This is a genomic window from Bradyrhizobium sp. 137, assembly GCF_023074095.1.
In the GTDB taxonomy this organism is placed as follows: Bacteria; Pseudomonadota; Alphaproteobacteria; order Rhizobiales; family Xanthobacteraceae; genus Bradyrhizobium.
Genome location: NZ_JADPKU010000015.1, coordinates 57672 through 115342, shown reverse-complemented (window position 1 = coordinate 115342; position 57671 = coordinate 57672). Strand labels below are relative to the sequence as shown.

51 protein-coding genes and 3 pseudogenes (2 of these 54 cut by a window edge) are annotated in these 57671 nt (G+C 60.2%); 43 read left to right on the top strand and 11 right to left on the bottom strand.

The window, feature by feature from the left end; genetic code table 11:
• The 3 genes from IVA78_RS03175 to IVA78_RS03165 all read right to left on the bottom strand — a co-directional run.
• Positions 1–983, bottom strand: partial view of an IS66 family transposase gene (locus tag IVA78_RS03175; RefSeq protein ID WP_247464285.1) — the 5' portion only. It extends 619 nt beyond the left edge of the window; 983 of the gene's 1602 nt are visible here — the first part of the coding sequence; the start codon lies at positions 981–983; the stop codon falls past the left edge of the window.
• Positions 984–1076: 93 nt separating this feature from the next.
• The gene (tnpB, locus tag IVA78_RS03170) at positions 1077–1424 is read right to left on the bottom strand and encodes an IS66 family insertion sequence element accessory protein TnpB (RefSeq protein ID WP_247464263.1); all 348 of its coding nucleotides are present in this window, start codon (positions 1422–1424) and stop codon (positions 1077–1079) included.
• Positions 1421–1828: a transposase gene (locus tag IVA78_RS03165; RefSeq protein ID WP_247464260.1), complete on the bottom strand. Its 408-nt coding sequence runs from the start codon at positions 1826–1828 to the stop codon at positions 1421–1423. Before IVA78_RS03165 ends, tnpB begins: the two co-directional genes overlap by 4 nt.
• A 1720-nt stretch (positions 1829–3548) precedes the next feature.
• On the opposite strand from IVA78_RS03165, the gene IVA78_RS03160 reads away from it, so the two are divergent.
• The gene (locus tag IVA78_RS03160; protein ID WP_247464258.1) at positions 3549–4172 is read left to right on the top strand and encodes a hypothetical protein; all 624 of its coding nucleotides are present in this window, start codon (positions 3549–3551) and stop codon (positions 4170–4172) included.
• An 81-nt stretch (positions 4173–4253) separates the two neighbouring features.
• On the opposite strand, the gene IVA78_RS34260 is transcribed toward IVA78_RS03160, so the two are convergent.
• Both IVA78_RS34260 and IVA78_RS03155 read right to left on the bottom strand, forming a co-directional pair.
• Entirely contained in the window at positions 4254–4553 is a 300-nt protein-coding gene (locus IVA78_RS34260) for a pyridoxal-phosphate dependent enzyme (RefSeq protein ID WP_253075277.1), read from the bottom strand.
• The gene (locus IVA78_RS03155; protein ID WP_253075276.1) at positions 4553–5311 is read right to left on the bottom strand and encodes a pyridoxal-phosphate dependent enzyme; all 759 of its coding nucleotides are present in this window, start codon (positions 5309–5311) and stop codon (positions 4553–4555) included. The genes IVA78_RS34260 and IVA78_RS03155 overlap by 1 nt, the downstream gene beginning before the upstream one ends.
• A gap of 2069 nt (positions 5312–7380) precedes the next feature.
• On the opposite strand from IVA78_RS03155, the pseudogene IVA78_RS03150 reads away from it, so the two are divergent.
• The 27 genes and pseudogenes from IVA78_RS03150 to IVA78_RS03020 all read left to right on the top strand — a co-directional run.
• Positions 7381–7545, top strand: a pseudogene (locus IVA78_RS03150) (HupU protein); the annotation flags it as partial.
• 24 nt (positions 7546–7569) lie between these two features.
• Positions 7570–8044, top strand: a pseudogene (locus IVA78_RS03145) (nickel-dependent hydrogenase large subunit); the annotation flags it as partial.
• Between the two features lie 342 nt (positions 8045–8386).
• Positions 8387–9478 carry a hydrogenase small subunit gene (locus IVA78_RS03140; protein WP_247464253.1) on the top strand — a complete coding sequence of 364 codons (1092 nt, stop codon included), beginning with the start codon at positions 8387–8389 and terminating at the stop codon, positions 9476–9478.
• Between the two features lie 30 nt (positions 9479–9508).
• The gene (locus IVA78_RS03135) at positions 9509–11299 is read left to right on the top strand and encodes a nickel-dependent hydrogenase large subunit (RefSeq protein ID WP_247277979.1); all 1791 of its coding nucleotides are present in this window, start codon (positions 9509–9511) and stop codon (positions 11297–11299) included.
• A 16-nt stretch (positions 11300–11315) separates the two neighbouring features.
• Positions 11316–12059: a Ni/Fe-hydrogenase, b-type cytochrome subunit gene (gene cybH / locus IVA78_RS03130; RefSeq protein ID WP_247464250.1), complete on the top strand. Its 744-nt coding sequence runs from the start codon at positions 11316–11318 to the stop codon at positions 12057–12059.
• Positions 12060–12077: 18 nt separating this feature from the next.
• Entirely contained in the window at positions 12078–12662 is a 585-nt protein-coding gene (locus IVA78_RS03125) for a HyaD/HybD family hydrogenase maturation endopeptidase (protein WP_247464247.1), read from the top strand.
• Positions 12663–12687: 25 nt separating this feature from the next.
• On the top strand, positions 12688–12984 hold the full coding sequence (locus IVA78_RS03120) for a HypC/HybG/HupF family hydrogenase formation chaperone (RefSeq protein WP_247277976.1): 297 nt from the start codon (positions 12688–12690) through the stop codon (positions 12982–12984).
• Positions 12985–13220: 236 nt separating this feature from the next.
• Positions 13221–13663 (top strand): annotated as a pseudogene (locus IVA78_RS03115) (hydrogenase accessory protein).
• Positions 13660–14517 carry a hydrogenase expression/formation protein gene (locus tag IVA78_RS03110; RefSeq protein WP_247354104.1) on the top strand — a complete coding sequence of 286 codons (858 nt, stop codon included), beginning with the start codon at positions 13660–13662 and terminating at the stop codon, positions 14515–14517. The pseudogene IVA78_RS03115 and the gene IVA78_RS03110 overlap by 4 nt, the downstream one beginning before the upstream one ends.
• Positions 14514–14714: a rubredoxin gene (locus IVA78_RS03105; RefSeq protein ID WP_247277974.1), complete on the top strand. Its 201-nt coding sequence runs from the start codon at positions 14514–14516 to the stop codon at positions 14712–14714. The genes IVA78_RS03110 and IVA78_RS03105 overlap by 4 nt, the downstream gene beginning before the upstream one ends.
• On the top strand, positions 14711–15226 hold the full coding sequence (hybE, locus tag IVA78_RS03100) for a [NiFe]-hydrogenase assembly chaperone HybE (RefSeq protein ID WP_247277973.1): 516 nt from the start codon (positions 14711–14713) through the stop codon (positions 15224–15226). Before IVA78_RS03105 ends, hybE begins: the two co-directional genes overlap by 4 nt.
• The gene (locus IVA78_RS03095; protein ID WP_247354105.1) at positions 15223–16317 is read left to right on the top strand and encodes a nickel-dependent hydrogenase large subunit; all 1095 of its coding nucleotides are present in this window, start codon (positions 15223–15225) and stop codon (positions 16315–16317) included. The genes hybE and IVA78_RS03095 overlap by 4 nt, the downstream gene beginning before the upstream one ends.
• Positions 16310–16651 (top strand): hydrogenase maturation nickel metallochaperone HypA, encoded by a 342-nt coding sequence (gene hypA, locus IVA78_RS03090; protein ID WP_247277971.1) that lies wholly within the window; start codon positions 16310–16312, stop codon positions 16649–16651. The genes IVA78_RS03095 and hypA overlap by 8 nt, the downstream gene beginning before the upstream one ends.
• Positions 16651–17535, top strand: coding sequence for a hydrogenase nickel incorporation protein HypB (gene hypB / locus IVA78_RS03085; protein ID WP_247277970.1), 885 nt, complete (start codon positions 16651–16653; stop codon positions 17533–17535). Before hypA ends, hypB begins: the two co-directional genes overlap by 1 nt.
• Positions 17532–19781 (top strand): carbamoyltransferase HypF, encoded by a 2250-nt coding sequence (gene hypF, locus IVA78_RS03080; protein WP_247301000.1) that lies wholly within the window; start codon positions 17532–17534, stop codon positions 19779–19781. The genes hypB and hypF overlap by 4 nt, the downstream gene beginning before the upstream one ends.
• Positions 19781–20017 (top strand): HypC/HybG/HupF family hydrogenase formation chaperone, encoded by a 237-nt coding sequence (locus IVA78_RS03075; RefSeq protein ID WP_247301001.1) that lies wholly within the window; start codon positions 19781–19783, stop codon positions 20015–20017. Before hypF ends, IVA78_RS03075 begins: the two co-directional genes overlap by 1 nt.
• A complete protein-coding gene (hypD, locus tag IVA78_RS03070) occupies positions 20014–21156 on the top strand; it encodes a hydrogenase formation protein HypD (protein ID WP_247458854.1) in 1143 nt (380 codons plus the stop codon). Before IVA78_RS03075 ends, hypD begins: the two co-directional genes overlap by 4 nt.
• Positions 21153–22193 (top strand): hydrogenase expression/formation protein HypE, encoded by a 1041-nt coding sequence (gene hypE / locus IVA78_RS03065; protein WP_247301004.1) that lies wholly within the window; start codon positions 21153–21155, stop codon positions 22191–22193. Before hypD ends, hypE begins: the two co-directional genes overlap by 4 nt.
• Before the next feature lie 8 nt (positions 22194–22201).
• Complete coding sequence (locus tag IVA78_RS03060; RefSeq protein WP_247301005.1) at positions 22202–22630, top strand: formyltransferase family protein; 429 nt, start codon at positions 22202–22204, stop codon at positions 22628–22630.
• 1897 nt (positions 22631–24527) lie between these two features.
• The gene (locus IVA78_RS03055; protein ID WP_247335133.1) at positions 24528–25913 is read left to right on the top strand and encodes a sugar ABC transporter substrate-binding protein; all 1386 of its coding nucleotides are present in this window, start codon (positions 24528–24530) and stop codon (positions 25911–25913) included.
• Positions 25914–25994: 81 nt separating this feature from the next.
• Complete coding sequence (locus IVA78_RS03050) at positions 25995–26936, top strand: sugar ABC transporter permease (RefSeq protein WP_247277962.1); 942 nt, start codon at positions 25995–25997, stop codon at positions 26934–26936.
• Positions 26937–26947: 11 nt separating this feature from the next.
• Positions 26948–27808: a carbohydrate ABC transporter permease gene (locus IVA78_RS03045; RefSeq protein WP_247335132.1), complete on the top strand. Its 861-nt coding sequence runs from the start codon at positions 26948–26950 to the stop codon at positions 27806–27808.
• A 14-nt stretch (positions 27809–27822) separates the two neighbouring features.
• The gene (locus tag IVA78_RS03040; RefSeq protein WP_247464282.1) at positions 27823–28746 is read left to right on the top strand and encodes a ribokinase; all 924 of its coding nucleotides are present in this window, start codon (positions 27823–27825) and stop codon (positions 28744–28746) included.
• Positions 28743–29513, top strand: a complete 771-nt coding sequence (locus IVA78_RS03035) for an SDR family oxidoreductase (RefSeq protein WP_247301011.1) — start codon at positions 28743–28745, stop codon at positions 29511–29513. The genes IVA78_RS03040 and IVA78_RS03035 overlap by 4 nt, the downstream gene beginning before the upstream one ends.
• Positions 29506–30333 (top strand): HAD-IIA family hydrolase, encoded by an 828-nt coding sequence (locus tag IVA78_RS03030; RefSeq protein ID WP_247464244.1) that lies wholly within the window; start codon positions 29506–29508, stop codon positions 30331–30333. The genes IVA78_RS03035 and IVA78_RS03030 overlap by 8 nt, the downstream gene beginning before the upstream one ends.
• On the top strand, positions 30333–31445 hold the full coding sequence (gene ugpC / locus IVA78_RS03025; RefSeq protein ID WP_247464241.1) for a sn-glycerol-3-phosphate ABC transporter ATP-binding protein UgpC: 1113 nt from the start codon (positions 30333–30335) through the stop codon (positions 31443–31445). Before IVA78_RS03030 ends, ugpC begins: the two co-directional genes overlap by 1 nt.
• A gap of 34 nt (positions 31446–31479) precedes the next feature.
• Positions 31480–33255, top strand: a complete 1776-nt coding sequence (locus IVA78_RS03020) for a phosphoenolpyruvate hydrolase family protein (protein WP_256468108.1) — start codon at positions 31480–31482, stop codon at positions 33253–33255.
• 28 nt (positions 33256–33283) lie between these two features.
• Here IVA78_RS03020 and IVA78_RS03015 read toward each other — a convergent pair whose 3' ends face one another.
• The gene (locus IVA78_RS03015) at positions 33284–33898 is read right to left on the bottom strand and encodes a hypothetical protein (protein WP_247277955.1); all 615 of its coding nucleotides are present in this window, start codon (positions 33896–33898) and stop codon (positions 33284–33286) included.
• Positions 33899–34803: 905 nt separating this feature from the next.
• Between IVA78_RS03015 and IVA78_RS03010 the strand changes: the two genes are divergently transcribed.
• The 4 genes from IVA78_RS03010 (at position 34804) to IVA78_RS02995 (ending at position 39229) form a co-directional block, all read left to right on the top strand.
• Positions 34804–35091: a hypothetical protein gene (locus IVA78_RS03010; RefSeq protein ID WP_247464238.1), complete on the top strand. Its 288-nt coding sequence runs from the start codon at positions 34804–34806 to the stop codon at positions 35089–35091.
• Positions 35092–35351: 260 nt separating this feature from the next.
• On the top strand, positions 35352–36602 hold the full coding sequence (locus IVA78_RS03005; protein WP_247464236.1) for a Tm-1-like ATP-binding domain-containing protein: 1251 nt from the start codon (positions 35352–35354) through the stop codon (positions 36600–36602).
• Positions 36589–37419, top strand: coding sequence for a phosphoenolpyruvate hydrolase family protein (locus IVA78_RS03000; RefSeq protein WP_247464233.1), 831 nt, complete (start codon positions 36589–36591; stop codon positions 37417–37419). The genes IVA78_RS03005 and IVA78_RS03000 overlap by 14 nt, the downstream gene beginning before the upstream one ends.
• Before the next feature lie 31 nt (positions 37420–37450).
• The gene (locus IVA78_RS02995) at positions 37451–39229 is read left to right on the top strand and encodes an FAD-dependent oxidoreductase (protein WP_247464230.1); all 1779 of its coding nucleotides are present in this window, start codon (positions 37451–37453) and stop codon (positions 39227–39229) included.
• Between the two features lie 729 nt (positions 39230–39958).
• Here the strand turns inward: IVA78_RS02995 and IVA78_RS02990 are convergent.
• Entirely contained in the window at positions 39959–40138 is a 180-nt protein-coding gene (locus tag IVA78_RS02990) for a hypothetical protein (RefSeq protein WP_247464227.1), read from the bottom strand.
• A 158-nt stretch (positions 40139–40296) separates the two neighbouring features.
• The gene (locus IVA78_RS02985; RefSeq protein ID WP_247449428.1) at positions 40297–40533 is read right to left on the bottom strand and encodes a hypothetical protein; all 237 of its coding nucleotides are present in this window, start codon (positions 40531–40533) and stop codon (positions 40297–40299) included.
• Between the two features lie 254 nt (positions 40534–40787).
• Here IVA78_RS02985 and IVA78_RS02980 point away from each other — a divergent pair, with 254 nt between their 5' ends.
• The 8 genes from IVA78_RS02980 (at position 40788) to IVA78_RS02945 (ending at position 48358) form a co-directional block, all read left to right on the top strand.
• Positions 40788–41645 carry a branched-chain amino acid ABC transporter permease gene (locus IVA78_RS02980; protein WP_247464225.1) on the top strand — a complete coding sequence of 286 codons (858 nt, stop codon included), beginning with the start codon at positions 40788–40790 and terminating at the stop codon, positions 41643–41645.
• Between the two features lie 3 nt (positions 41646–41648).
• Positions 41649–42869 (top strand): substrate-binding protein, encoded by a 1221-nt coding sequence (locus IVA78_RS02975; protein WP_247464222.1) that lies wholly within the window; start codon positions 41649–41651, stop codon positions 42867–42869.
• Positions 42870–43958, top strand: a complete 1089-nt coding sequence (locus tag IVA78_RS02970; RefSeq protein WP_247464220.1) for a branched-chain amino acid ABC transporter permease — start codon at positions 42870–42872, stop codon at positions 43956–43958.
• Positions 43945–44679 carry an ABC transporter ATP-binding protein gene (locus IVA78_RS02965; RefSeq protein WP_247415516.1) on the top strand — a complete coding sequence of 245 codons (735 nt, stop codon included), beginning with the start codon at positions 43945–43947 and terminating at the stop codon, positions 44677–44679. The genes IVA78_RS02970 and IVA78_RS02965 overlap by 14 nt, the downstream gene beginning before the upstream one ends.
• Positions 44672–45367 (top strand): ABC transporter ATP-binding protein, encoded by a 696-nt coding sequence (locus IVA78_RS02960; RefSeq protein ID WP_247464216.1) that lies wholly within the window; start codon positions 44672–44674, stop codon positions 45365–45367. The genes IVA78_RS02965 and IVA78_RS02960 overlap by 8 nt, the downstream gene beginning before the upstream one ends.
• A gap of 79 nt (positions 45368–45446) precedes the next feature.
• Positions 45447–46703 carry an amidohydrolase family protein gene (locus IVA78_RS02955; RefSeq protein WP_247464214.1) on the top strand — a complete coding sequence of 419 codons (1257 nt, stop codon included), beginning with the start codon at positions 45447–45449 and terminating at the stop codon, positions 46701–46703.
• A 250-nt stretch (positions 46704–46953) separates the two neighbouring features.
• Positions 46954–47859, top strand: coding sequence for a hypothetical protein (locus IVA78_RS02950; protein WP_247464211.1), 906 nt, complete (start codon positions 46954–46956; stop codon positions 47857–47859).
• 25 nt (positions 47860–47884) lie between these two features.
• On the top strand, positions 47885–48358 hold the full coding sequence (locus IVA78_RS02945) for a hypothetical protein (protein ID WP_247464208.1): 474 nt from the start codon (positions 47885–47887) through the stop codon (positions 48356–48358).
• Between the two features lie 56 nt (positions 48359–48414).
• Here IVA78_RS02945 and IVA78_RS02940 read toward each other — a convergent pair whose 3' ends face one another.
• Both IVA78_RS02940 and IVA78_RS02935 read right to left on the bottom strand, forming a co-directional pair.
• A complete protein-coding gene (locus IVA78_RS02940) occupies positions 48415–49182 on the bottom strand; it encodes a trypsin-like peptidase domain-containing protein (RefSeq protein WP_247464206.1) in 768 nt (255 codons plus the stop codon).
• Positions 49183–49574: 392 nt separating this feature from the next.
• The gene (locus tag IVA78_RS02935) at positions 49575–50357 is read right to left on the bottom strand and encodes an enoyl-CoA hydratase-related protein (RefSeq protein ID WP_247464203.1); all 783 of its coding nucleotides are present in this window, start codon (positions 50355–50357) and stop codon (positions 49575–49577) included.
• Positions 50358–51035: 678 nt separating this feature from the next.
• Here IVA78_RS02935 and IVA78_RS02930 point away from each other — a divergent pair.
• The gene (locus tag IVA78_RS02930; protein WP_247464200.1) at positions 51036–52361 is read left to right on the top strand and encodes an MFS transporter; all 1326 of its coding nucleotides are present in this window, start codon (positions 51036–51038) and stop codon (positions 52359–52361) included.
• A 209-nt stretch (positions 52362–52570) separates the two neighbouring features.
• Entirely contained in the window at positions 52571–55207 is a 2637-nt protein-coding gene (locus IVA78_RS02925; RefSeq protein WP_247464195.1) for a CehA/McbA family metallohydrolase, read from the top strand.
• Between the two features lie 195 nt (positions 55208–55402).
• Here the strand turns inward: IVA78_RS02925 and IVA78_RS02920 are convergent, their stop codons facing one another.
• Positions 55403–56518: a LacI family DNA-binding transcriptional regulator gene (locus IVA78_RS02920; protein WP_247276121.1), complete on the bottom strand. Its 1116-nt coding sequence runs from the start codon at positions 56516–56518 to the stop codon at positions 55403–55405.
• Positions 56519–56750: 232 nt separating this feature from the next.
• On the opposite strand from IVA78_RS02920, the gene IVA78_RS02915 reads away from it, so the two are divergent.
• Positions 56751–57671: the 5' portion of a CoA transferase gene (locus tag IVA78_RS02915; protein ID WP_346275282.1), read on the top strand. Its footprint extends 276 nt past the window's final position; 921 of the gene's 1197 nt are visible here — the first part of the coding sequence; it begins with the start codon at positions 56751–56753; the stop codon falls past the right edge of the window.

Below are 57671 nucleotides of genomic sequence, written 5' to 3'. Positions count from 1 at the left end.
GCCGGCAACGCTTTGCGTCCGGGATCGAAGAGAGCGTTGAACCCGCTATAGGCATCGGCCTGCAGGATGCCGGCGAAGGTCTGAAGATGCCGCGCGGGATGCTCGCCGCGCCGATCACGCGAGGCGTAGAACAGCGCCGCCGGTGGATCGCGCCCGCCGAATGGCCGATCGTCGCGAACGTAGGTCCAAATCCGCCCGGTGTCCGTCTTTCCCTTCGCCAGGATCGGGATCTTGGTGTCGTCGCCATGGAGCCTATCGGCGGAGAGCGCATGGGCTTCGATCAGTTCAAAGATGGGTCTGACCGCGAACGCTCCGGCGCCGACCTGGTCCGCCAGCGTCGAGACCGACAGGTCGATCCCCTCGCATTTGAAGCGCTGGCTCTGTCGGTTCAGCGGCTGATGCTGACCAAATTTGTCGTACAGGATCGTCGCCAGAAGCTGCGGTCCGATATAGCCCCGTGGCGTGGCATGGAACGGCGCCGGCGGCTGCGTGATCGCCTCGCAATCCCGACAACTGAACTTCTCCCGGACTGTGTCGACGACCTTGAACCGGCGTGGGATCTCCTCCAGCGTCGAGGTCACGCTTTCGCCGAGCTTCGACAGCCGCGCCGATCCGCAGCAGGGGCATTGGGTCGGAGCCGGCAGGACCACGCGTTCTCGCTCGATGTCGTCGGGGAAGGGCTGACGCACCGGCCGCTTGCGCTCAAACGAACGCACCGTCTGCGTCTTCCCGGCCGCCTTCTCGGCGGCCAGCTCATCCTCGGTCGCGCCCGCCTCGAGTTCCTCAAGCTCAAGCTCCAGCTGATCGAGCAGCCGTGCCGACCGCTCGGAGCGCGTGCCATATATAGTGCGTCGTAGCTTCTCGATCTCGAGCTTGAGATGGGCAATCAGCGCTTCGGTGCTCGATTGCTTCGCCTGAGCATTGGCCGCTTCAGCAAGCCTGGCTTCCGCCGAAAGCCTGGCCGTACGTTCGGCCAAAATCATTGCATGCGCGGCGGCAAGATCGGGCGGCAGGTCGGCGCTGGAGTCCATGGCCAGATGGAATCACATTCGCCGCCAAACTCAAATAACAAAGTCTCAGCCTACGCTGGTCGGACGCCAGGACTGTTGGGGATTGCGCCAGTCGATGCCGGACAGCAGATAGCTCATCTGCGCCTGCGAGATCGACACCACGCCGTCCGCCAGCGACGGCCAGACAAAACGACCTCTCTCGAGTTTCTTCGTAAACAGGCATGCGCCCTGGCCGTCATGCCAGATCACTTTCAACAAATCACCCCTGCGTCCGCGGAAGCAGAACAAATGACCACTCAGCGGATCGCGGCGCAGCACCTCTTGCACCTGCAACGACAATGAGGCGAAGCCTTTGCGCATGTCGGTGTGGCCCGTCGCCAGCCACACCCGAACTCCCGTAGGGACCGGAATCATTGCGGATCCAGAGCTTCGATAATTCGGCGAAGCGCCTCAACGTCGACGCCCGCATCAACAATGACGCGCCGCCCGCCAGCCAGCTCGATCTCAATCCGACGCTCCGTCGAATGTGCGGTCGCGCTCTCCGATGAGGCCGCCACCGACGCCACGGGCCCGCCCTCGGCCATAACGGCCCTGACAAACCCAGCCTCGGATTTGGTTCGGTTCGCTGCGAAGGCTCTTCGCCAGGTCACCAGCAGAGAACGTGATAAGCCGTATCGCCGCGCTGTCGCCGCAACCAGGCGCGGCTCGGATAGGCTTTCCAAAACAATCCGCGCCTTCTCCTCCTCAGACCAGCGGCGCCGCCGGCCTGTATCAACCACTTCAAGTCGATTCAGCGCGCTGTACGTATGGCTGTCCATACGTACAGTTCTCAACCATTAGGCCAGCCCGCCGCAAGGCGTCTCCCCTCGGAGGCTTACCGCCAAACTGTCCGGCGGCCATGACCTGGCCAAGGCGTTCAACTAATCCTGAAGCGATGGGCGAGCTGTGAAGACGCCGGTGGCGGCGTGCTGATCAATACCGGAGCCAGCGTAGTTGTGATCTCGACAGGAACAAGAGCTGCACGGAATCTCCGCCCGGTCGCCCCTGGTGCACTTGTCGAAGCCTGGTGAACAGCAGGCTGTGAGCCACCCCGTACCGGCGCGCGACGCCGCAGACCGTCTCGCCAGCCTGCAAGGTCCATCCGACATGACGAACCTTCTCGTCGCAACTCCATCGCCGCCGACCTTCGGCGCCGAACACATCGACTTGCATTCGCCACGTGACCTTAAAGCTAGACTTAAGATGCTGCCTTGTGCTTTGGGCGCGTCTTTAGCTTTGGAGCTTGATGGGATTCATGTTGGACATCGTACACATACTGTGCGCCTCGGATTACATGCGACACAACCGAGTGGTCCGAAAAGCTTCACACGACAAGCTATCTAAGGCGCTTGAATCGCACCTTACGTCAAGATGTAACGTATCGAAATAGGCGGCGACAGGCTTCGGTACCCGAAGCCCGTCCGAACGAGTGACATAGAGTGCAAATGTCCCAAATCCTAGGCTCATGCAAGATGAGCCCGGTCATCAGCGATTGTCGTGAAGCTCGCTGTGGCTGGGTCATAGCAACGCGCGTCCGACAGATGCGCTTGGCTCACCGCCGGATGGTAAGACGCCGCTCACATTTGGGCACAGGCGCGGATATGACGCGGGTTGTCCCCGGGAAGAGCGGGGCTGCGGGAAAGCCGGCTGCCCGGATCTGTCAGCGGAAAGCCAAATGGTCGCGCTACTCGACCACGATCATAAGACTAGGGCACGTTGACTGGCGGCATGGACGCGGTCAGCCGCGGCACAAAGCCATCTTGGTGTCGGCCGCGTGCTGCCAACACTATTGTAAGCGCCACAAAAACGATCAGAAGTCCACGCATTCCAAAGAATTACCCACCAATTCCATCGCAATTATGAAACGGCTGACACCTGATGCGCTTGCTCTAAGCTCGCCGCGGAAATGCCGCCGCGTTCAATGCAGGCTGTTAGGCTTGCAAAGTCGAAAAGATAGGCCCACTCAGTCGCCAAAATCAATATTCCTTGTATTTCCGAGTAAGTCTGCGAACCGGGTGGTCACGCTTGAAAAATGCACCGCGTGCGTATGATGTCCTTGTGGCGGTAAGACGTGGTCCGCTACGATGCCGATCTCGCGATGCCAGCCCATGCACCGGTAAATTCCGGCATAGGGAGCAGTGGCTCCTGGCTCATGATTCTGGTCAAATGGCTCGCTGTTAGACTCGCGCAGATAACGCCCGTTCTTATAGACCGCGAAGTCATCTCTCAATCGGCTAGCTTAACTTTGCCTAAAGCCATCCATTCAGGCGCAGAGTTGATCTGAGAAGCTGAGCCCGCCTTCTGCGAGCGTGCTTGTTTATCTTTCGATAGAGCGCCCGCAGATTGCGGCCTGTGCGGAGGAGCCCGCGCCATCGCGAGTGTACTTAGAGCTATGGCCGCGATCGTATCGTGCGTTTTTTCATTGCCTGTGCAGCGTTAATGCGCCGAGTGCCTGTTGGCGCGGTAAACGAGAGGAATCGTGTTGGACGCTGAAGCGGCATGATCTTTCCCGATATCTTTGTGCGTATGCCAATTACTTTCACATGGACGCTCTTGACCGTCATCTATTATCTCGGCAACGAGAGCCATTATAGATCGAGAGAAAGAATGATGAATGTGATTGATCAAGCGAACGGTTCGGAGTTGCCGCCCGTCTTGCAGAAGTCATCAAGACGCCTTCCGTGGGTTTTTGGATTTATCGCCGTCTTCATCGGGCTATGCGTTGGGGGTGCATTTTACTGGCCCCATATCGACCGAATGATCGAGGCGTTAACGGCACGTGAAGTCGTCCCAATGCCGGCGTTGTCACCTGAAGACAAGGCAGCGCTTTCGGAGATCCGGTCGGGGCAACAGGAGGTGAGCGAGGAGATTTCAGCGCTTAACCGCAACATCGATGCGCAGCAAGCCGATTTGAAACGGATGTTAGATCAAATCGCAGCCCTGACCTCAAGAATTGAGTCTCTGCAGAACATTGCTGCGCCTCTTCCTGCAGATATTCGTCCGCCGGCAGCCCAGGCCGCTTCAAAGCCGACTACAAGAGCCGCTCGCCCGCCTAAACCAGAAGGGCCGGTCTCCGTCGGGGGCGCGCCGCTGGTTCCGGAGCCGGAGACGGACCGCCGATGATCTAATCATGAAGCCTCGAGCCTGCCAGACATGGCCTCACTGAGAGGATGCAAGTCGAACTAGGAGCGAAGATCGCGGTGCTCACGTTCGGTCCTCCCAGGCGCATTCGGTGAGGAGGACGAGAATGCGGCTCGACCGGTCGAGTCCGAGATCGCTTGTATGGCTCGGGTCTGCGAGGGCAGCCATAGCACCCGCCAGGCCCGCTGCACCGGACGGCGTGGTGGCGAGGCCATCATGGGCGGAGAGTACGCGAACAGCATCCACCAATTCCGCCTCGGGCACGGTGATGGCCCGAGCGCCGTGACGCCTGAGCACCGCAACGGCGGGCGCACTCGCCTGGCCGCAGGAGAGCATCTCCGCGGATGTTCGGAGATCGCCCATCACCCGAATCGGGTGACCGGCCGCGAGCGCGGGCGCAAGACACGCGGCGGTTTCCGGTCGACCGTCACGATGCATCCCGGAGGTGCCAGCCAGCCCGAGAGGCCCTCGGCCATGGCAGCGGCGAGTCCGCCGACACCAGCTTGTATAAAGACGTGTGTCGGACGCCCATGGCCGGCGAAATCTACTTGATCGCGGATTTCCGCCGCCGTAACGCCGTATCCCGCCATGACGTCGCAAACGATGGGATCGTTCGGATCGTCGGTCGTGTCGGCGACAAGAATGCCGGCGCCCTGGCAGGCCGCGGCTGCGGCCGCATCAACTGCATTGTCGTAGGTGCCCGGCACCCAGACGATCTCGGCACCCTGATTCTCGATGCGGCGCGCGCGCGCGTTCGGCACGCCCTCGTGCAGGAACACGCGGGCGGGCGCCCCGGCAAAGCGCGCGGCGGCAGCTACCGCGAGCCCGTGATTACCGTCACTGGCGCAGACCAGGGTCGGCTGCCCCTTAGGTCGGGCCGCGAGAAGGTCGGCTAACTGCATGCGCGAGGCCCGGGCGAGCGCGCGCAACCCGGCATAGGTGCCACCAAGCGACTTGAAGCTGCCGAGCATGCGGCGGCCCTCGTCTTTCGCTAGCACCTGCGCCACTCCGAGCCGCTCCGCAAGCGTCGGAAGGTTCAGGAGTGGCGTCGGCGCGTATGCGGGATCGAGGCGGCCAAGCTCGGCTGCGATCGCATTGACTGGTGAAGAGGTGCTGTTCATGCGTTGATCTTGCCCGCTACAGGTGACGGCTGCTGCTGGAGCGTTGCACAGCAACTCTTTCCGCCGATCATAACCAGCTGTACCTGCGAGCACCATCCTCGAGGACTTCGATCGCGCGCTTCTCCCAGGGGCCTTTTCGCGCTCGCGTCCGCCTACGCAAGTTTAAATTGCGGTTGGAGCGATCCCAGCGAAGCTCGACTAAAGGATTGCGGCGATGGCCCTCGCGGGTCCATCTCTGCGACGGAGCCCATCTACACCGACGCGAGCGCCATTGTGTGGGATGCTGCGGATCTTCGCGGATATCACGTCGCAAAACCAGCCGACGTTTCGAGCGAACAGTACTTAGGCTCTTGGGTAGTATTCGCCTGCGTGATCAAGGCGACCGTTTCCGTCATCAAAGTCTGGTCCTCCCTGCATGTGCACTCCGGTATTCGGCAAATGTGTGTTGTGTTCGATTCCGCGGTCGTGTTTCAATGCACGCTCATGTGTCGCGAAAACGACATTCCCGAAGCGAGGCAGTGGCGCTTTACAGATCGAAGGAAGTTCTGTCATATTTTATATGCGTTAAGTTTGGCCTCGGCGTGGGTGGCCGCTACTGGGTCACGCGGACGCTATGACATAGTGAACGAGTCTCCCATCACGTCAGCGAAAAGCGTATCGCCAACCGCGCTACTGTGACGCCAGAAAGCCCGGCCTTCCAGTTCAAATTAATCAATTCGCGCCTCGCGGGCTCCCCCGTGCGACTACCACCTTTCACATCCGTAACAGCCATGGCAGGATTTCTGCACTGTCAGCACGGCGAGACGAGTTAGGATCGTTGGATTGCTCTCGCCCCGCGCGGCCAGAGTTAGAACCTTCTCGGCGAGGCAAGCCTTCAATGAAGACGTCCGCTTTGCTTCAGGCACCATCCGGACAGCATCCTCCAGAGCACCTTTCAGCACAGCATGCAGCTTGGTTTGAGGGGGTGGATATGACATGGCGCAAAATCCTGAAAACTTAGAATCAAACGATGAGGGCCCAGCATGTCCCAGCCTCCTGATGGTCCATCAAGACGGTAACGATGTTTAGTTTTGAGGTGGCGGTCAGTGGCTCAGCTGTGCCCAAAACGAATACAATGACTAGGACCCGTTGAATGTGACAGTGGAGCTTCACCGACAGCTAAATTTTTGTTCTGGTCATTGCTGCGATCTCGACACTAACGCGACCGGAAAGTCGTGCGGCTTCGGCATTGCCGAAGGCATTCTGCCGTGGTGACGTCCAGATCAAGCTGAAGTGACGCTTGTGCTACGCGGCTTCGTCTTCGAGCCGGACGTGCAGTTGGTGTGTCCCGCGATTGAAGAGGAGTTCGGATCAGCCGAGGCCCGAACGGTCTCTACAGGCAAGCATTGATGGGGCAAGCCACGTCTCTGCATACTATACTCTGGGCGCTAAGCCGCGGCGATATGTGCCGGCGAGGGGCGCGTTGAGGGTGCGCTAGACACTGCCCCGCGGCGGCATAGTGCGTCGGTTCGCGAGGACCTTGCCGATAAAGCGGCTGCCGCAGATCACAAGATCTAGGCATTGACCCCGCTGAGGCCCAGGGCCGCGTTCCAACTTCTTAAGAGCATAAGGTGTCGCCCCTGTGGCCTAGTTATTCGTTAGCGCCCGCTCGAAAGCGGATCACCGCCTCTCGTATGTTGAGTATAGCCGCCGCGCTCTGTTCGCTCACTGAGGCGTCAGGACAGGGCTTGCACGGGCGTGGAGTGCGAACCGGAGTCGCGCCGGCGGTCGCCGCTGCTTGAAATTCATCCAAGTGGTCGATGAGCCATTCCAACGTTTGTCCACGTGTCTGTTCGGAGGCGCCTTCGCTTTGCGCTGTTGGAATTCAGGCGTGCTCGCCAGCGAAGCGAAAACTGCACATATCGGGCCGATAAGCCAGCTCGGGCACGTGGCTCCGTTGAAGAAGATCTGTCGCGTCAAAAAGCAAGTCGAAGATTGATTGTCTTTCCAACATCGCGCGTACGCACCAGATGTACCGAGGGAGGTCGCGCCGGAGCAAGTCGTTTCGCGTTTCACTGTGGAGAGAGACATCCGCAAAGCTTGCCGGCATTCCGGTCGGACTTCCGACCGACATGCCCAAGACCTCGTTCGTGGCGCTCGCGGCCCTGTCGAAGTCGGCGACGCCGCGGCGGGTGCGGCTGAATGCGACCGCTGTCGTGCTGCCCGGCCGCCCGACGGCCAAGCGCACGCCATGACGCGCTTCACGATGGTCCGCTCAACGCGTCGAGGGCGATCTCGAAGTTGGCCTCGATGTCGAGAGTGGGCGGGTCATGCGCGCGGAGGTGACGGCGCCGCTGTGTCGCGGCTTCGAGCAGATCCTGGAGGCGCGTCCGCCCATCGAAGCGCGGGCGCTGGCGCCGCGGATCTGCGGCATCTGCTCGGTCGCGTAGTCGCCGCGGCTGTCGCTCTTCGCGATGCGATGGCGGCCGAGGTCGCGCCGAACGGGATTCTCGCGACCAATCTCGCGCATGAGGCGGAGAAGGCCGCCGATCATCTCACGCACTTCTACATCTTCTTCATGCCGGACTTCGCTCGCGAGGCCTGTGCCGCGCACTCCGGGCATGAGGAGACACGGGACCGTTTCGCAGCGACGCGCGGCCTGCGGCACGCGATGTCTTGCCGGCGCGGGCGCGGCTGCTCGAACCTATGGGTATCTTCGCCGGGAAATGGCCGCATAGTCTGGCCTTCCAGCCGGCCGATGTCGGCGGCCCGCTGGAGCAGGCGCTGATCGGCACTGATGTCGGCGGCGCCGGCGCACGCTCGGTCGCCATCCAGCACGTCGTGCGCTCGTTCGATCCCTGGATGGTGTGCACCGCGCATTGAGTCGTCTCTCGCGCGGGGACGGAAACTTCGTTGTCGCCTGAAATCGAACTGTTTCCGTTTTTCTCGGTCGGGGCATGCGCGCGCACCGCAATTCGAGCAATTCAAATCTGCAACAATTTGGTATCACTCTACTTTCCTTACGCTCCCGGTGCTTGGCCTGCTTCTTGCTGTCCTTGGCGTCATAGACAAGTCAAAGCCGAGGCGGGACGATTCATGGGCGCGGCGACGGAAACGTTTTACAGCGTGATCAGGCGACAAGGTATCACGCGTCGGAGCTTTCACAAATTTTGCAGCCTGACTGCGACGAGTCTCGGCCTCGGTCCGCTGGGGGCGAGCCGCATCGCGAACGCGCTCGAGACCAAGCCGCGCGTGCCGGTGATCTGGATGCACGGCCTCGAATGCACCTGCTGTTCCGAGAGCTTCATTCGTTCCGCGCACCCGCTGGTGAAGGATGCCGTGCTCTCGATGATCTCGCTCGACTATGACGGCACCATCATGGCGGCCGCAGGCCACCAGGCGGAGGCGATCCTCGAAGAGGCCCGCGCCAAGCACAAAGGGCAATACATTCTCGCGGTGGAAGGCAATCCGCCGCTGAACGAAGGCGGCATGTTCTGCATCGACGGCGGCAAGCCGTTCGTCGAGAAGCTGAAGATGGTGGCGGAGGATGCGATGGCGATCATCGCCTGGGGCGCTTGCGCCTCGTGGGGCTGCGTGCAGGCGGCCAAGCCCAATCCGACGCAGGCGACGCCCATCGACAAGGTCATCGCCAACAAGCCGATCATCAAGGTGCCGGGATGCCCCCCGATCGCTGAAGTGATGACCGGCGCCATCACCTTCATCACCACTTTTGGCAAATTGCCCGAGCTCGATCGTCAGGGCCGGCCGAAGATGTTTTACTCGCAGCGTATCCACGACAAGTGCTACCGGCGGTCGCATTTCGACGCCGGCCAGTTCGTCGAGGAGTGGGACGACGAGGCGGCGCGCAAGGGCTATTGTCTCTACAAGATGGGCTGCAAGGGCCCGACCACCTACAACGCCTGCTCGACCGTGCGCTGGAATGGCGGCGTCTCCTTCCCGATCCAGTCGGGCCATGGCTGCATCGGCTGCTCGGAAGACGGATTCTGGGACAAGGGTTCGTTCTACGACCGCCTCACCAACATCAAGCAGTTCGGCATCGAGAAGAACGCCGACCAGATCGGCATGGTGGCGGCCGGAGCCGTCGGTGCGGCAGTCGCCGCGCATGCAGCGGTGACCGCGGTGAAGCGGCTCGCCGGCAAGCGCGAAGACGCGCACCACACCAGCTAAGCGCCAAAGAGATCCAAGAGTAACAAAATCATGGGTATCCAGACTCCCAACGGCTTCAATCGCGACAATTCCGGCAAGCGCATCGTCGTCGATCCGGTGACCCGTATCGAAGGTCACATGCGCGTCGAGGTCAATGTCGACGCCGATAACGTCATCCGAAACGCAGTCTCCAGCGGCACGATGTGGCGCGGGATCGAGGTGATCCTGAAGGATCGCGATCCCCGCGACGCCTGGGCGTTCACGGAACGGATCTGCGGCGTCTGCACCGGCACGCACGCGCTGACGTCGGTGCGCGCGGTCGAGAACGCGCTCGGGATCACCATTCCGGAGAACGCCAATTCGATCCGCAATCTGATGCAGCTTGCCTTGCAGGTGCACGACCACGTCGTTCACTTCTATCACCTGCACGCGCTGGATTGGGTCGATTTGGTCTCCGCGCTTTCGGCCGACCCGCGGGCAACCTCGACGCTCGCGCAGTCGATCTCGAGCTGGCCGCTGTCGTCGCCAGGTTACTTCAAGGACCTGCAAACCCGTCTCAAGAAGTTCTTCGAGTCGGGGCAGTTGGGGCCCTTCAAGAACGGCTATTGGGGCAGCAAGGCCTACAAGCTGCCGCCTGAGGCCAATCTGATGGCGGTCGCGCACTATCTGGAGGCGCTCGATTTCCAGAAGGAGATCGTCAAGATCCAAACCATCTTCGGCGGCAAGAATCCGCATCCGAACTGGCTCGTGGGCGGCGTGCCCTCTCCGATCAACGTCGACGGCACGGGCGCGGTCGGTGCCATCAACATCGAGCGCCTGAACCTGATCTCGTCGATCATCGATCGCCTGATCGAGTTCAACGAGCAGGTCTACCTGCCCGACGTGGCGGCGATCGGTTCGTTCTACAAGGACTGGCTCTACGGCGGCGGTCTTTCCGGCAAGAGCGTACTCTCTTATGGCGACGTGCCGGAACACGCCAACGACTACTCCTCCAAGAGCCTGAAGCTGCCGCGGGGCGCCATCATAAACGGCAATCTCTCGGAGGTGCTTCCCGTCGATCATGCCAACCCCGATGAGATCCAGGAGTTCGTGGTTCACTCCTGGTACAAATATCCCGACGAAACCAAGGGACTGCATCCCTGGGACGGCGTGACCGAGCCGAACTACGTGCTGGGGCCCAATGCGAAAGGCACCAAAACCGCGATCGAGCAGCTCGATGAGGGCGGAAAATATTCATGGATCAAGGCGCCGCGCTGGCGGGGTCACGCCATGGAGGTCGGCCCGCTGGCGCGTTGGGTGGTGGGCTATGCGCAGAACAAGGCCGAGTTCAAGGATCCTGTCGACAAGTTCCTGAAGGATATGGACCTTCCGCTATCGGCGCTGTTCTCGACGCTCGGTCGGACGGCGGCGCGCGCGCTGGAGTCGGTCTGGGCCGGACGACAAATGCGTTACTTCCAGGACAAGCTCGTCGCCAACATCAAGGCCGGCGACAGCTCGACCGCGAACGTCGACAAGTGGAAGCCGGAGAGCTGGCCGAAGGAGGCAAAGGGTTTTGGCTTCACCGAGGCGCCGCGCGGCGCACTCGCGCACTGGATCAAGATCAAGGAAACCAAGATCGACAATTACCAGTGCGTGGTGCCGACCACCTGGAACGGCTCACCGCGCGATCCGCAAGGGAACATCGGTGCATTCGAGGCCTCGCTGATGAACACCCCGATGGTCAATCCCGAGCAGCCTTTGGAGATCCTGCGCACGATCCATTCCTTCGATCCGTGCCTGGCCTGCTCCACGCATGTCATGAGTCCGGACGGCCAGGAAATGGCCAGCGTCAAGGTCAGGTGAAGCAGGGGGAAACGCCATGATGGATGTAGCTGCACGTCCGGCGGAAGCCGAGCCGGACCTCTCCGCGATAGCGGCCGATGCGGCCGGCGAACATGGGGTCGGCCGTCCCGCCGTCTATGTCTACGAAGCGCCGGTGCGGATCTGCCATTGGGTGAACGCGTTCTCGATCATCGTGCTGATGGTGACCGGCTATCTGATCGGAACGCCATTGCCGTCGGTCGAGGGCGAGGCCTCGGCGAACTTCGTGATGGGCTATATCCGCTTTGCCCATTTCGCGGCGGGGCAGGTGCTGGCGGTGTTCTTCCTTGCCCGCATTCTGTGGGCCTTCGTCGGAAATCACCATTCCCGGCAGATTTTCTATCTGCCGGTGCATCGCAAGCACTTCTGGAAGGAAGTGCTGCATGAAATCCGCTGGTATGCGTTCCTGGATCGCGAGCCGAAGATGTATGTCGGCCACAACCCGCTGGCGCGGACCGCGATGTTCACGGGCTTCACGCTGTTCGTGGCGTTCATGATCGTTACCGGCTTTGCGCTCTATTCGGAAGGTGCCGGTATCGACAGTTGGCAGCACAAGCTGTTCGGCTGGGTGTTCGCGATTTGGCCGAACAGCCAGGACGTTCACACCTGGCATCATCTCGGCATGTGGGCGCTGGTCGTGTTCGTGATGGTGCACATCTACGCCGCGGTCCGTGAGGACATCATGTCGCGCCAGAGCATCGTCTCCTCGATGATCTCCGGCGAGCGGCAATTCCGCGACTGAGAAACTGGAATGATACCGATGCCGACATCTTCGCAAGCAAACCGCATCCTGGTGCTCGGCATCGGCAACATACTGTGGGCCGACGAAGGCTTTGGCGTGCGCGCGGTGGAGAAATTCCACCGCCGCTACGCCGTGCCCGACAACGTCACCATTCTCGACGGCGGCACGCAGGGGCTCTACCTCGTGAACTACCTGGAGGATGCGGATCGTTTGATCGTGTTCGACGCGATCGACTATGGGCTCGAGCCCGGGCAGTTGAAGCTCGTTCGCGACGACGAGGTGCCGCGTTTCACCGACGCCAAGAAGATGAGCTTGCACCAGACCGGCTTCCAGGAGGTCATCAGCGCGGCCGACCTGCTTGGCCGTTGTCCGCGACATCTCGTATTGATCGGCTGCCAGCCGCTCGACCTCGAGGATTGGGGTGGCCCGCTGACGAAGCCGGTGCGCGATCAGATCGCGCCGGCGCTCGAGCTTGGTTGCGAGATCCTGGCCGAATGGGGCGTCGAGGTGATGCCGCGCACCGCGCCGTTGGCAGAATCGGAGCGGCTGCTCGCCAACGACATCGATCATCAGCATTACGAGATGAGGGGGCGGCCGGCCTGACCGGCTGCACCATCGGAGATCCGCCATGTGCCTCGGCTTGCCGATGACGATCGTTGAGACTGACGGGATATCGGCGCTGTGCGAGTTCCGAGGCGAGCAGCGGCGCGTTTCGATGCTGCTGCTCTCGGACCCGCCGGCCGGTGCCAGGGTGCTGGTCCTTATCGACACCGCGGTTCGGCTTCTGCATGAGGCCGAGGCGCGCCTGATCGGCGCCGCGATCGACGGTCTGTGCGCGGCGATCAATGGCGAGGATTGCGATCGCTTCTTCGCCGACCTCATTGACCGCGAGCCGCAACTGCCCGAGCATCTCCGGCTTGATTAGGGCGGCAGCCCGCTCCGCGAGAGCCCGCGTCCTCGCTGGAAGATAAATTTCTATCTGCTAGGTTCATTCATCCGATATGGAAATTAGCTTTCCGTCCTGGGATTGATGCATCTTCTGTCGTGGAAATATATGATTCAAATCAACTAGATAAATTAGGAAAGGTGATAACCGTCCTTGGCACGTACCTTGCTGATCCCTATTCCCAGCAGAATCATAAGCTTGTCAGGGGAGGTCTGATGAAATTGCAGCAGGGAAGGCAGGAACTGGCGCGGCGTGGCTTGCCGGAGGTGGATGCTGCGACGGTCGATCGTTTTCTGAATACGACCGACGAGGCCCGCGCCATCGCCGTGTTGCTGTCGGCAGGAGACACCACGCGTTTTCCGGAGGCGACCGACGTCGCGGTCGTGCTGCCGGAGCTGATCGAGGCATTCAAGGGTCGGTTGCGTGGCGCGGTGATCGCCCCCGGTGCCGCGAGTGAACTCGGCCAGCGTTTTGGCGTACGCGTGCAGCCGACGCTGATCTTCGTCGCCAAGGGCGAGACACTCGGGCTGATCGCGAAGATCCAGGACTGGTCGATCTATGTCGACCGCATCACCAAGCTGATCGACCGTCCGCGCGGCACGAGCGCGTTGTCATGACAACCGTCGTTCCCCAACACCGCCAAGGTGTCGAACTATGAAAGCGGGCTTCTGGACTGCGCCCGAGGGGGCGGAGCAGCCGATCAACGTGTTTCCGATCGGCGATGAGAACCTGAACGCGACGAGCGGCAGCCTGACCGCCCCCGGAGCCTTGGCCAAGCTTGCCACGCTCGACAGCGCGGAACTCGCCAGGATCTGCCCGAACGCCGTCGAGCTGTTGTCGAAGGTGGCCGCAGCGATCGCGAGCCAGAAGGCCGACATGCCGACGCAACTGTTCCGGCTTGCCAATCTCAACGATCTCGAGCGCAAGCTGATTGTCGACGTGATGGGCGAGGGCGAAGTGGCCGCCGTCGTTGCGCTGCCCGATGGATCATTGGCGCAGATCCAGGAATCTGTGCTGGCCGGGATCTGGCGCGTGCGGCTCGACGCCAATCACGAATATCTCGAGGTCGGGCCGATCCCGGAGATCGTGAAGCGCGCCGCTGCCGATCTCACGGCTGCGGATTTTGAGATCGGGCAGGCCACCGAAGGTGCCATGAACGTGCTGCCGGTGCTTGCGGAAATCCGCGAGCGGGCGCTCGCATGGCGGCCTGGCATCCGCTCGCAGATCATCAATTTCACGCTGCTGCCGATGAGCCCGGTCGACATGAGTTTTCTCCAGGACACGATCAAGAACGGGCCGATCCAACTGGTTTCTCGCGGCTATGGTAGCTGCCGGGTGCTCTCCACGGGCATCCGCAATGTCTGGTCGGTGCAGTTCTTCAACGCCATGGACGCCATCATCCTCGATACGCTGGAGGTCGGCGGCGTGCCGACGGTGGCGATTGCGGCTGACGAGGACTTCGAGGACTCGGCTGAGCGGCTTCAGGAGATCATCGAGACCTATTTCAAATGAGCGGGTTCGAGAAGCGCCAGGACGTCGCCGATGTCACGCGGCTGGAATGCGGCATCTGCTGGACGATCTATGACCCCACTGATGGCGACGGGGTGGCACAGATCGAACCCCGCACTCCGTTCGCGGCGTTGCCGGAAGACTGGCGCTGCCCGAACTGCGACTCTCCAAAATCCAAGTTCATGGCGATCGAGTCATGACGGCTGATGCGCAAATTCCTGCCAGCGCCGCCGACGCCGACGCGTGGGGCGAGCTCTTGGCAGGAAGCTATCGGGAGATCGGCGAGCGCGCGATGCGCGATCTGCCGATCTACAACGACGCGCTCGGCGTCGAAGCGGTCGGTTTCCGCTGGTTCAACGGCACGACCACCGGCATCATGGTCACGCCCTGGTTCATGAACGTGGTGATGCCGGCGAGCGCGATCGCGCGGGATACGTCGGGCCCGAGCCTGCGAATCCGCTTCCCTGCGGGCGATATCGAATTCACTCTCAGCGAGGTCGGACAAATGGGCCTGATCGCGAGCTGCTCGCTGTTCTCGCCGATGTTCCAGTTCGCGGACATGGTCGCCGCGCGGGCGACGGCCGAAGCGACCCTCGCCGAGCTGATGCTGCCGGCCGACAGCGAGGAGGCGGTCCGTCGTCGCGAGCCCGCAACAAGCCCGATCGATCGGCGTAACTTCCTGCGCGGTGTTCTGACGGAGCGGTGCGGATGAGTCTGGCCTTCCGCAACGAGATCGACATCACGGTGTGGCTCGCCGGCGGCACGATTGCCGACGTGGCGATCCGGCCGCGCAGCCGGCCGCCGTTGACGCGCTTGTTCGCGGGAAAGCCGGCCTCGTCACTGCCGTCGGTGCTGTCGCGTCTGTTCTCCCTGTGCTCAATGGCGCATCAGGTAGCTTTCCTGTCCGCGGTCGAGGCGGCGCGGGGCGAGCATGCCAGTCTCGAGATCGAGCACGGTCGCGTCGTCGCTGTCGTCGCCGAACGCCTGACCGAATTGTTGCGCGGCCTGTTCGTTGGCCGTCTCACGCTTGACGGCGCCGGCGCCGCAGCCGTTCGTGCCATGATGGAGGCCACGGCCGTTCTGGGTGGCAGCATCGCCGAGCGCGGGGAGGCGGTCTCGCGCCGTGAGGCGGTGGCGAAGATCAGGGCATCGCTCGCCGCGCTCGGGATCGCGAGCGAGGAGCAAACCCCCGGGGCCGGCAGCGCGCTGGCGGTACATCTTGCGAATTTCGATGGGCATGCCTTGCTGCCGCCGGTGGTCGAAGAGTCATTCCTGTCGGCAGCCGACGATCTCGAAATCGTTATGCGGCTGCTTGCCGATGGCGCGATATTCTCCGATGCGCCTGATCTCCATGGCCGGATTCCGGAGACCGGCGTCTGGGCACGGCGGGTTGGGCGTGAGCCGATCCTGCCGCCGGGCGCGGGGCCCGCCGAGCGTCTGAAGGCGCGGATCGCGGAAGTGGCGCGGCTCTGCGCCTTCCTAGAGGCGGACGATGGGACAGTCGAGGACGCCGTCCTCCAGAGCTACCGGCTGGGGACCGGCAGAGGCGCGGGTGCCGTCGAATGCGCGCGGGGCCGGCTGTATCATGCCGTCGAGCTCGACGATGAAGACCGCATCGTCCGCTTCGAATTCTTGGCCCCGACGGAGTGGAATTTCCATGCCCGCGGGCCGTTGGTTCGCAGCCTCCAGGGATCCGTTCTCGCCGGGGGCCGGCAGGGGCTGCATGCGGTCCGCACGCTCGTCAGCTCGTTCGATCCGTGCGTCGGCTTCAGCCTCAGCTTCCGCGAGATCGGCCATGCATGAGATAGCGCTGTGCGAAGGAATCATCGAGATTATCCAGGAGGAGTCGCGCAAGCGCGCCTTCGCTAGGGTGAACGTCGTGTGCCTGGAGATCGGTGCGCTCAGCCATGTTGCGCCTGAGGCGATGAAGTTCTGCTTCGAGGCCGTCGCCGCGCCCACCATTGCGCAAGGGGCAAGGCTCGAGATCGTCGAGACGCCGGGGGCGGCCTGGTGCATGGCCTGCTCCAAAGGCGTCGAGATCAAGCAGCGCTATGAGCCATGTCCGTCCTGCGGCAGCTATCAATTGCAGGCGACCGGCGGCGAAGAGATGCGCGTGAGGGAGCTGGAGGTCGATTGATGTGCACGGTATGCGGTTGCAGTGATGCCAAAGCGTCCATCGAACACACCCATGATCATTCCCATGAGCACGATCATTCGCATCATCATGGGCACAGCCACGACCATCACCATCATCATGATCACGCGCCCGGTGATAGCGGGCTGGTCGATTGCAGCGCCAATCCGGCAGGCCAGCAGATCGCCGGCATGAGCAGCGACCGCATCATCCAGGTCGATCGCGACATTCTCTGCAAGAACAATCGGCTTGCCGCCGACAACCGCGCGCGCTTCCGAACCGACGACGTGCTCGTCTTCAACCTGGTCTCGAGCCCCGGCGCCGGAAAAACCTCGCTTCTGGTTCGTGCCGTGTCCGAGCTGAAGGACAGCTTTCCGATTGGCGTGATCGAAGGCGATCAACAGACCTCCAACGATGCCGAACGGATCCGCTCGACCGGCGTGCCGGCGATCCAAATCAATACCGGCAAGGGCTGCCATCTCGATGCCGCCATGGTCGGCGAAGCCTATAACCGCTTGCCCTGGCTTAACGGCGGCATCCTCTTCATCGAGAACGTCGGTAATCTCGTCTGTCCCGCGGCGTTCGATCTCGGCGAGGCCTGCAAGATCGTGGTGTTCTCGACCACGGAAGGCGAGGACAAGCCGCTGAAATATCCGGACATGTTCGCAGCCTCCTCTCTGATGCTGATCAACAAGATCGATCTTGCGCCCGTACTCGACTTCGATCTTGCAAGGACGATCGAATATGCGCGCCGGGTCAGTCCGAAGATTGAGGTTTCGACGGTGTCGGCGCGCTCCGGTGAGGGTTTTGCGGCATTCTATGCCTGGATTCGCAAGCGGATTGCACAGATGAAGCCGACCGAGATGGCCGTGTCGGGATCAGCATGAGCGGCGAGGCCATGGCGCGAGACCGAACACGGCTGCGCCTGCAGGTGCGCGGCGCCGTGCAGGGCGTGGGCTTTCGTCCCTACATCTACGGCCTCGCCGCGCGCTATCGGCTCGGCGGCTTCGTTGCCAATGATCCCGGTGGCGTGGTGATCGAGGTCGAGGGCGACCGCGCCGCCGATTTTGTCGATGCGCTGCCGCTGGAAAAACCGCCACTGGCTCGGATAGACGAGATTTCCGTGCAACCGGTCGGCATCACCGAAAGCGACGAGTTCCACATCCGCGTCAGTGAGCAGGGCAAGGTCTCGACCCGGATCGCCGCCGATGCCGCGACCTGTCCGCAGTGTCTGAGCGAGCTGTTTGATCCGGCGAGCCGCTTCCATCTCTATCCTTTCGTCAATTGCACCCATTGCGGCCCGCGCTACACCATCGCCGAGCGGCTGCCCTATGACCGCCGTACCACCGCGATGAGACGCTTCGCGATGTGCACGGCCTGCGCAGCAGACTATGCCGATCCGGCGAGCCGTCGCTTCCACGCCGAAGCAATTGCCTGCCCGCGCTGTGGGCCAAGGATCAGTCATGATACCAAGCAGATCGCCACTGCGATCGCTGATGGAAGGATCGTCGCGATCAAGGGGCTCGGCGGATATCAATTGCTGTGCAATGCCCGTGAAGATGCGGCTGTGTGGCGTCTGCGGCGCCGGAAGCATCGCAATCAGAAGCCGTTCGCCGTGATGGTCGGTTCGACGGATGTGGTCGGCGAGATCGCTGAAATCGATGGGGTCGGGCTCGCGCTGCTGGAATCCTCGCCGCGGCCCATCGTGCTGATGAGATCCCGCGATATGCTCCCGCCCGCGATTGCGCCGGAGCTGTCGCGGATCGGCGTCATGCTGCCCGTCGCGCCGCTGCATCATCTTGTGCTGAAGGCGCTCAATTCGGCGCATCCGCGAGCGGACGGCGCAAGTTGGGCGATCGTGGCAACCAGCGCCAATCCTGGCGGCGAGCCGCTGGTGGTCGTCAATGACGAGGCCAAACGGCGGCTTGCCGGCATCGCCGACCTGATCGTCACGCATGACCGCGACATCGTCACCCGCGCGGACGACTCTGTCGTGTCGGTGGTCGCGGGCCGAGCGCAGTTCATCCGCCGCGCCCGCGGCTATATTCCCGAGCCGATTAGACTCGCGAAGTCCGTCCCGTCGGTGCTTGCGGTCGGCGGCGCGCTGAAGTCGACGGTCACCGTCATCCGCGGCAACGAAGCCTTCGTCTCCCAGCACATCGGCGATCTCGACACCGCGGAAGGCATTCGCTTTTTCGAGGAGACGGTGGATCACCTGCTCTCGACGCTGGACATCGAGCCGGTCGTCATCGCCCATGACCTGCATCCGAACATGGCCTCGACCCGTTTCGCCGAAGCCAGCGGGAGGCGGCTGATCGCGGTCCAGCATCACCATGCCCATGCGGCATCCGTGATGGCGGAACATGGCGTCGCAGGGCCAGCGTTGGCGCTGGTGCTCGACGGCTTCGGCTATGGCAGCGACGGTGGCAATTGGGGCGGCGAGTTGCTCTCGTGCGATGGTGCACGCTTCCGGCGGCTCGGACATCTGGCGCCGATGAAGATGCCCGGTGGCGATCGCGCGACGCGCGAGCCGTGGCGCATGGCCGCGAGCGTGCTGCACGCCTTGCGGCGCGGCGACGCGATTGCGAAGCGCTTTGCGATGCAGCCGCAGGCTGCGCGTCTCTGCGCTATGCTCGACCAGCCCGGCGTGGCGACGACGACCAGCGCCGGCCGGCTGTTTGACGCGGCGGCGGCGCTGCTTGGTCTCTGTCCGGTGCAGAGTTACGAGGGCGAAGCCGCAATGAAGCTGGAAGCGCGTGTCCGCACACCGCGCCTCGCGGAGGACGGCTGGACGATCGAGAATGGCGTGCTGTCTCTTTTCCCCTTGCTCGAGCGCCTTGCGGTCGATCCGGTCGATGGGGCCGACCTCTTCCATGGCACCTTCGCCGCCGCCTGCATCGACTGGATCGCGCGCGCGGCACTGGAGACCAGCGTAACGACCGTCATCCTGAGCGGTGGCTGCTTCCTCAACGCGATCCTCGCAAGCGAGATCGGGCGCGGCTGCGTCGCCGCCGGGCTCTCGCCGTTGCTGCCTCGCCAGGTGCCGTCCAATGACGGCGGCCTTAGCCTCGGGCAGGCCTGGGTCGCCGCGCTCCAACTCCTCGAACAGCAAGGCCCGGAAGGAAACGCCTGATGTGTCTCGCGATACCTGCTGAGGTCACAAAGCTCCTGCCCGACGACATGGCCGTCGTCTCGATCGATGGCGTCAGCAAGGAGATCTCGGTGGCGCTGATCGAAAACCTCGCCGTCGGCGACTACGTGATCATCCATGTGGGCTACGCCCTGACCAAGATCGATCCGGAGGAGGCGCAGCGGACGCTGGGGCTGTTGCGTGAAATCGGCGCCGAAAGCCGGGAGGCCGCGCAATGAAATATGCCGACGAGTTTCGCGACAAGGAGATCGCGCTGGGATTGGCGAAGGCGATTCGCTCGGAGGCCGATCCGGAAAAATCCTATCGTTTCATGGAATTTTGCGGCGGCCACACGCATGCAATCTCCCGCTACGGGCTGGAGGACATGCTGCCGAAGAACGTGCGGATGATCCACGGCCCCGGCTGCCCTGTCTGCGTCTTGCCAGCGGGACGCATCGACATGGCGATCCGGCTCGCCGAGCGGCCGGACGTGATCCTTTGCGTCTACGGCGACCTGATGCGGGTGCCGGGCTCGCAGGGTGGCTCGCTGCTGAAGGCGAAGGCGCGCGGCGGCGACGTCCGTATGGTTTATTCCACGATTGATGCAATCCGTGTTGCGGAAGAAATTCCCGGCCGCGCGGTCGTGTTCTTCGCCATCGGCTTCGAGACCACGACGCCGCCGACCGCCGTGATGATCCGGCTCGCTGAGAAGAAGCAGCTCAAGAACTTCAGCGTGTTCTGCAATCATGTGCTGACGCCGCCGGCGATGCAGAACATCCTGGAAAGCCCCGATATCCGCAATATCGGCCGCGTCGAGATCGACGGCTTCGTCGGGCCGGGCCATGTCTCGACCATCATCGGCACCGAGCCTTACGAGTTCTTTGCCGAAGAATTCAGCAAGCCGGTGGTGATCGCGGGCTTCGAGCCGCTCGACATGATGCAGGCGATCCTGATGCTGGTGCGGCAGGTCAACGAGCACCGGCATGAGGTGGAGAACCAGTATAGCCGCGCAGTGACCCGTGACGGCAATCTGCGCGCCAAGGAGGAGGTCTCCGACATCTTCGAGCTGCGCGACCAGTTCGAGTGGCGCGGTCTCGGCCTAGTGCCTTATAGCGGGCTCAAGCTGAAGCGGGCCCACGCCAAATACGACGCCGAGGTCCGCTTCGACATGAACGAGCTTCGCGTTGCCGACAGTCCGGCCTGTGAATGCGGCGCCATCCTGCGCGGCGTGAAGAAGCCGGTCGACTGCAAGCTGTTCGGCACGGTGTGCACGCCGGAGACGCCGATGGGGTCCTGCATGGTCTCGTCCGAGGGTGCATGTGCGGCACACTGGACTTACGGCCGCTTCCGCGATCATCAGCAACGGCGCGCGTCATGAAAGCCCATCAGCGCAAGCTCGACATAAGGAACGGCTGCGTCGACCTGTCCCACGGATCCGGTGGCCGCGCGATGTCGCAACTGATCTCGGGCCTGTTCCACGAGGCCTTCGGCAATGAATGGCTGGCGTGCGGCAACGACCAGTCTGCGTTCGATGTCGGCGCCGGGCGCATGGTGATGACGACCGACGGCTATGTGGTCTCGCCGCTGTTCTTTCCGGGCGGCAATATCGGCTCGCTCGCCGTGCATGGCACGGTCAACGACATCGCCATGGCCGGCGCGCGGCCCCTCTATCTCTCAGCGAGCTTTATCATCGAGGAAGGTTTTCGTTTCTCCGACCTGAAGATGATTGCGGATTCCATGGGCGAGGCTGCGCGAGCCGCGGGCGTCTACATCATCACCGGTGACACGAAGGTCGTCGAGCGCGGCAAGGCCGACGGCCTGTTCATCTCGACAGCCGGGGTCGGTGTCGTGCCTGCCGGGCTCGACCTCTCTGCTGGGAATGCCCGCGTCGGCGATCGTGTCCTGATCTCTGGAACGCTCGGGGACCATGGCGTCGCCATCATGTCCAAACGCCAGAACCTCGCTTTTGAGACCGAGATCGTCTCTGATTCCGCGTCGTTGCATGATTTCGTGGCGAGCATGCTGGCGGCCGGCGGCAAGGGCATCCGTTTGATGCGCGATCCCACCCGCGGTGGGCTCGCCGCGACGCTGAACGAGATCGCCCAGCAGTCCGGCCTCGGCTTCCGACTTCAGGAGGCGGCGATCCCGGTGAAGCCAGGTGTTGCTGCGGCCTGCGAACTGCTCGGGCTCGATCCGCTCTACGTCGCCAACGAAGGCAAGCTCGCAGCGATCGTGGCGCCCGAGGTTGCAGCAGCCGTGCTTGCGGCGATGCGGGTGCATCCGTTCGGCCGTGATGCCGCCGAGATCGGCGAGGCCGTGGCAGACGACCACCATTTCGTGCAGATGGCGACGAGCTTTGGCGGCGGAAGGATCGTCGACTGGCTGTCGGGCGAACAATTACCTCGGATCTGTTGAGGCTCAGGATGCGCATTCTGCTTTTGTCGCATTCCTTGAACAACCTGACGCAGCGGCTGCATGTCGAACTCTGCGAGCGTAACCATGAGATCTCGGTCGAGCTCGATATCCATCCCGACGTGACCCGCGAAGTGTTGCGCTGTATCCGCCGACCTCGTTATCGCGCCGTTCTTGAAAAGGCCGATCCCGGACGATGTCTGGCTGGCGTGCGTTGCCTCATCGTGCACCCCGGCCCGCCAGGTGACCGCGGTCCTGCGGCTCTCGACCGGGCCATTCTCGAGGGCGTCGCGGAGTGGGGTGTCACGGTGCTGCAGGCGGATGGCGAGTTCGACGCCGGTCCGATCTGGGTCTTGTCGGCTCGAGCGATTGCGCTGGCTTTCTTCCCTAACCACGGACACGCTGCAGACCGCGTTCAAAGCGTCATTCCGCTGCGATGATTTCAAACAATAATCGCCGTTGGAAATCTCGCCCATCTTGCCTCTGTCTCATCGAATGCAGGCGGGGGCTCCCAAGGCGGGATTCGATCTGCTCCGCATGCTTTTCTGACGAAGGCAGGCGCTTCGGCTTCGCCAAAGCAGCCTTCAAGTTTACATCTCACCGACCTCATAGCCAGGGGATATCGGATCTCGCCAGTTAAAAAGACTGGCGCACCCTGCGCCAGGCGATGCAGCTATACGCGCCCTACTGGCTCGATCTGTTGATTTGCGCCGAGAATGCGGGTCAGAGCGCAGGATTTCACAGTTAAGACCCTGTTTGTTGCATCAATTAAGATTCAGGTATCGTTAGGTTCAGCAGTCACGGCGAAGCACTCAAATTGAATGTTCCGGTCGCCAAGGAGGGCGCACTCAGACTCTTGCGCCAATCGTGCGCCGAGAGGCTTGGCATTGTCGTCCCGTAGGTCAGTGCTGCGGTGAAGAAGATGCAGGAGGCACCCACGTAACGCCGACAGGAGGCGAGAATGCACGATAGCTCTTATCGTTCCCAGCACGGTTCAGTAAAGTTCTGCGCAATGTGCGGTCGAAGGTTTGGGCTCGTACGCTACTACAGCTGGCGAACGGCACTTTGCTCCAAGAAATGCGTCGACCGGTTCAGGGAGCGGCGGGAAGCCGACCATAAATGGCTTCGTCGGTTGCGGACGGCTTGAGACTGGCGAGATCAGTCCACAAATCGATGATATGCAGTCGGCCGTAGGTTCCCTCGCAATCCAGAAGATCGGCGGGATCATAAGCCGGGTCTCGGAAATCTCATGGCGATCCCGTCTGCAGTTGAGAGCAGGGGGTAGCCAGCCACGCAAAGGCATTTCCCGAAACGTGCAGCAGGAGCGTAAGGCGGCAATGGGATGCATTGCCGACGTCAAACGCGGCGCAACGGACGCCTGTTCGGCTTTAATCCAGCTGCTTGTCTTGGCACAGAGGCGGTCCAACGACAGCGGCGACTGAAGACCCGAGTCGAGAAGTTCCTGATGATGGTTCGCGTACCCTAAAGCTGCCTAGTAGGCGCTTCCACCGTCCTGAAGGAAGATCAACGGGCAGCACAATCCGAAATGAAGGAATCAAATGGATACAGCTGAGACTTCGTCCGAAGTTGCGGGCGCAAACATCATCACTGTTCCGTTCGAGGAGAGAAACCAGATCTCAGAGACCAGGAGACATTGTCAAACATTGCGACGGAGCATCGAGAGTTTGCGCGAATGTCTCAGGACCATTGAGAGCATGACTGGGAGCGTTGATGACCGGCGCGTGCGCGAGAACCTTCAATGCCAAATAAACTCGTTGAATGAACTGCTGCTGCTGAGGCTTAGTCAATTATCGACGATTGATCACGCGTTGCAGCAAACGCTTCGCTCTATCGGGTTGCGGAGCCCGTAGATCGAAACGGGTCCTCGCGTTCAATGCGAGGGCCTGTTTAGGGCCAGGACCTCCGCGAAGGCTGCTTGAGCGCAACTCGAGGAATTGATTTGCACGATCAACCCAACCCCTGACGAGCCTTGCGCTCAGTGCTCTTGAGCAGTTCAGTGGAAGTCATCATAGACGCTCGAGCCGAACCGGCATACGCTACGCGGCAAGCTGATCATTAGCCTGCCGTTTTGCATGCGCTGAATAAATGTGCAGCATCACTGCTTCCATGCCTCTAACTTCAATACCCGTCTGGCCCGGCGTCCAATCCGCGATTCTGTGCTGAATCATCCACTTTTTGACCTTACTCAATTTTACCCAACCTGAGTTCGAAAAGCCGGTTACGACGGAAGAATGACCGCTAGCGTTCCCGCCACTGCGGCCTTTCGGATGAGGAGGGCGCGTGGTTTACGGGCCAAAGAGCCCATCGGAGGGGATCATGCCAAGGAAGCTCGCCGCTGGTTGCGGCCATTCTGCCGATTTTGTCAGAAAAGCTCTTATATGCTGCACGCTTTTGGCCGCGTCGGCCATGACGTCTACCCACGCCAAGGCGGACGACATCAACTGGCGGCAGTTCGAAGGTGCATCGATCGTCTGGGCCTACGACATTCATCCGTACGCCGACGCGGTCGCAGCCCAGCTGCCTGAGTTCGAGAAGCTCACCGGCATCAAGGTGACGCCGGAGCTTTATCCGGACGACGCATATTGGAATAAGCTGACGATCCAACTCAGCACGAAGTCACCAAGCTGGGACGTCGTGGGCACGGGGATTCAGCCCGCTTGGGATCTCGCGCCGGGCCAGTTGCTTGAGCCGCTCGATCGATATCTGAACGATCCAAAACTCACCGCTGCAGGCTATGATTACAAGGACTTCTTCCCTGCGCTGCGGGATGCCCTGACCTGGAAAGTCAAGGAGGGCCAGATCGAGCCCGGAAGCGGGCAGGTTTGGGCGATCCCGCATGGTTTTGAGAACATCCAGCTGTTCTACCGTAAGGACATCCTCGACAAGTACGGCCTCAAGGTTCCGACGACCCCGCCAGAGATGTCCGCGGCGTGCGAAAAGCTGAAGGCTGCGGACGGCGCGATTACGCCGTTGGGCGTGCGCGGCGTCCGCTTTTGGAGCAGCATCCACACCGCCGCCATCTCGATTGCCAAATCCTACGGCGTACATGATTTCCTCATCAAGGATGGCAAGCTCGAGACAGGTCTGGAGTCGCCAGAGTCGATCGCGTTCCACAAGGACTATGTCGACATGATCAGGAAATGTGCGGCTCCGTCCTTTGCCAACGACAACTGGTACCAAGTGGTCGATGGTATCAACTCAGGACGAACCGCGATGGCGATCGATTCCAACATGTTCGGGTTCTGGAACGACGTGGCCGGCAAGCCAGCCTCGGGGAAGATCGCCTTCGCACCCTCCTTGCGTGCTCCGAACAGCAAGAACTTCGAATCCAACATCTGGATCTGGTCGCTTGCGATGAACGCTTCTTCCCAGAAGAAGGGTGCGGCCTGGCTGTTCATCCAATGGGCAACGTCAAAGCAGGTCGAGCTGAATGGTGCCGTTGCCGGCAAGCTCGTCAACCCTCCGCGCGCCTCCACCTGGGCCGACAAGGCTTGGCTCGAATATGCTGCCAAGCCTGAATTCAACAACTTCGTCGACACGTTCAAGAGCGTGCAGGAGAGGGCTGCATTGGCCTTTACGCCCCGAGTAGGCTTTGCCGAAGCAATGAATGCTTGGGCGGTTGCCATGCAGAAGATGGTCAATGGAGCCGATGTAAAGACAACCTTGGCTGACCTCGCATCAGAGATCCGTTCCTCTATGTGAAGCATAAGCAAGGGGCGGCAGTCGTAATTGCCGCCTCTTCACATGTTAAAGGTCAATGAGATGGACCTTCGAGGATCCGACGTGATCGCGACACTGCAGTCTTCGACCAGCCAACTTGCCCCATCAAAACATGAGGCGGCAAGGGGTCTTGAGGAGGCGCGTCTCGACTGGTGGAGCATTGCTGCGATCGCTCCTGCTATCATCATATTGCTCGGATTTCTTTTCCTGTTCTTCTATGGCGTGTTTCAATCGTTGACTGACCTCAAGTTTGGGCGGCCGCTGGTCCGCTTCATCGGCCTCGACAATTACGCAGCCCTGATCAAGACAGCCGATTTCTGGAACAGCGTCCGCGCGACCGTTGTTTACGCCGGATCGGCGGTATTTGTGCAAGCCGCGCTCGGTCTCGCACTTGCCAAGCTGTTCGCCACGGAAGTCTTCCTTGCGCGCCTGATGAGGCCCGTCATTCTCCTGCCTCTCGTCCTACCCCCAATGAGCGTCGCGCTCATGTGGACGACGATGATGGACCCGCAAAGCGGGATCATGAACTATCTGCTGTCCCTTGCCGGCATCAGCCGTTTTGCTTGGATTTCAGACCCTGCGACCGCAATGTTCTCGCTCGTCCTGATCGACGTTTGGACCTATACGCCGTTCTTCGCGTTGATCATTTTTGCCGGCCTGCAGGGTATAAATGATGAGATCAGGGAGGCGGCGCGCGTCAATGGCGCGAAGGGATGGGCAATCTTCCTGCACATCGAGCTGCCGCTTATCGCTCCCTACATTCTGATCGCCGCGGTGTTTCGGTTGATCGAATCCCTCAATCAATTCGACATCATCTTCGGCACAACGCAAGGAGGGCCCGGCAACAGTACCGCCGTGCTTTCAGTGCGCGCCTACATTACAGCGTTCCAGAATCTCGCCTTCGGGCGTGGGGCCGCAGTTATGGTGGTCAATTGGATGATCGTGCTGGTCGGGACGTTCGCCATGGTTAAGCTGTGGCGCTTCGTTCGGCAGCGCGTCAGCTGAAAAGGCAACACATGCGCTTCAGACGTTCGACTGCCACCAATCTGGTCCTGAACCTGCTCGTCGGACTGTGCGCATTGATCCTGGCCTTTCCACTTGTCTGGATCGTGACGATGTCGTTGAAGCAGCAGGCCGAGATCATGGCCTGGCCGCCGAGTTTCGTGTTCTCGCCGACGTTGGACAACTTTCGTGTCTTGTTCGATGTGGCGAAGGCGGGGGCGACCAGCTACGGAACCATCAAAGTCGATTTCCTGACACCGATCACGAACAGTGTCGTGATAGCGCTCGGCTCCGTTCTCGTCTCCTTAGCTGTGGGAGTTCCTGCGGCGTACGTTCTGGCGAGGCGGGATATACCTTTCAAGGAAGATATCGCCTTCTTCATTCTTGGATTTCGCTTTGCCCCGGTGTTTCTGGTCGTCATCCCGCTCTTCAGCGTTTTCCAGACGGTCGGACTGTATGACACCTATCTCGGCATGATCTGGGTCTATCAGGTCGTCACACTGCCGATGATGGTTTGGCTGAGCCGCTCCTACATTGAAGACATCCCAAAGGATATCGAGGAGGCAGCCGCGATGGATGGCGCGAGACCTTTCCGGGTCATGTTGCATATCGTGCTGCCGCTCTTGAAGCCCGGCCTGATCGGTGCCTCGTTGCTCATCTTTCTGCTTGCCTGGCACAACTTCGCGCTCGGTCTCATCCTCAGCTCGACCAAGGCGCCGGTGACGGTGGCTCTTCTCAAGCTGCTCAACCCCGGCGTGCAGTTCTACCCTGTCATGGCCGCAGGGTTGGTCCTGACAATGATCATTCCCGTCATTTTGATCGTTATCGGCCAGCGTCACCTCGAACGTGGCCTCACCTTCGGTGCCGTAAAATGAGTGTCAGGCCATTGATGTTCTTTGGAACGACAAATATCGATCTCTGCTTCAGTGTCGAGCGACTGCCAACGCCGGGTGAAAGCCTGATGGGCACATTGACCCGCAACCCTGGAGGGAAGGCCGCCAATCAGGCCGTTGCCGCTGCCCGGCTCGGGCTCAAGCCACACTTCTACACGCGTCTTGGCGATGACGAAGCCGGGCACTCCCTGTTGCAGTCGCTGCGCGAGGCCGGTGTTCGCGCGGATGCCATCAAGATCTGTGCGGGCGAGATCTCTGGTTCGGCCATGGTTATGGTCGGTGACGACGGCTCCAATATGATTGTCATCGACCCTGGCGCCAATCTGAACGTGACGCCAGATATGATCGAGGGCGCGGCGCAATTCATAGAGCCCGATGCGATCGTGGTCGCCGAAATGGGCATGCCGATCGGAGCGCTCAATCGGCTCTTCGAAATGAAATGCGAGAAGGAATTTAAGCTCATCTTCAACCCGGCGCCGGTGCGGCCGGGGCTTTCATCGGCGGCCTGGCGAAGTGTTGATTTCGTGACGCCGAACCAGGCCGAAGCTTTTGAGCTGACGGGGATCGAGGTGTACGACTTCAACAGCGCCGCGCACGCAGCCATGAGGCTTGTTGATCTCGGGCCGAGTGCCGCGCTGATCACCCTGGGTGCACAAGGCGTATACTATGCCGATGCGGAAACGTCTTTTGCGCTTCGGGCCTTTCCCGTCAAGGTGATTGATACCACGGCCGCGGGAGATGCTTTCAACGGAGCGTTCGCCGCATCACTCGCCCAGCGGCTGCCGTTAAGGGAAGCAGTGAGGAAGGCGCTGGCCGTGGCCTCGCTTTGTGTGACGCGGCGCGGCGCTCAAAGCTCCATGCCGAGCGCGGAGGCGGTTGACGAGTTTCTGAAGTCACAAACGATCTTGGAGTTGGAATGACTGAACAGTTCTCAGTTTTAGGTAGAACGGTGCTCGTGACCGGAGCCGGCGGCGGCATCGGGTCTGCCATTGTGAATGCATTTAGGGCAGGAGGGGCGAACGTCCTTGCCACTGACACCAACCTTGCAAACCTCAGAGACACTTTGGCAAGCTTGCGCTATGGCAACGGCGTCCTGCCCATGGCAATGGATGTCACTCGCGAGGAGGACGTCGCCCGGGTCCTCGATGAGATTGCCAAGAACTTTGGCCGGCTCGATGTGCTGGTCAACAATGCCGGCATCAAGTCTGCCCAGCCGCTCCTAAAAGGCAGTGCCGCGACGATCGAGCGCACCATCCAGATCAACTCGGTTGCTGTTCTGCGATGCTCGAAATTAGCGATCGAGCGCTTCATGCAAGCCAGGGGAGGCCGCATCGTCAACGTCGGTTCCTCACTGTCCTCACAGGGGGCAGTCTTCAACTACCAGGCCGGTGGCGCCGACTATTGCTTGTCGAAGGCAATCGTTCACGACGTTACCAAACTGCTTGCCTATGAATGCGCGCCCCTCAACATCAATGTGAACGCAATCGCGCCCGGAATCATCGATACGCCGATGCATGGACGTCCGCGTGAGGAGACCGAAGCTCGCCACAGCGGCCGGATTCCCTTGGGGCGGGTCGGGGTGCCGGAGGATATCGCAGGTCTTGCCGTCTTTCTGGCAAGTCCTGCAGCTTCCTATATGACCGGGCAGATCGTTCACGTGAATGGCGGGATGCTGATGAATGGCTAACACGGGCTTTCGCATCAACTGGCCGCCAATAGAAGGCATCATTTCGGATCTGGATGGCGTGGTCTATCGCGGGAGTGCTGCGATTGCCGATGCTATCCAGGTATTTGGACGATGGCAGGCGGCGGGACTGCCGTTCTGCTTCGTGACAAACAATTCAACGCACACGCCAGAGGACGTCGTCCGCAAACTGGAGGCGTTTGGCCTTGCCATCGCGCCGACAAACGTTGTTACGAGTGCTGTCACCGCCGCCGAACTCCTCCGCGCGAAATACCAGGACCTTGCGCGTGTATTTGTCATCGGCGCGCCATCCCTCGTGAAGGCTATCGCCGACATCGGGCTCGAGGTCACCGATCGGAAACCTGATGCCGTCGTCATGGGGCTGGACCGTCAGATCACGCATGAAAAGATGCGGATTGCGGTGGAAGCGATCTTGGACGGAGCGGTGTTCATCGGTACCAACCCCGATCTCCTCTTGCCGACCGCAGGAGGTTTCGAGCCCGGAGCTGGCGCGACGATCATGGCCGTGGCTGCTGCCACGAAAGTTGAGCCCCTGATCGTTGGTAAGCCCGAGCCGCACATGATTGAGACGGCACTTGCGCGCCTGGGCACCGCTCGCAGTGCCACATTGCTGATTGGCGACCAAATTCCGACGGATATTCAGGCCGGGAGCCGTGCAGGGTTGCTGACCGTGCTGGTGACCACCGGCGTTCCGTCCCGAGAGGATTCATCACTGATGCCGCCCGACTTCGTCGTATCCAGTCTGGCGGAGATCGAGGTGGCGCCGGTGCTGGTTGGAAGCCCGCGACAGAGGAGAGCGTGATGGCCGATGTTCGCTTGGAAGGCGTGAGTAAAGCGTTCGGGACCATCCAGATCCTGCGGAACATCGACCTGACCATCGATCATGGCGAATTCGCCGTCTTCGTTGGACCATCGGGCTCGGGCAAGTCGACGCTGCTACGAATGATCGGAGGGTTGGAGCGCATCAGCGGTGGTCGGCTCTTGATCGACAATGAGGTCGTCAACAATGTTGACGCGGCCGACCGTAACCTCGGCATGGTATTTCAGAGCTACGCTCTCTATCCGCACATGACGGTGCGAGAGAACCTCGCCTTTCCCCTAAGGATGGCCAAGGCTGCGAGGGCCGAGATTGATACCAAAGTCGTTGAGACGGCATCGCTGTTGCAGATCAATCATCTGTTAGATCGTAAACCTCGACAACTTTCAGGGGGACAGCGCCAGCGGGTGGCCATTGGGCGCGCGATTGTACGCGAACCCAAGGTGTTCCTGTTCGATGAGCCGCTGTCGAACCTTGACACGGAATTGCGGGTGCAGATGCGGGTCCAGATTGCCAAGCTGCACAGGCAGCTTGGAAACACCATGATCTATGTGACGCACGACCAGGTCGAGGCCATGACGATGGCCGACAAGATTGTCGTGCTCAAGGACGGCAATATTGAGCAAGTCGGAAGCCCGCATGATCTTTATCACAATCCTGCGTCCCGATTTGTGGCGGGATTCATTGGCTCGCCCAGGATGAATTTTCTCAACGGCCACATCGAGGCTGCACACGAGGCGGGCCTGGACGTCAAACTGGACGCGGGGACGACGGTCTCCGTGCCCGTCCAGCCGGATCAATTGCTCGTCGGCAAGCCGATCACGCTCGGAATTCGGCCCGATGATTTCTCTCCGCCTTCGGCGGTGAGGAAGGAGATCGCAATCGAACTCGACGTCGATTTTGTCGAGCATCTTGGCAGCGTCACATACATCTACGGCAACGCTGGAAATGAAACAGTGGTTGCAAAGGCGCCAAAGGCCGAGCCCCCCAGGGGGCTTGGCAAGGTTCGTCTTGCAGCCTCGCCTGTGGACTGCCATCTCTTCATGACGAACGGAAAGGCGCTGCGACGGTTGCACGCGCCCGCAAATTGGGGCTAATTATTGGACCTGCCGTGCAAAAAGCGGGGCCGGTATGCACACGCGGGCGGACCAGGTAAGGGGCGGCGGGATCAGCCAGTTCTTCCGGAACTCCCGTTCGTTTGTGCTGGGAGCGGGAATCGGATCGGGCATGACCGCAAGAGCGGCCGAACGCGCGGGCGCAGATTTCGTGCTCGCGCTTAATGCTGGTCGTTTTCGGGCGATGGGCGGATCGTCACCAGCCTCGATTCTTCCAATACGCAATTGCAATGAATTCGTGGCCGGCTTCGGCCGGACCGAGATCCTGCCTAGCACGAAATTGCCGGTGTTTTTTGGAGCCTGTACCTTCGATCCGCAGCTCGATATCGACCGGTGGCTTGAGCGCATCATCAGATGGGGCTTTTCGGGGGTCACCAACTTCCCATCTGTCATCCATATCGATGACTACAGGAGGTCACTGCTTGAGAAATGCGGCCTTGGCTACGAGCGGGAAATCGAGCTCCTGGTGAAGGCGGCAAAACGCGGCCTGATGACGATCGCCTATACGCGCACCCAATCCGAGGCAAGGCGCATGGTTGAAGCGGGCACTGAGGCCATCTGCATCAACTTCAATCTCAACCGGAGCATCGAAACCGGATCTGCCCCATCGATCAGCCTCGCGGAGCTTGCCGCGCGTGCCAGCGCCGTTGCGCGTGTGGCTCAATCGATTGACAGAAACGCTATCTGCCTGCTTGGCGGCGGGCCAATAACCAAGCCTGACGAACTCTTGGAGATCTGTCGCGAAACGGGTGTCCAGGGCTTTATCGGCGGCTCTTCGCTCGACCGTGTCCCACTGGAAATGTCAGTCCTCGAGGTGACGTCGGGGTTCAAGACCATTCACTTGTTGCGGGAGAAGGTCGATCTCCTGGAGCGCCAGCTTCAGTTAAGTGGGTTCAGACATGGGGTGATCGCACAGTCCTCAGTCATGAAGCGCACCCTGGAGACCGCAAGACGCCTTGGTGCTAGTCCCAACCCTGTGCTCGTTTGGGGCGAGGCGGGATCAGGGAAGCGGAGAATAGCAAGCCTCGTTCATTCCTTTAGCGACCGGAAGCACGTGAACGCGGCGCTGTTTCATTGTCGTCGGGGCCTCGCAATCGATATGATCGGTGCGCTGTTCGGCGCCGAGGCCGATGAGAACAGGAGACGCCAACTGTCGCTCCTGGAAGGCGCAAGCGATTCTGCGCTCTTGCTGACGCATGTCGATCAGCTGTCGCGAGATGGGCAAGAGCGTCTTGCCGACTATCTCGAGACAGGTACCTTCACGCCGCTGAACGGCGCATCCCTTGTAAGGTCAAACGCCCGGATCATCGCAACCGTAACGGTGGCTCGCGGAGCAAGCTTGGAAAGTGTTCTATGTCCCCGCCTTCTTGCCTTCTTTGCTGGGCTCGACATAGAACTACCCGCTTTGCCAAACCGGCTGGAGGACCTTCCGCAGCTCATTCAACATTTCACGGTGGAGGCGAAGGGAGTTTCGAACGCGCAAACGCTCGGGATAGAAAATTCTGCATTCCTGGCGCTCGCCGGCCATTATTGGCCGGGTAACTTGAGAGAATTACGCCAGATCGTCAACCAGCTGGTAATGCTGCCAGGTACCCACATTACAGCTGATGTCCTAAAGCCCCTTTTGAACGCGTCGTCACCCGCTAAGCCCATAAGTGCACTTTCCGAACGCGAGTGGATCATCGACGGTTTGAAACGCAACAGGCTTCACCGCGGAAAGACCGCCCGCTCGCTGGGGCTTTCAAGAAAAACCCTCTACAACAAGATCAAGAAGCTGCGGATATTGGAATAGGCTACTGCTCCTCACGTCCTTCCGGTCCTCACGTCTTTCGTCCCTGAGGCTTCGAACCGGTGCCCTCCAGGAGGGTGTACTTCGGCAACGACGATGCCTGGTCCTTAAAGCTTACCAGCTCCATCTCATCGCCAATTGCGTGGTTGAGAGCTTCTTCCGGCAAATGGATGATACCGAAAAGATGCGAGCCAAGTCGCCGCTCTGCCGCTGTGATCTGGGAATCATCACCGGCGGTGAACAATGTCTTGAATCCGAGGCTCGCAAACCATTCCATCCGTCGAAGTTCGAGCTCCTGTCCGGTATCAACCGGCCTGCCTGCCGTCGACCGGTCAATGAGGGATGCAGGTGGGAAGTTTATGACCCCCGTGATCCCGGCAGCTTTCAACAAATCGGCAAGATCCTCCCAGCACGAGAAGGGATCGATCATGACGAGCCCCGCATAGACATCAGCGGATGCTTCTTTGTGGAGACTGCGCAGGTCTCGCGAAAGGCAGTCGTTCCAGTCAATGACAGGCAAGGTTGCCATGACGAGTTTGGAGCCTTCTGGAAGGCTGCGCAAAGAGGGCGCATAGATTTCCATGCAGGCGCCCTTGGCTGTACCCGAAAGGTGCGAAACAAGCTTGCCGATCGCTGTCGCCTTCACCGTTTCTACTCAATCTTACCCGTTTGAACGTTTCACTGATCTTATACGTGATTTCAGCCCGTCTACACTACTTGTTGTTGGCAATTCGGGAAGGGTGAAGTCCTTTTCAACGAACACGTGTCAATGCCGAAATATTTGGCAGGCTAGTTCCGAAGAGAACCGAAGCCCGACGGGACAACGTGGCGCCGAACGTTAGCCGACTTCTTACCGAATGCGACAGGATCCGCTGGCAGACCGGTCGTCTGCTTTCTCCCTAGAACTTGAGCCGCTGTTGGAGAGATCCAGCAGCGGCATTTTTTAGCCGTTCGGCAGTGTCATCGGATCGGCGCGGTCACAATGTACCAGGATCTTTTCGCCTTCAAGGCCGCCAAGGACGTCGAAGCCATCGCAAGCCGCGCGGCAAATCATCCCGCCGGATCGCGACGTGATGCGGCAACTGATCGAACTTGCGGACGAGTGGTTTCGTGTGATCCTCATGTTTGCGGCGTCATCCGCGTGTAGGCAGGTGAGCGTTACGTCGCGGTTCCCTTGCGTTGGCGGCATATCATGTCGAGCGCCGGGAAGTCCTCGCGCCGAAACTCGCGTTGCTACGTTCTGCATAAAGAAGACATCCCCAAGACCCCGCCGGGGCTGGCGGACCATCCCGCGGCGATGCGTGCTGCGGGGCCTTGCAAGGCTGGCGGCAGAGCGCGCGCTTTCCTCAGGAGGTCATGCCACGGTCGACAACGCGCGCGTTCGCGTCATGATCGACATCGCGAGTGGCGACGCGGTCGAGCCCGGCGTGCAGGAGCCGATCTGCCGGTGCTCCTAAGTTAGATTTTCCCGGACCCAAGCTGCGCTCCTACCTGAGAGACTGTTATAGCGAAAAAAAGGCCGTCAACGCGCTAGGCCTCGCCAACGGCCGCTTGAAATACTTCTATGTCGTCTGGATCTTGATCCGCTTACATAAATCGAGGAGGACTGCTGGCGCGCCAATCAAGGCGACTTTCGAACGGCGCAAGTCCGAGTGCCTCGATGCGCCCCGATGTCCCGGACCCCGGCTTCCACCGAGGACGCCGGCAAAGGATCAATGGGCAGCATTCACCACGGTGGCGGTCGATCCCGGACCGCTGGGGGATGTGGCCAATACCTTCGCCGAATTCTTGACGCCGCAGACAAAAGCCCATGCGCTGAAGGATGGGGCAGCGGCGTAGTCGGATCGATCATGGTTCTTCTCGATCATCACCATCGGCGGCAGCACATCGTCATCAACATCTCGGTCATGGTCATCACCGACGGGACTGGCTGTGGATGCCCCGCGCGATCTTGAGCAGAAGCGCAGGCTGACAAGTGGCTGGCAAGCGCTTTCACCGCCTCTACCCAATCTTACCCAATTGCCCCTTTTACTCATCTTATGAGCGGTTTCAGCCCGGTCTAGACCACCTGTTGTTAAGAATGGTCCGGGAGGAAGATCGTGTCTCACCATTGCACGGACGACCAGGGGTCGATCCGGGACGGTAACCTGTCCGAGCTGGCGGGCGCGGTCGCGATCGTGGCGACCCTGGATACTAAGGGCGCCGAAGCGTCTTACCTTGCAGGTACCATCGAAGCGTGCGGCCGCAAGATCCTCCTGATCGACATCGGTACATCCAACTTGATTGCCGGGGACAAACAGGATGCTGACAGTGCTCGCGTCTCTTCGCCTGCCGAACTCTTGAAAGAGATAGCCGCAAGCACGCGCAAGAAGGTTGGTGGCCTCCTGCAATCAGGCGCGATCAGTGCGATCGTTGGCGTTGCAGGTGGAAAAGGTAGCGCGGCTTTCGGGGAGATCGTATCCGATTTGCCTTATGGCTTTCCCAAGTTGCTGGTCAGCAGCGCAAGGCCAGCCCTGCTCGCAGAATTGGCGACCCACAACGACATCATCCTCTATCCGACGCTCCTCGATCTTTTCGGAATCAATGCCTTTACCGATCGGGTGCTGCAGAATGCAGGGCGAGCCATTGCAGCGATGCACTATGCGCCCCCTCAAGGTGCGCACAAAAGAAAGATTGTCGCGATCACAGCCTTCGGCGTAACGACGCCCGCGGCAAATCAGTGCATGGCGCGCCTTGCCGAGGCCGGGGTAGACGCGATTGTCTTTCCTGCCAACGGGGCCGGCGGGCGCAAAATGGAGCAGCTGATCGCGGCCGGTGAATTCGACGCAGTCATTGATCTGACCACAACAGAGCTCGCCGACGAACTCTTTGGGGGGGCCGCCAGCGCTGGACCCGATCGGCTCAAAGCAGCGTCGCAGCAATTGATCCCGCAAGTGATCGCGCCTGGCGCGGTCGATATGGTCAATTTTGGTCCGCGCTCGAGCATTCCTGATCAATTTCGCGGCCGCCAGTTCTACTCCCATACGGCCTACACAACGCTCATGCGCACAACGCCTTCCGAGAACGCGAGCATCGGCCGGCTCACGGCCGAGCGGCTGTCGCGAGCAGAGGGGCCTACCATCGTCCTTTGGCCCGCGAATGGCGTTTCCGATTACGACCGCGAAGGCGGCATTTTTTGCAATCCCGAGGCCGACAGGGCTTGGCTCGACGCGCTGAAGGACAATCTTGCCCCGAAGATCGCGGTCCGCGAACTGAACTGCCACATCAACGATCCCGAATTTGCCGAGGCCGCCGCGAGCTGGATCCTCAAACAATTGGGCACGGAGGCTGATTGTAATGCGCATGTTTGAGCGCAATGAAATCCTGTCCAGGATCGCAAGCCAGATCGAAGAACGAAAAGCGGTCCTTGCGGCCGGAAGCAGCTGCGGCCTGGTCGCGAAATGTGCCGTCCTCGGAGGGGCCGACATGCTGGTGGTCTACAGCACCGGGCTGTCGCGCCTTATGGGGCTTCCCACGAGCCGAATCGGCGATTCCAACGCGCGCACGCTCGAGCTTGCGGCCGAAATCCGCAATGTCGTCTCTTCCGTGCCTGTCGTGGGCGGGGTCGAGGCGTGGGATCCTCTCCGGCTCGACCTTGACGCGCTTCTCGACAAGTTCTGGGCGGCCGGATTCTCCGGCGTCATCAACTATCCGACCATCTCCACCATGGGTGAAAAATGGCGTGAGCGCCGAGGCCGCGTTGGGCTCGGCTTCGAGCGAGAGGTCGAGATGATTGCGACTGCCCGCAAGAAGAACATCTTCTCGCTGGCCTATGTCGCACGCGCCGAAGACGCCAAAGCCATGACGAGTGCAGGTGCCGACTGCATCGTCCCCCATGTCGGGGCAACCCGTGGCGGGCTCATGGGCCATGAGGATGGGCAGTCAATTCAAGAGGCGATCAGGCGCATTAACGACATCAACACGGCGGCACGAACCGTTCGCTCCGATGTCATCCTGCTTTGTCATGGCGGGGCGATCGCCGAGCCGCAGGACACGATCGAGGTCTACCGGTCGACTCAGTGTATCGGCTTCGTTGGCGCCTCCTCCATCGAAAGAATTCCCATCGAACGGGCGGTGAAGGCCGCGGCAGGGGAATTCAAAGCTGTCCCGCTCCCGCGACATCACTGACGTTCATCGGAAATCTTGCAGCGAGGCTGGAATGGATAAGCCGATCGGCCGATCAGGCAACGATAAGACAATCACATTCCCCCGAGGGAACAGGCTGGATCATGATTGGGAGACCGATGTACTCGTGGTCGGTAGCGGTGCGGCCGGACTATCAGCGGCGCTCTATGCGGCAAAGGCCGGATTGCGAGTTACGGTATGTGAAAAATCTCCGCGAATCGGCGGCACCACGGCGCTGTCGAACGGCATGATCTGGGTTCCTTGTTCGCCCCACGCGCGGTCTGCTGAAATCGATGACTCGCTTGCGAAAGCAAAGACCTACCTGCAGCATGAACTTGGCATCCATTATCGGGCAGGCTTTGTTGAGGCCTATCTTGAGGACGGTCCAACTGCGCTCACAGCACTTGAGAACGGGACAGAGGTCAAGTTCACGCTGGCGTCTGTGCCCGATTATCACTCGAGCCAGGTCGGCGGGGTTGACAAGGGCCGGGCGCTCAGCCCTGCACCCTATGATGGAAGGCTTCTAGGCAGCGATTTTGATCTGATAGGCGACCCTATTCGTGTTGTGCTCGGCGGGATGATGATCTCGTCCGGCGAGGTGAGAAGCTTTCTGAACCCGTTCCAATCGTTTGCTTCGCTCAAGCATGTCTTGCGTCGCCTCAGCCGCTACGTAAGGGACCGCCTAAGTTACAGGCGTGGCACCGAGCTCAGCGGAGGCAATGCCTTGATCGCGCGGTTGCTCGCGAGCCTGCGCAAATACGACGTAGAGATTTGGCCGGCCTCGCCTGTTATAGACCTCATCTTGGAAGAGGGGCGCGTCACGGGGGCAGTCGTCAAGCTGATCGATTCTGAGGTTCGCGTGTGCGCCTCGCATGCGGTGATCCTGGCAACGGGCGGTTTTGCTCATAACGCGCAATTGAGAGCCGAGCTAAGCGGCCCTCACCAGCATGACGACACGCTGGCCCATCCCGATGCCACGGGAGATGGCATTAGGCTTGCGACCAGGCGCGGAGCTGCAATTGACAATGATGTGGCCTCTGCCGGCTTCTGGACGCCCGTGTCGATCCTGAAGAGCGGCAGCTGCTCGCAAATTGTCCCGTACGGCTGGCTCGACCGTGGCCGCCCGGGCGTCATTGCTGTGGGGCCAAATGGCAAGCGCTTCGTCAATGAATCCAATTCGTACCACGACATCTGCCTGGCAATTTTCAAAGGTGGATATCCGGCAGACAAGCGATTCTACTTCATCTGCGACCACGACTTCGTCCGCTTAAGAGGCATGGGACATATGCTCCCCTGGCCCTGGACCTCGAGCATCGACAAATATGCACGCCTCGGATACATCAAGGTGGGGAAAACGATTGAAGAGCTTGCGAACCGGTTGGGGCTAGACCCTGCTGAGCTTCAAAAGACGATCGAGGAACATAACGCCCACGCCGCCGAGGGGCGCGATCCGCTTTTCAAACGTGGCGAATCGGTTTTCAACCGCACGCAGGGCGATCCTGCCGTGGGAATGAAAAATCCAAATCTTGGAGCAATCAGAAACGCCCCATTTGTCGCGCTGCCGATCGTGCCGGCAACGCTCGGAACAGCGACTGGATTGGCAACTGATACTGACGGCAAGGTCCTGGACGAAAATGGCAGGCCGATCATGGGTCTCTATGCTTGCGGCAATGACATGACCTCGCCAATGCGTGGAATCTATCCCGGAGCAGGCATCACGATCGGTCCGGCCATCGTCTTCGCATACCGCGCCGTGAACAGCATCCTGCTTTCGGCTCATCAGGGGCAAAAGGCTGCGGCTTCTAGAGCTTGATGGTGAAGTTCAGGTGCGTGGCGGCATGTATTCGGTGGGGGCGCGAAAGACATGATCCAGACATCAGTGGCAAGCAGAGATCGCTCCGAACGACGCCTTCGGACGCCCCGTCATACAGAACTCATCTCTGAGCGAGGTGGCACTCTCGGCGTTAGAACAGACGCAACTCTTTGGGATATCCAAAGCTCGTCTGGGCTGCATATCATCTCGCGCTTTGTTATTCCGCAGTGAGCCACGATCTCTAACAACACCAAACAAAAACGCTTCAGCCGCCGCAGCAGTTGAGCAAGAACGTGGACGCGGCTACGAAAGCGGTGACGGCTGCCCAGGCGTCTGGTTCTTGCCGACGTTCACATCCTGGCCAGGGAGTCCGATCAGGATGTCGCTGTCTTCCGAAAGAGGGGCGATGATCTTGTGACCCTTGGAAAGCGAGTCCCGCCTTTCAGCTGAAATGTGAAGCCAAGTTCGTCAAGCCATAAAGGCAGCGCATGATCCAGTAGTCCTTTTCAACCAGGGCCGGAGCAATGCCCTCCGTCCGCCACAATCCGAATCAGATCCGCCAACGCGGATGTTTGTGGAGGAAATCAAGCCGCATGTAGTTCGTTGCCCCTCAGCGCACCTTCAAAGAACTTCTTGGCGCGTTCACTTGCGTATGCGCTCACCGCACGACGCAAACGCTTCTGGTCGGACTCGGCGGCTCGCTCCGCCGCTGCGCTTGAGCACTTCATCCTAGGCCTCGGCAAGCTGATCGACGTTGTTGACGAGATCTACGAGCAGGAACTCCTTCGTCAGTGACTTCGGGAAGCGTTGCCTTATGCGAAAAGCAAACTCGCGGTTGCTGAGCTCAAACTCCCTGTGGCGCTTATGATTGTAGCTCTCGGTTTTGTCGTAGAGCTGCGTCGTGCCCACACCGAGACTGTTGTAGGCGGTTCGGCGAGGCCAGCACAAACGTGTTGTCTTCAGAAACGTCCTTGCAACTTTCTTGTCGTAGGCTGAGCCTGGGAGGCCATTTTCCGCTGTCTTTCAATCATTTTGGGGCAAGGACGGGCGCGCCTGCAACCCGAAGGTCACATGCTTGCGCTTGAGCTCGCGGGCACCAAACAATGAAGCAGTTCAGGCTCGGCGACCTTGCGGCGACCAGGCGTCGCGCCAGGCACCCCGCACAACAATTGCTCCAGCATCGGCACGTTGTCGACCACCTCAATGACTGAGCCATCTTGCAGCACGCACATTACGTAGGTGATATGCGACAGTTGCTTGCTCGTCGAGAGCTCCGCTACCGCAAGCACAATGCCGCTTACCAATGCCGCATTACCCCATATTACTCAGATTGCGTTGCGCTCCTGCTAGGCGAACTCGCCCTGCATATCGTGAATAAAACGTCGATCGGCGAGCCATCTTAAGAAACGCACCATCGACCGCACCTCCAGGTGCCGGGATGAAACCTTTCAGGAGCGCCTCGTGTCGCCAGCCCTTTGCATGCCAACCGCAGCTCACGCCGTCGATCAATCTGGACCGGAGGATGCGCTCGCAAGTCCGAGGAATGTGACGTAGCGACATGGATACGCTGTTTATCGCCGCGTTCGAAGTCTTGAGCTTCGGCGCCATCGTGGTGCTGGTCGTGCTCGGTCTCGGAATCATTGCCAGCATGATGGGCATCTTCAACTTCGCACAGGGCGAGTTCGTCCTGCTCGGTGCCTACATCACCTATCTCGTGCACAGCATCGGTTTGCCGGTCGCGCTAGGCATGCTCGCCGCGCCTATTGCGGTCGGCGCGCTCGGGCTCGCATTGGAAAGACTCGTGGTGCGACGGTTCTACGCGGCGCCGATCGTCGCCATGCTCGGCACCTACGCGCTCGGGTTAATTATTCGCGAGATCGTGCGCGGCCTGACTGGCGGCCTATATCTCTCGGTGCCGGAGCCGGTCGGTGGGTCCATCACCATCGGCACGCTGCATTTCGCCATTTGGCGCTGGGTGATCGTTGTCATGACCGTGCTCGTGATGGCCGCCAGCTATGCGCTGATCGCCTACACCTCCTTAGGCCTGCGGGTCCGCGCCTCGCTGGAGAACCCGTCGCTGGCGCGGGCCTCAGGCATCTCCACCGGCATGATTTACAGCGTGACCTTTGCGTTTGGTGCGGCACTCGCGGGTCTGGCCGGCGCGCTGATCGTACCGGTCTTTTCGCTGTTCGCCGATCTAGGCATCCGCTTCCTTATTCAAGGGTTCGTCGCCGTGATGGTAGGCGGGGTCGGGTCCTTTGCCGGCCCTGTCGCCGGCGCCAGCGCAATCGGCACGTTCAGTGCCGCGCTGCCCTGGCTGATGTCCCCGGTGATCGCCGACGTTCTGGTTTTCGTGCTCGCCATCATTTTCATTAAGGTCCGGCCGCAAGGCCTGGTCTCGGGAAGAGGGGTTTAACTGATGATCAACGCCAGCCAACAACTCAGCCGCCGCCGTTTTCTTCGCAATTTCGCCTTCGCCTCTGCCGCTATTGCAATCGGCCCGGGCAGCTGGGTGATCCGCCCGGCCTGGGCCAACGCCGCGGAAGGCCCGATCAGAGTCGGTATCGCCACTGATCTTACGGGTTCACTCGGCTTTGCCGGCAATACCGACGCTAATGTCGCTCGCATGATCGTCAAGGAGATCAATGACAAAGGCGGTCTACTGGGGCGTCCGATCGAGCTCCTTATCGAGGACACGGCCTCCAACGAGTCGGTCGCAGTCGGCAACGTCCGCAAGTTGATCCAGCGAGACAAGGTCGACCTGGTGCTCGGAGGCATTTCAAGCTCGATGCGCAATGCCATCAAGGACGTCATCATCTCTCGTGGCAAGACGCTCTACATCTATCCGGAGGGCTACGAGGGCAAAGAGTGCATGCCCAATCTGTTCTGCACCGGGCCGGTACCGGCTCAGAATTGCGACCAGTTCATTCCCTGGTTGATCAAGAATGGCGGCAAACGTTTCGCGATGCCGAGCTCCAACTATATCTGGCCGCAAACGATCAATGCCTATGCGCGCAAGGTGATCGAGAGCAATGGCGGCGAGGTGATCTTCGAGGAGTACTATCCGCTCGACCAGATCGATTTTTCCTCCACGGTGAGCCGCATCATCTCCAACAAGGTGGACGTGGTGTTCAACACCATCGTCCCTCCCGGCGTCAGCCCTTTCTTCAAGCAGCTCTATGGAGCGGGCTTCTCCAAGAACGGCGGGCGGCTGGGCTGCGTCTACTATGACGAGAACACACTTGTAATGAACCAGGCCAATGAGATTGAAGGTCTCGCAAGCAGCCTTGACTACTACAAGGCTTTGACATCCGAGGACCCGGTGAGCGCCAAGATTCAGGCGGCGTACGACGAACAGTTTCCTGCCAAGTTCCGGTTCTCGGCAGGCAGCGCCGCCACTGGCACTTATCGAGGACTGAAGCTGTGGGAAGCTGCGGTAAAGGAAGCTGGCACGATTGACCGGGTCGCGGTAGCTGCTGCCCTGGATCACGCCAAGATCGAGGAAGGTCCGGGCGGGCCGGCGGAGATGGTGCCCGGCAAGCGCCACTGCAAGATGAACATGTACATCGGTGTGGCGAAGGGCGGCCAATACGAGATCGTAGCCCGTAGCGCCGGCCTGGTCGACCCGAAGGAGTGCTGAATGTCTCAGGTATCGTCGACCAGCACCGGAACGCGTGCAGCGTCCTGCGTGATCGAAGCGTCGCAGACCCTCACTATCAGTGCGTCTGCAAACGCCGGCCGCCAAGAGGTGCTTCCAGTTATTGAAGTGGCGGTGCTGATCATCGCAGCGGTCGCGCCGTTGCTGCTGCAGGACTACATCACGGTGTATGCGACGCGGGTGCTTATTCTGTGCCTCTTCGCATTGTCGTTCGACTTGGTGTGGGGCTATGCCGGGATCTTGAGCTTAGGGCAATCGTTGTTCTTCGGCATGGCCGGCTATGGCGTGGCACTGCTTTCACGGGATTTCAACGTGGCGTCGATCTTTGCCGTAATTCCGCTCGGTACTCTGATCGGCTTCGTTGCTGCGTTGCTGCTGGCCGGTTTCCTGCTGCTCGGCCGCCACGCCTCCAGCATCGTCTTCGTCTCGCTCGGCACCATGACCGGAGCTTACGCGGCCGACCGGCTGGCGCGCGGTTCTTATTACCTTGGTGGTCAGAACGGAATCCCTTCGATCCAATCGATGAGCATCGGATCGTATGCACTGAGCGAGGGACCGGCTTTCTATTACTTGGCGCTGGTCATTCTGATACTGGTTTACCTATCGTCGCGCTTTCTGTTGCGCTCGCAGTTCGGGCTTGCGCTGGCGGGATTGCGGGAGAACGAACAGCGCATCGCATTCTTCGGCTACAAAGTTCAACACCTGAAGGCAATCATTTTCGCAATAGGTGGCGCGATCGCAGGCATTGCCGGAAGCCTTTATGCGTTCCATGAGGGCTTCGTCTGGACCACCATGCTGGGGGTCGTGATGTCGACCCAGGTCGTGCTCTACGTCCTGTTCGGCGGCTCTGGGACATTGATTGGTGCCGTGATCGGCACCGCAATCGTCGAGGGCCTCAGTTTCTGGCTCTCCGACAACTATCGCGACATCTGGCCGATCATTCTCGGCGTCTTGCTACTGCTCGTCATCCTGTTCCGGCCGCTCGGCCTGATCAGCTTGGTGCTCGGTGAGCGGGAGCGTGTCGGTACCTTCGGCCCGAGCCCGAAAGAGATACGTAATGCCGCTTCTTGAAGCCGCCGGAATATCCAAGGTCTTCGGCAAGCTCACCGCGCTGGACGGTGCCGCGCTCACAGTTGACGAAAACGAGTTTCATGGCCTCATCGGACCGAACGGCTCCGGCAAAAGCACCTTGATGAAGTGCCTGGCCGGGGCGGAAGTACCGACACAAGGAAAGGTCAGTTTCGCCAACACCGACATCACCGCGTTCACACCGACAGAGCGTGCAAGGGCGGGTATGAGTCTGAAATTCCAGATCACCTCCGTACTACCGGCGCTGACGCTGTACGACAACATCCTGCTCGCGCTGCAGGCCCAATCCTCGCTGCTCGATCTGGTGTTCTCGCGTACTCGAGGACGACTGCACGATAAGGTCATGATGATGCTTGCCCAATTCCGCCTTGCCGATCGAGCCTTTGATGCTGCGGCTGCATTATCGCACGGCCAGCAGCAATGGCTGGAGATCGCGATGGCGCTCGCAGGCCATCCGCGCCTTCTGCTCTTGGACGAGCCGACCGGCGGCATGAGTCTCGAGGAGCGTCGCGTCACCGGCGAATTGCTGCAGCCGATTAAACAGCATTGCTCGCTTATCATCGTCGAACACGACCTGGATTTCATCCGCGACATTTGCGACCGCCTGACGGTGCTCGATCAGGGCAAGGTCCTGGCGTCAGGTACGGTTGCCCAAATCCAGGCCAACAAAAACGTCCAGGAGATTTATCTGCGCCGTGCCTGAATTCCTCGATATCAAGTATCTCGACGCTGGCTATAGACGCGGCCAGGTCCTGTTTGGCGTCAATATCGCCATTCCCTTGCGCGGTGGTGTGGCTATCCTCGGTCGCAACGGCGCCGGAAAAAGCACGCTCATGAAGGCCATCGTCGGCGAGCTGCCGATCTGGAAGGGCGAGGTGCAATTCGATGGCCGCGACATCAAGCGTTGCCGGACCGACGAGCGGGTGCGCGCCGGCATTGGCTACGTGCCGCAGGAGCATTCGGTGTTTGCGCGCCTCTCGGTCCGCGACAATCTCGCGGTCGGATCGGTTTTCCACCGCGATGCATCGGCCGTAGATCGGGTAATGGGAATGTTTCCGAAACTCGGCCAGCGCCTGGATCAGCCGGCCGGAACGCTGTCCGGCGGCGAGCGCAAGATGCTGGCGATCGCGCGCGCGATGCTGGGAAAGCCAAAGCTGCTGTTGCTGGATGAGCCGACCGAGGGCGTCTGGATCGGCGTTATCGAGGAGATCACCGAGCGCTTGAGCGAGCTTGCCAGGGACATCGCCGTCATCATCGTCGAGCAACACCTCGATCTCGCAATGCGCATAGCGGATCATGCGTATGTGCTCGATCGCGGCCGCGTCGCGCTTTCGGGGCCTTCGCAGCAGTTGCGCGGCGACCCCCGTCTTTTGTCGTATCTGGCGCCATAGGAGCATCGCCCCGGCTCTCATCGCGTGGGCGGAGAAGCGGCTTCATCGACTTCCATACAACGACTGTGCGGGACGGACAATGTCTGATGGAACTAACCAGTTTGTTAATGCGTGCGAAGTCGTCGACGTGCATGAACATCACATGCCCGAGGTCGCCCTCAGCCGCGACGTAAACCTGCTGAAACTGTTTCAACAGAGCTATGCGGCTTGGACAAACTATGTCCTGCCATCCGAACCTAAGGCGACTAGCAGTATGATATCTGCCGCAACTGAGCCGACCACTTGGGAGGCCCTTGCGCCATTCTTGGAGAAGAGCGGCTCAAACGCATTCGTCCGTAACCTCGTGGGTGGAATTGCTGACCTTTATGGCGTTGGTGACAACGGAATTACGCGTGAAAACTGGGAGGCGGTAGACGCTTCAGTACGCTTACGCCACAAGGATCCGAAATGGCCAATCGAAGTCATTGGGCGCGCCGCCATCAAGAGGATCGTAACGGACCCTTTTCTCGACCCATTGCTCGACCCGCGCCCGGTCCTTGGCGAAAGATACGACGCCGTCCTGCGCATCAACGCATTTGCCTTAGGCTGGCATGCTGAATCTCGCGATCACAATGGAAATTCCGGACATACGTTGCTTGGACGTCTCGGCATGGAGGTGAAAACCTTCGACGATTATTGCGCCGCGATCCGCGAACTCGTAGCCGGATGCGCCGGGCGCAATCAGATTGCGCTCAAGAACGCGCTCGCCTATGACCGGGATCTAAGCTTTGACGAACCGAACGAAGAGCTGGCTCGGCAGGCGTGGGGGCAAATGTCGCCGTCCCCTGGAGCGCGCAAGGCTTTCAGCGACTTTGTTGTCGATTTGTTCTGTCAACTCGCGGCCGAGGCGGATCTACCCGTTCAAACTCACCTCGGGACCGCGATCATAAGCGGTTCACATCCCTTGCGGATTGCGCCCTTGATTGAGCGTCATCCTCGGACCCGCTTTCTGCTGATGCATTTGGCCTATCCCTGGAGCCGGGATTTATTGGGAATGGCGTTTGTGTACCGAAATGTTTGGTTAGATTTGTGTTGGTCTTTTCTGTTGAGCCCATCTCATTTCAAGCTCGCGCTGCACGAGGCCATTGAAGTCTTGCCGGATGAATCGCGATTGATGCTCGGAGGAGATTGCCTCCACGTTGAGGAGACGTTCGCGGCGATTCAAAGCGCGCGCCAATTGGTTGGCGAAGTTCTGGACGAGAAAATTGCGAGCGGTTACTTTCGATCCCGCAACGCCGAACGATTGGCGGTCAGGATCCTTTGCGAGAACGCGACCGAGTTTTTTGCCATGTCTTGATTATGGGGACGAGTAACAGGTTTTGACGCTGTTTGTCTTGGTTCGAATCTAGGTTCCCCAGCCAGAACTTTAATGCGAAAAATTCGAAATTTGTCAGGAACTTGTGACGCGCGGTCTCGCGGTGCGTACCCACGTGCGTACCCAGTGGCGATGGCTAGACCGGCTAGCGTGGCCTCACCAGCGGTTCAGCAGCTCCAAGGGGCGGCTGGCCTCTTCGCCCCGAACGAAAATCAACCCCAGAGAGTTTTCATTGAGCGCAATAGAGCTTTCGGACGATCAGCTTCTAACGCTGGTCATTGAGGCGGATGCGGCTCTATTCGCAGCCGGCGAGGACATCAAGCAGCGGAGCTTTAACGTTCCGCGAGAAGTGATGCGGCGATTGGGCTACGTCACCTTCGTTTTGTTTGGCGAAGGCACACCTGAAGTCCTAAGCCGCATCCGAGAACAGTTCTCACGGCTATATTGCGCGCGCGATCTGGCTGTTGGTGGCCATATTGGCGTGTTCATGTTTCGAGACGTTTTCGCGCGCGTCGGCGTCCCGCATGCCTATGGACAACAAGTCCGCATAGTTCCAATCGAGCACGTTGAGCTTACCGACGTTCAAAAGGCGATACTCGCACGAGATGCGGTCGCATTTGAAGCCTACCATGATCAGTTCGCTGACCTGTTTGACGTTGAATATGGCATTCGGGAGATGCGCTCTTCTTACGCTTCCATGGAGCTGGTGGAACGGTTTCTCAATCTCGCGCGGCTGCATCTCCACGGCGCCGCAGCGATCTTGACGGGCGGCTTCGACCACAGAGGAGCGGTTCAAAGTGGACTGCTTGCTACAGAACTCGCGCTGAAGGCGTTGGTGGCTTCTACCGGGCTGAATGAGGAAGAGATCAGAGAGGGGTACGGGCACCGAGTAAGCGACCTCGTGGACGATATCGAGGCAAAATGGCCGGCCTTCGATGCTGCGCGGGTGCGCAGAGTAACGTCTGCAAATCCAAAGTTTGTAGCCAACCGATACGCTAAGGAGCAGCCCGCGCGTGTAGCCGTTGGTCATATTGTGATGGGAGCCCAATACATCGCCGCAGAAGTCACCCGGCAGCTGTCTGACAGGAACTTTAGACAGAACGGCGGCCAACGGTGGGCGCGAAAATATCCTGCTTGAAGTGCCATAGACAGACAGACCTGACGTGAAGAAAGAGCGGACACCTGAAGAAATTGCGGACGAAGAGCGCCGCACGACGGCAATGAGCCTCTACAACACCGCGTGCTCGTACCATCTCGCAGCACGAGAACTGGAGAAGCTCAATCTCCGTGGAACACACCCATCTATGCCGGTCCAACTTCTCTACTTCCATACGATTGAGCTGTTCCTGAAATCGTTTCTTCGGCTCACGCATTCAGTCGCGCAGCTAAGCTCCCGTGACTTCGGCCACCGCCTGCCCGCGCTGGCCACGGCGGCAAAGGAGAACAAGCTTTTCATCACAAAGAAGGACATGGCCGTGATCGGAATGTGCGATCTCGATCTAGTGTTCGGTGCCCGATACATCAAAACCGGCTGCTACACTCGGCCTCATGCTGACGGCTTGCTCGGCGTATGTAATCGGCTCCGCAAGCGCATCAGGGTAAAGCTACGAAAGAGCAAAGTCATGGTGCGAGACTAGTTTCCGTTTGGCGCTGTTGCAGTACCGCCGGCCCCTCCTGCAAGACAGTCTTAGGATTAGGTATCGTCGTGCTTGCGACCAGAAACGATCTCCGGGACCAAAGACGCCGGCCAAGCAATGCCTAGCTGAGCATCGAGCGGGTCGCTGGAGGACATTCTTCCGGAGTAGACCCCGACAAACCGAGTGGCGACGGGTGCGCCCATCTCGATTGCATTTTGTTCCAAAAGATGCGTCGACCAGCTTCTTCGAATGACTGGAGAGCCGGACATCCCCGGGCGCGAGGCCGTGTCTATAAACATGTGGAGCTGAATGGCAGGCGAGATTCCTGGTTCCGTCGCGAAGCTTCCGCGCTTCCAAACGGGCAATCCAGCTCCAGCAAGGCCGTACGGATACCCCAGCACGTAAACATCCATGCCAACGCTTAATTGAAGGTTGGCGCTTTCCATCTCGTTGATTGGGTACATTTCCACGTCAGCGAAAGCCGTTAGCGCAAGTGCAACTACGTCGACATTCCTTCCGTGCTCGGGGTGCACAAACCAAGCCGGCTCCCCCGTGTCTGCACGCAGCGGTATGAACTTTGCGGTCTTGTTCCCCATCTCGCCTTTAGTGTTGAACCAAATCCTCAACCTGTTGGGCTCTGCAGCAGTAGGCGATAGGTGTTTGCCTGTGTTCGGGTTTCGTCCAGACACGTTGTGCCAGTTCGTGATCAAGAAAAAGCTGTCGCCGTCGATCCAAACGAAGCCGGTCCCTTGGCTAAGTAAGGTATCGTTGAAGTACATCTCTATCGGCAACGCGCCGAGTGAATATTGGTCGATTACGATCATGCTCTGCTCCGCGTCCCTATACCGGCTTCAAACCAGAATGTTTCTCTTAATAGTACAAGCCGCAACATTCACTCTGCGAGTTTCTCGCCGCGCTTGAACGGCTCCAAATCGTTTCGGAGAACCTAGCCTAGTCAATCCACACCTTTGGTCCACTTCGACCGAGAGGGGCTTTGACCTTTGCGCAGGAAGGTCCGGCGCACCGGCCGAGATGGTCCCTGACAGGCGCCACTGCAAGTTCAATGTACATTGGTGCTCGAAGGGGTGGGCACGACAGAATTCTAGATCGCAGCGTTGGCCTGGTCGATCCGAAGGAGTGCTTAATCGGGTGCATCGTGGGCCAGTACCGGCACATGTGGAGCGCCGGCAGCAGCGAAGGCCGGGGATCGCGACGGCTAATTTCCACGATAGTTTGGCGATCGCTTCTCGAAGAATGCGTTCATTCCTTCCTGCTGGTCAGCAGTGTTGAATGCGCATCGAATTGCCTGGCGCTCGAATTCGAGCCCGGCGTCCAGGGTGGTCTGAAAGGCGGCGAGAACGGCCACCTTGGCGAGCTCAGTCGAACGCGGCGGCTTTTGGGCGATCAGTTCGGCGATCTCGAGCGCTCGCGCCTGTGCCTGGCCGCTTTCGACGACTTCAGAGACAAGGCCGGCCTGCATCGCCGCACGGGCAGAAATGGATTGGCCAGTCAGTATCATCAGCATGGCCAGAGATTTGCCTGCCACGCGCGTCAGACGCTGGGTTGCGCCGTCGCCTGGCAAAATCCCGATGTTGATTTCAGGCTGTGCAAACCGCGCTCCTTCGCCTGCTATGGCGATGTCGGCGAGCAAGGCCAATTCGTGACCACCACCGAAGCAAATTCCCTCAACCGCGGCGATAAGAGGCTTTGGAAAATTGGCGATGTCCCGCCACGCAGAACGTCGCGCGGGATTGTCGATTGCCTCAAACCCGCGCTGCTGCATCTCCTTAATATCGGCTCCGGCAGAGAAGAAGGCTTCGTGCCCGCAAAGGACGACGCAACGAACATCCTCATTGAGCGCAGCCTGCCGCAAGCTCGCGCCAAGCTGTGCGATCAGGTCGTTGCTTAAGGCGTTTCGTTTCGACGTCCTGTTCAGCGTCACAACACGCACATGGGCCCTGGGAGAGGTCGAGAGGATGAGATCGGGCTTGCCGGTCATTGAGGGTGTCTCCTGAAAGAAGTCAGAAAGGCAGCCTATAGACTGAAATCGTTTTCTACGCAAAAACATGCTTTCTTTATGGTCAATCCGACTGACCAGGCTTCGAGCAGTTTCTGGCTGCTCAAGAAAGAAATTGCTGGTCAGACTGAGGGAAGGTTCAGCGGCGGCATTTTCCGCGCTTGACTCCGGAATCTAGAGCGCCTACGTTTATGAAATCGATTTCAGAACTGCGATGTTTCTCAGCGAGATGACGGCGTAGTAGCGCGGCGCCGTCCAACTAGAACAACAGCTTCTTCACGAGTGCGCTTTGGCAACAGGAGGGATGGAAACCATGGGAATGGGACACGGGCTCGCGCGCGTTTTGTACGCAGCGCGTTCGGTGGCGTCTGCTCTTGGGCGGCTGCACAGATCGGAATCGCCGCTCGCGATCTCTTTGACTAAGGTCATGCAAGAGCCGGTCGTGCGGCCGCACGACTTGCGAAATCGCGAACCAAGACGGCCTTATCGGCGGCATGCCGCGTACCCCTTGGCGCCTGCGCCTTCACCGCTACGAGCCGGCCCGCTCAAGTCGCGTTTATCTTAGATAGCGCCGCACTCCGCGCAGTAGAGCCAGCGAGCGGCTGCTCGTCCTTGCTTGACCGCGGCATCATTAACGCCATCGACTGAGCTCGAGGACACATGAACATTATTGCTCAACCCAGTGCCATATCTGTTCAGCTTGATAATCAGATTGCGAACAGACGGATGACCGTCGGCCTTGGGGGGGGCGTAGCGCTGGAGTGGTACGACTGGAACGTCTACGGCGTGATGGCGGCGTTTCTCTCGCCGCACTTCTTTCCTTCCGATGATCCCACCACCTCGCTGCTTGCGGGGCTAGCCGTGTACGGGGCGGGCTTCTGCGCGCGGCCACTGGGAGCGGCCTTGCTTGGCCCAGTCGCAGATCGCATTAGCCACAAGCGAGTAATGATGATCTCGGTGACGGCGATGGCGGTTTGCTCGCTGCTGATCTCCCTATTGCCGACGTACCGGGACATCGGCGTCACGGCGGCTGTGGCGCTGCTTATCATGCGCCTTATTCAGGGGCTTGCTACCGGAGCCGAGGCGGGTGTCGCCAACGCAATCGCAATTGAACTGGCGCCGCCCGGAAAGGAGGGGCGTTATCTGGGGCTGATCGGTGGCACTTTCATCCAGCTAGGCAACCTTGGATCCAGCCTTGTTGCGTTTCTGGTGAGCGCATCGGTTGCCCCCGAAGCGATGCGCGAGTGGGCCTGGCGCGTACCCTTTGCGGTCGGCGGGGTGCTGGGCCTACTGATCATTTATCTGCGCACGTCGGTACCAGAGACCTTGATCCATCGGGTTATGCATCGCCAAGATGAGTCGTCGCGAATTCAGGAAACCACCGGCGGTGTGTGGAAGACGCTCTGGAGCGTGCGGCTATCCCTGCTTGCGGTCATCCTGGTGATCGGATCGGTGCAGATCGCCAACTATGCCTGGAACACCGGTCTGCCCAATATGGCGAACACGGTGTTCAAGGAGAATAGCACCTCTGTATACGGAATTATGACGCTGATGGTCTTGATCTGGATGTTGGCCGCCCCCCTTGTTGGCGCCTTCGCCGACAAGGTGCGCCCCTCGCGTGCGTTCACGCTGCTGCGCCTACTGCTCATCCCATGCTTTTTCCTGACGCTGCTTTATTCGGAGAAGGGCATCTCCACGTTCTTCCTTGTCACGGTGTTCGGCGGAGCCATCGTGGGGTTCAACATGGCCCTCTATAACTTCATCGCTACCACCCTGATGCCGCGCGCCGTGCGCACCACGGGCGTAGCACTCGGTTACGCGCTCGGCGTCTCATTGTTTGGCGGGACCTCACCGTATCTTCTTGTGTGGTTGCAACGCGAGCACATGGCCTGGATGTTTCCTGTCTACGGATCGTTGATAGCGCTCTTAAGCGTGATGGTCTACCACTTCGCCAAAAGGCGTGGCCGCGTCTACATCGGTGACTGAACGCCTTCTGCCTGCCGCTTGCGCCACCCAGCAGAGGCAAAGCCTTCCTTATCAGACGCAAAGCATGTCAACCGGCGAGTATCTCTTGATGCTGGGCAAGAGCATGGGATTGGGACGAGCGCCTTCGCCAGCAGCGGGACACGTGAGCAGTCCTCATCGCATCCAGGGCCGCTTATGGGCGACGACGTCCATGAACTGGAGTCCATCGAATGAAAACGCCATCGTCGCCGCACTTCGCGCCCGTCGACTTGCAGCGATATTTCAACGCCGGTCGCCTGGAACTCGATGAGGGGTTCGGCAGCCGCCCAGGCGACACCGGCTGGATCGATTCGCTTCGAGGGCCGCAGACGTATCGAGGCATCCCGTTTCTATTCGGCGCCAACGCCGGAGCGGATGTGCTGGCCTTGCGTCCCGGGGGGCTTCCTGTGGTGATCGCGCTGCCGCCCACATTGGCCAGCTACGTGCTCTTTGTGCAAGTGGTCGCGGACCGCCCACCCGTAAGCCCTCAAGGCTTCGGGGAGATTGGGCCGGCAACGCTGCCTGTGGAAGGCAATTCGCTAGGCGATCGGGTGTCGACATACGTGCTTCGATACGTCGACAGCACCGAGGTCGACGTGCCGGTGCTACGGCGGTTCGCGGTCCAGCAGAACCATATCTCCTGGAGCGCCAGCCCGTTCGCGGCGCTGCCATTACGGGGGCCCATCGTGCACGCAAGCACCGGCGAAAACTGCGCACTCGGCAGAACGGCGGGCGCGAGCTTCTTCCATGGCGAGACCCGCACCGAATCGGGGCGCATGGATCGACAAGGGGAGAACTTGTGGCTTTATGCGCTCCAAAATGCATATCCGGAGAAGGAGCTCACCGCGCTAAGCCTGCGAGCGGAGCAAGAACTTTCTCTTGTCTTTGCGGTGACCACGACAAGGCTCACCCAGCATCCCCTGCGCCTCCAGGCTCGTCGCAAGCTGAAGATGCGGCTACCGCCCGGAGTGCATCTGAATAAACTTGGCGAGCTCGACGTCGATCATCGGGGCGAACAGATCGGCATGGATCTCGGCACGGTGATCTCCGCCCGCGCGGTGCTTGACTACGCGAGATCGGACTGGCTCGGTGACAAGCACGACGTGCAGCCGGTGCGTTCCGAGGACGAGGTCATCGTCGAGTACTCCGCCCATCCCGACGCAAGGCTGTACCTACGCTCCGACGACGGCCGCTTGCACCTTGCCGATCTTCGGTCGCTGGAAGCTGCCGGGAACGCAGGAGACACCTCGCTGGAGGCGGTGCCCATCGCGCCGGCAACAAGGCCCGTCAAAATCCGCATCGTAGAGAAGGGCAATGGCGTGCGTGTTGCCGCGCGCCTGCATGTGCATGGCGCGGATGGGGAGTATCTGCCGCCCAAGGGGCACCACCGCAAGGTCAATACCGGAAGATTCGAAGACTTCGCCGGGGAGTTTACGAACGGGCTGAACCAGTACGCCTATGTGGATGGCAGCTGCGAGGCGGACTTGCCGATCGGGCCCGTGTTTGTGGAGATCAGCAGGGGCTTCGAGGTGCGGCCCCTGCGCCGTAACGTCCAAGTCACCGCGACCACGGAGGAACTCACCTTCGAGCTGGACAGGGTGCTGCGCTGGCGCGAACAGGGCTGGGTCAGCTCCGATACTCACGTCCATTTCCTGAGCCCGCACACAGCCCTGCTAGAGGGCAAGGCGGAGGGGGTCAACGTCGTCAACCTGCTCGCGGCACAATGGGGCGAGTTATTCACCAACGTGGCCGATTTCGACGGGCGCACGACGCTCGGGGCAAAGCACTTCGGCGGGGACGGAGAGTTCCTTGTTCGCGTAGGCACAGAGAACCGTATGCAAGTCCTAGGACACATATCGCTTCTCGGCTACGAAGGCGAGATTATCAACCCCCTGTCTTGCGGCGGACCCAACGAGGCTGCGATCGGCGATCCTCTGGAAGCGACCATGGCCGATTGGGCGGAGCGCTGCCGCCAGCAAGGGGGCCTTGTCGTGATGCCGCATGCTCCCAACCCGCAAGCCGAGCGGGCGGCGGACATCGTGCTCGGCCTGGTCGATGCCATTGAAATGATGTCGTTCAACCCGCGGACTGCGCAGATCAGCGCATTTGGTCTGGCTGACTGGTACCGTTACCTCAACATCGGCTACCATCTGCCACTGGTCGCCGGCTCCGACAAGATGGACGCTGCCGCGCTCCTCGGAGGCTCGCGGACCTATGTGCAACTAGGTGGGCGCGATTTCACGTATCGCAACTGGATGGATGCCATACGCAGCGGAGACACGTTCATCACAGTCGGGCCGCTCGTTGAGGTGACAGTGGAAGGACGTCGCCCCGGGAGCGCGATCGCGCTTCCCCCTTCGGGTGGGACCATCACAATCGACTGGCGGATCGAATCGGTCAGCGTCGCGCCAACACGGGTGGAGGTGATCCGCAATGGCATCGTCATCGATGAAGTTCGATGTAGCGAGTTGTCGTGCAACGGCCAGCTCGCGTTGCGCATCACCGAGTCCTGTTGGATCGCAATACGCGTTCGAGGCAGTGTGGCGGGGCGCGAGGCCGACATCGCGGCCCACACCAGTGCGGTGTATGTCAAAGTCGGCGACAAACCGGTCTTTGCCACTGCGGACGCGGTGTCGATTCTTGCACAAATCGAGGGATCGATCGCCTATATGGATACGCTCGCTCCCAGGACTGACGAAGCGCGGCACTCGCGGCTGCGAGCTGCCTTGGAGCTTGCACATCATCGTCTGCATCATAAGCTGCACGAACTCGGCGCCATTCACCACCATGGGCCTGTTCACTCCGTTCACACCGAGCGCGAGCACTGAGAAGGGGAAAACGTCGTGTGAGTTGCTCTCCTTTCTCTCGCTCCAGCGCTTCGCGGGCAGCACGGCCGCGGCATGTTCAGCCACGTCCACTTGCGCCACCACCGGTGATATGTTCGCGCAGCGTGGCAGCGGCCCGAACCTTGGAAGAGCGCTGGAGAAATCGATTTCAGTGACAGCGCGTCGGCCGCGGCAGCTTCAGCCCGGGCTGCGCCTGCGACGCGGTGGGCGTTCGCTAGATCTCGGCGGCCCGGTCGATGACCGCATGACCAGTCGATAGGGCAACAGGACACTCCTGGGAAGTGGGCTTCCAGCGATCGCATTGATGAGATAATCGGCGGCTCCTCGGCCAATTTCAGCTGCCGGAACACTGACTGTTGTGAGCGGCGGGTCCATCTGCGCCGCCAGCTCCACATCGTCAAATCCTGTGATGGAAAGCGTAGCCGGCACGGCGACCCCAATTTTGCGGGCCTCTGCCATTGCACCGATGGCAAGGGTGTCGGTGGTGCAGATCACCGCCGTCGTGTCGGGGTGGTCGGTGAGGAGCTGACGAAGAGCGCTGCGACCCTGGGCAAGCGAATAGTCGGCCTTAATGATCTGGGTGGGCCTGAGCGGGAGGCCGGCGTCCGAAAGAGCGCGCTGAATGCCCTCGAGCCTCGCGCGGGACCGGTCGTTGGACGCAGCAACAACATTGGCGATCGCGCCGAAACGGACGTGTCCAAGCCGCAACAGATACTCGGTCATCTCGCGCGTGGCTCTTTCGTTATCGATTCCGATCGCGGGAATGCCGCCGGCTGCCTTCGAAACATAGGTCGTGATCACAGGCACACCGGCTTGTTCAATCAGAGCCCTCAGTTCACGTCCATGGGAGCCTCCGACCAGTACAATTCCATCGATGCCGCGCTCGATGAGGCTCTGCAGTTCCTGAAGTTCGCGGCGCTGATCATATTGGGAATTCGCGATGAAGAGCGTATAGCCGCTTTCGCTGAGGCGGTTCTGCAGCGCCTCAACTCCTTCGGCAAAGATGCCGAGCGCCAGCGTCGGAACGATGACTCCAATGGTGCGCATGCGTCCCGACTTCAAGGCTCTCGCCGCGCTGTCTCGCGTGTAGGACAGGTCGGTGATGTGCCGCATCACCTTGTCCCGCAGCTCCGGTCTCACGATTTCGGGATGATTGAGGACGCGCGACACGGTCGCCGGGGACACATTGGCCTTTCGCGCGACATCTTCGATCTTCACGCGCGGTTGCTGGCGTCCTTTGGGCTCGATTGTTGGTTTTTTATCCATCCGGTCTGGTCGCTCAGTCAATGGCATGAGTCCGATCCACGTTAGAACATTGGACAGCCAGCGTTCTCAAGCTCTGTATACGCCCGATCCGTCTTATCCAGTGGAACTCTGGTACATGGGCAGGCGCTGAGTTGGCAGGCCGCCCATTTTGCTTGACTCTGCACATCACGACGCTTATTTCTGAAATCGATTTCAGAGGCCGAGCCAAATAGAACACCTCTGATCCAAGAAAACTGAAAGCGAGACCATGGTCGATCTTTTGAAGGGCGTTCGCGTCCTGAGCTTCAATCACTTCCTGATGGGCCCCGTGGCTGCGCAGTTTCTCGCCGATCTCGGGGCGGACGTCATTGCCGTCGAGCCACCCGATGGCGCCTTTCAGAGGAAATGGGGCGGAGCAGACAAGCGGGTCGATGGGCAATCCATGTTGCTGCTCACCGGGAACCGCAACAAGCGAAGTCTCACGCTCGACCTGAAGAAACCTGAAGCCATTGAGATTGCCAGGAAGTTGATCGCGACCTCGGATGTCATGACTGAAAACTTCCGCCCCGGCGTTCTCGACAAGCTTGGCCTCGGCTACGAGGACGCCAAGAAGATCAATCCGCAAATTATCTATGCTGCGGCCTCAGGCTACGGTCCCGATGGGCCCTACGTCTACCGTCCCGGTCAGGATCTACTGGTGCAGGCAATATCGGGGCTGGCCACGATTACTGGAAGCCGCGAGCAGGGTCCAAGGGCCGTCGGTGTTTCAGCGGTCGACCACCATGGTGCTGCGCTGTTTGCGGCTGGCATTCTGGCCGCGCTTGTGAGGAAAACGCGCACCGGACAGGGGTGCCGGGTTGATGTCAGCCTGTTGTCTGCTGCACTCGATCTGCAGATGGAATCCTTTACTTGTTACCTCAACGGCGAGCGGCCTGACGATGTCCGTCAGCCGGGACCGATCTCCGGTTGGTACTACGGTGCGCCTTACGGCATTTATCCGACGCGTGACGGTCATATGGCGATTTCTCTTGGGTCTCTCAGCACAGTGTCGGAGGCGCTCGACGTTCCGGCCGATCAGCGCGTTCCAGACAAGGAGGCGTATCGCCGACGCGACGAGGCATCCGCTGCGATCGCCGCAAATGTCGCAAAGCGCACGACGGCCGAATGCATCGCATTGTTCGAGGCCCACGGAATTTGGCAC

Excerpts from the sequence above, each read along its gene's own strand:
- tnpB (WP_247464263.1), bottom strand. The coding sequence starts at position 1,424 with ATGATTCCGGTCCCTACGGGAGTTCGGGTGTGGCTGGCGACGGGCCAC.
- IVA78_RS03165 (WP_247464260.1), bottom strand. The coding sequence starts at position 1,828 with ATGGACAGCCATACGTACAGCGCGCTGAATCGACTTGAAGTGGTTGAT.
- IVA78_RS03160 (WP_247464258.1), top strand. The coding sequence starts at position 3,549 with ATGATCTTTCCCGATATCTTTGTGCGTATGCCAATTACTTTCACATGG.
- IVA78_RS34260 (WP_253075277.1), bottom strand. The coding sequence starts at position 4,553 with ATGGGCGATCTCCGAACATCCGCGGAGATGCTCTCCTGCGGCCAGGCG.
- IVA78_RS03155 (WP_253075276.1), bottom strand. The coding sequence starts at position 5,311 with ATGAACAGCACCTCTTCACCAGTCAATGCGATCGCAGCCGAGCTTGGC.
- IVA78_RS03140 (WP_247464253.1), top strand. The coding sequence starts at position 8,387 with ATGGGCGCGGCGACGGAAACGTTTTACAGCGTGATCAGGCGACAAGGT.
- IVA78_RS03135 (WP_247277979.1), top strand. The coding sequence starts at position 9,509 with ATGGGTATCCAGACTCCCAACGGCTTCAATCGCGACAATTCCGGCAAG.
- cybH (WP_247464250.1), top strand. The coding sequence starts at position 11,316 with ATGATGGATGTAGCTGCACGTCCGGCGGAAGCCGAGCCGGACCTCTCC.
- IVA78_RS03125 (WP_247464247.1), top strand. The coding sequence starts at position 12,078 with ATGCCGACATCTTCGCAAGCAAACCGCATCCTGGTGCTCGGCATCGGC.
- IVA78_RS03120 (WP_247277976.1), top strand. The coding sequence starts at position 12,688 with ATGTGCCTCGGCTTGCCGATGACGATCGTTGAGACTGACGGGATATCG.
- IVA78_RS03110 (WP_247354104.1), top strand. The coding sequence starts at position 13,660 with ATGAAAGCGGGCTTCTGGACTGCGCCCGAGGGGGCGGAGCAGCCGATC.
- IVA78_RS03105 (WP_247277974.1), top strand. The coding sequence starts at position 14,514 with ATGAGCGGGTTCGAGAAGCGCCAGGACGTCGCCGATGTCACGCGGCTG.
- hybE (WP_247277973.1), top strand. The coding sequence starts at position 14,711 with ATGACGGCTGATGCGCAAATTCCTGCCAGCGCCGCCGACGCCGACGCG.
- IVA78_RS03095 (WP_247354105.1), top strand. The coding sequence starts at position 15,223 with ATGAGTCTGGCCTTCCGCAACGAGATCGACATCACGGTGTGGCTCGCC.
- hypA (WP_247277971.1), top strand. The coding sequence starts at position 16,310 with ATGCATGAGATAGCGCTGTGCGAAGGAATCATCGAGATTATCCAGGAG.
- hypB (WP_247277970.1), top strand. The coding sequence starts at position 16,651 with ATGTGCACGGTATGCGGTTGCAGTGATGCCAAAGCGTCCATCGAACAC.
- hypF (WP_247301000.1), top strand. The coding sequence starts at position 17,532 with ATGAGCGGCGAGGCCATGGCGCGAGACCGAACACGGCTGCGCCTGCAG.
- IVA78_RS03075 (WP_247301001.1), top strand. The coding sequence starts at position 19,781 with ATGTGTCTCGCGATACCTGCTGAGGTCACAAAGCTCCTGCCCGACGAC.
- hypD (WP_247458854.1), top strand. The coding sequence starts at position 20,014 with ATGAAATATGCCGACGAGTTTCGCGACAAGGAGATCGCGCTGGGATTG.
- hypE (WP_247301004.1), top strand. The coding sequence starts at position 21,153 with ATGAAAGCCCATCAGCGCAAGCTCGACATAAGGAACGGCTGCGTCGAC.
- IVA78_RS03060 (WP_247301005.1), top strand. The coding sequence starts at position 22,202 with ATGCGCATTCTGCTTTTGTCGCATTCCTTGAACAACCTGACGCAGCGG.
- IVA78_RS03055 (WP_247335133.1), top strand. The coding sequence starts at position 24,528 with ATGCCAAGGAAGCTCGCCGCTGGTTGCGGCCATTCTGCCGATTTTGTC.
- IVA78_RS03045 (WP_247335132.1), top strand. The coding sequence starts at position 26,948 with ATGCGCTTCAGACGTTCGACTGCCACCAATCTGGTCCTGAACCTGCTC.
- IVA78_RS03040 (WP_247464282.1), top strand. The coding sequence starts at position 27,823 with ATGTTCTTTGGAACGACAAATATCGATCTCTGCTTCAGTGTCGAGCGA.
- IVA78_RS03035 (WP_247301011.1), top strand. The coding sequence starts at position 28,743 with ATGACTGAACAGTTCTCAGTTTTAGGTAGAACGGTGCTCGTGACCGGA.
- IVA78_RS03030 (WP_247464244.1), top strand. The coding sequence starts at position 29,506 with ATGGCTAACACGGGCTTTCGCATCAACTGGCCGCCAATAGAAGGCATC.
- ugpC (WP_247464241.1), top strand. The coding sequence starts at position 30,333 with ATGGCCGATGTTCGCTTGGAAGGCGTGAGTAAAGCGTTCGGGACCATC.
- IVA78_RS03020 (WP_256468108.1), top strand. The coding sequence starts at position 31,480 with ATGCACACGCGGGCGGACCAGGTAAGGGGCGGCGGGATCAGCCAGTTC.
- IVA78_RS03000 (WP_247464233.1), top strand. The coding sequence starts at position 36,589 with ATGCGCATGTTTGAGCGCAATGAAATCCTGTCCAGGATCGCAAGCCAG.
- IVA78_RS02995 (WP_247464230.1), top strand. The coding sequence starts at position 37,451 with ATGGATAAGCCGATCGGCCGATCAGGCAACGATAAGACAATCACATTC.
- IVA78_RS02980 (WP_247464225.1), top strand. The coding sequence starts at position 40,788 with ATGGATACGCTGTTTATCGCCGCGTTCGAAGTCTTGAGCTTCGGCGCC.
- IVA78_RS02975 (WP_247464222.1), top strand. The coding sequence starts at position 41,649 with ATGATCAACGCCAGCCAACAACTCAGCCGCCGCCGTTTTCTTCGCAAT.
- IVA78_RS02970 (WP_247464220.1), top strand. The coding sequence starts at position 42,870 with ATGTCTCAGGTATCGTCGACCAGCACCGGAACGCGTGCAGCGTCCTGC.
- IVA78_RS02965 (WP_247415516.1), top strand. The coding sequence starts at position 43,945 with ATGCCGCTTCTTGAAGCCGCCGGAATATCCAAGGTCTTCGGCAAGCTC.
- IVA78_RS02955 (WP_247464214.1), top strand. The coding sequence starts at position 45,447 with ATGTCTGATGGAACTAACCAGTTTGTTAATGCGTGCGAAGTCGTCGAC.
- IVA78_RS02940 (WP_247464206.1), bottom strand. The coding sequence starts at position 49,182 with ATGATCGTAATCGACCAATATTCACTCGGCGCGTTGCCGATAGAGATG.
- IVA78_RS02935 (WP_247464203.1), bottom strand. The coding sequence starts at position 50,357 with ATGACCGGCAAGCCCGATCTCATCCTCTCGACCTCTCCCAGGGCCCAT.
- IVA78_RS02930 (WP_247464200.1), top strand. The coding sequence starts at position 51,036 with ATGAACATTATTGCTCAACCCAGTGCCATATCTGTTCAGCTTGATAAT.
- IVA78_RS02925 (WP_247464195.1), top strand. The coding sequence starts at position 52,571 with ATGAAAACGCCATCGTCGCCGCACTTCGCGCCCGTCGACTTGCAGCGA.
- IVA78_RS02920 (WP_247276121.1), bottom strand. The coding sequence starts at position 56,518 with ATGCCATTGACTGAGCGACCAGACCGGATGGATAAAAAACCAACAATC.